This is a genomic window from Streptomyces sp. NEAU-174 (assembly GCF_052665095.1).
In genome coordinates this window covers 346029-402698 of sequence record NZ_JBQTCE010000002.1, presented here as the reverse complement: position 1 = coordinate 402698, position 56670 = coordinate 346029, and the positions used below count along the sequence as shown (strand labels likewise).

The following is a 56670-nucleotide window of genomic DNA, read 5'->3' as shown; positions in this document are numbered from 1 at the left end:
GGAGCCGGGCACCGAGTGGAACTACCACAACCCCAACTACTTCGTCGCCGCACGGCTGGTCGAGGTCGTCAGCGGGCGGCCCTTCGCGGACTTCCTGGCCACCCAGGTGTTCCGGGCCCTGGGTATGACCCGTACCGAGTCGGTCGACACCACCGATGAGATGCCCGATCACGCCCGGGGCTACGTCCGCGCCTACGGCATGCTGTTCCCGCGTTCCCACCCCCGCTGGTTCGCGGCCGGCGGCCACGGCGTCGTGACCACGGCGGACGACCTCTCCCGGTGGCTGATCGCGCAGAACAACCAGGGCGTGTCCGCGGCGGGGCGGCGCGTCGTCTCGGCCCGGAGCATCGAGGTCATGCACACCCCGCCGAAGGGCCGCGAGTACGCGATGGGCTGGTCCCTGAGCCCGTCCGGGGAGAAGCCCCGGCAGATCCGGCACACCGGGGAACTCCTGACCCACAACGCCATCCAGACGCTGCTGCCCGACAGCCGGACCGGCATCGCGATCGTGGCCAACACCGGCATGATCTCCGGGGACGACGCCGCCGTCATGCTCGACGGACTGGTCGACCTGGCCCAGGGCAAGTCTCCGGCGGTGCGCACTCCGTTCACGATGAAGGCCGACTACGTCCTCGCGGCGCTGACCCTGCTGGCGATCGCGCTGGGTGTGCTCGGGGCCGTTCGGGCACGCCGCTGGGCGCGACGCACCGCGGGCCGGCCGCTGTGGCGAGTCGTCCTGCGCATGCTGCCCTGCGCTGTCCCCATCGTCCTCTTCGCCCAACTCACCGATATGGTCGGCCTGTTCATGAACCGCGAGGGCACCCTGGCCCAACTGCTGTACATCTGGCCCGCCCTCGTCATCTGGACGGCCACGGCCGCCCTGGCCTCCACGGTGGTGATCACCGCACGGTCGCTCGCCGTGCTCCGGGCCCGGAGGACCCGGGGTCTACGCTCCGAGGGGCCGATAGGTGGCGATGACGATGCCGCTGTCCGTCGGGGTCGCGTCGGCGAGACCGAACGCCATGGGACCGAAGCCGTCGGCGAACAGGCGGCGCCCGGCGCCCAGGACGAGCGGGTGGACGCAGAGCAGGTATTCGTCGATGAGGCCCAGCGGGGAAAGTGACTGGATCAACGCGCCGCTGCCCATGATGTGCAGGTCGTCGCCCGGGGCCTTCCTGAGCTCGGCGACCGCCGCGGGGACGTCGCCGCTGAGCAGCGTGGAGTTGGGCCACGGCAGGGGCCCGGCCAGGGTGTTGGACGCGACGTACTTGGGGGCGTTGTTGAGGGCGTCGCGGAACGGGCTGTCCTGGGTGTTCCAGTGGCCCAGTACCTCCTGGTAGGTGCGGCGCCCCAGGAGATACCCACTGCTCGCGGCCAGCCGCCGCCCCCACGCCCTCCCGACGGCCTCGTCCCCAGCCCGCTCGGCGGCCCAGCCGCCAAGGGTGAATCCGCCACGAGTGTCCTCATCGGCCCGGCCGGGCCCTTGCATGACACCGTCCAGGGTGACGTGGCTGATAACGACGATCCTCATGGCACTCCCGCCTCGCGGTTCCGCTTCTTCGCCCGGTCCCGGTCTATGACTCCGGGCCACGGCGAAACTCATCGGTTGCGGCCGGCCTGACGGTCCGGGCGCGCACGGAGCGGTTGCCTGAGCGCGTCCGTGGAGCCGCGTTCACCGGTGAGCGGCCAGCACTGCCGCGAGGCCCTCTCGCAGATCTTTGACGAAATACCCGGGAACCTCCAGCGACGGGAAATGTCCCCCGGTTTCGGGCTCGCTCCACCGGACGATCTGCCGGTACCGCTCCTGTGCCCAGGGGCGCGGACACTTCTCGACGTCGCGGGGATACATGGTGAGTGCTGCCGGGACGTCGACCCGGAGGTCGGGGTCGAGGGAGTTGTGGCTCTCGTAGTAGATGCGGGCCGCCGACGCTCCGGTCCGCGTGAGCCAGTACAGGGTGACGTTGTCGAGTACGCGGTCTCTGGACATCGTCTCGAACGGGCTGTCCTCGGTGTCCGACCACTCGGCGAACTTGTCGAGGATCCAGGCGAGCAACCCGACCGGTGAGTCGACGAGCGAGTAGCCGATGGTCTGCGGTCGGGTCGCCTGCTGTTTCGCGTACGCCGCGCGGTGGCGCCAGAAGTCGCGGGTCTCCTCGGCCCACTCGCGCTCGACCGCCGTCAGCCCGTCCGTCGTCAAACCGGGCGGTCCCTCCGCGAACGTCGTGTGGATGCCGAGGACGTGCGCCGGGAACCTGCCGGCGAGCACGGTGGTGATGTTGCCTCCCCAATCGCCGCCGTGGGCCGCAAACTTGGGGTATCCGAGCCTTCCCATGAGTTCCACCCATGCGGCCGCGATCTTCTCGGTTCCCCACCCGGTGGCGGCCGGCTTGTCGCTGTAACCAAAGCCGGGCAGCGACGGGACCACGACGTGGAACGCCGGCGCGTCCGCGTCTTTCGGACCCGCCAGTTCGTCCACCACATCGACGAACCGGGCAATGCTGTCCGGCCAGCCGTGCGTCAGGATCAGCGGAGTGGCATCCGCGCGCGGGGACCGGCGGTGCAGGAAGTGGATTCCCAGCTCGTCAATGGTCGTGCGGTACTGGCCGATCCGGTTGAGGCGCTCTTCGAACGGCCGCCAGTCGTACCCGGTGCGCCAGTAGTCCACGACATCGACGAGGTCGGCGAGCGGAACGCCTTGTTCCCATCGACGAGGGCCGGGCGCGGCGCCATGGACCGTCTCGGCCTCGGGCAGCCGCGCCGCGGCCAGTCGCGTGCGCAGATCGTCGAGGTCGGCGTCAGGTGCGTGGGCTTCACATGCGTGCACATCGCTGGTCGGACGGGGCATGAGACCTCCTGGCCATCGTGGAACCGGCTAAGACGGTTCTAGCAGCTCTCCGAGCCACGCCGCAACCGGCTAAGGTGGTTCCATGCGTGCTGGATTCCCTGACTTCCGCCTCGGCAATGTGCTGGCGACCAGCTTCACGGGGACTCTGTCGGAGCGGCATGGCAACGCCGTGGAGCGGATTCCCGTGCCGCACCGGCTCGTCGACTGGCTGGCGGTGAACGGCCTCGCCGTGGACTCCTGCACCCCTGCCCAGCTCGACCTCGCCCGGGAGCTGAGGGAGGCGATCCACGCAGCCGCGACAGCGGCCGCGATCCAGGAGGCTCTCCCCGCGTCTGCTGTCCAGGTCATCAATGACCGCAGCGCTCAGGGCCGGGCCGCGGCGATCCTGACGCCCGAGGGCGAGCGGCGATGGCGGCTCGGCCCGGCTTCCTGCGTGGAAGATGCCCTCGGCGTGATCGCCGCCGACGCGATCAGCATCATCGCGGGCGAACGAGACGGAAAACTGGCCCTGTGCGCGTCACCGACCTGCCGAGCCGCCTTCTTCGACACCAGCCAAAGCCGCACGCGCAAATGGTGCGACATGAATACGTGCGGCAATCGTCAGAAGAAGGCGCGCTTCAACGCCAACCAGCGCAAAAACCCCGGATCAGTGACCTGATCCGGTTGACCCGGTTCGGCGGTGTTCCGCACCGGCCAGGGTCCGGCGGGCCGTGGCCGCCATCGCCTCGTCCACCATCCGGCCCTCGAAGCGCACCGCCCCCGCCCCCTCCGCCTGCGCCCGCTCCACCGCCGCGATCAGCCGCCGGCAGCGGGCCAGCTCCTCCGCGTCCGGGGAGAACACCTCGTTGACCACCGGCACATGCGAGGGGTGGATCACCGCCATCCCCTCGTACCCCAGGGCACGGTTCTGCTCGGCGAAGCGCCGTAGCCCCACGAGGTCCGCCACGTCGGCCCACAGCCCGGCCACCGGATGGGGGCGGTCCGCGGCGCGGGCGTCGAGCAGGACCCGGGCCCGTAGCTCGCGGGTCTCGTCGCCCCCGGGGCTCCAGCGGTAGCCGACCGCCCGTTCCACATCCCCGCCCGGCGCGGCCACCGCGCCCAGGTGGGCGATCCGGGCTGCGGCCCGGCCGATGGCGTACGCCTCGCGCAGCCCGCGGGCCGTCTCCAGCAGCGGCAGCAGGGCGAAATGGCCCTCGGGCAGGCCGTGTTCGCGCTCGCACCAGGCCAACAGCCGGTCGGCGGTGACCACGTCCTCGGGGCCGCTCACCTTGGGCAGCACGATGCCGTAGAGCCCGGGGCGGGCCACCGCCCGCAGCTCGTCGGCGCCCCGCCAGCCCGCCGCGTGGTCCAGCGCGTTGATCCGTACGAGCAGCCGCATCCGGCCGGGGGGTGTTCCGGCCGCCCGGTCGACGGCCTCGGCCACCGCCTCCCGCGCCACCGCCTTGCCGTCCTCCGGTACGGCGTCCTCCAGGTCGAGGATGGCCGCGTCGGCGCCCGCCGCCTCCGCCTTGGGCAGCCAGCCGGTGCGGCTGCCGGGCACGAAGAGCAGGGAGCGCAGGGGGACGCGGTGCGCGGTCGCGCCCGTCACTCCGCCAGACGGCTCAAATGACTCAGGCGACTCAAATGGCTCAGATGACACCCTCGGCCTCCAGCTTCGCCAGCCGCCCGCCGTCGATGCCCAGCCACTCCCCGTAGACCAGCGCGTTGTCCGCGCCGAGCGCGGGGCCGGTCCGCCACACCGCGCCGGGGGAGCGGTGGAAGCGCGGGATCACCGCCTGCATCCGCACCGGGCCGAGATCGGGGTCGTCCACCGTGATGATGTCCTCGCGTTCGGCGTAAACCGGGTCGGCGACGATATCGGCGGCGGTGAACACCCGCGAGGCCACCACCTCGGCCCGCTCGAACGCCGCCAGGCACTCGGCCGCCGGGCGCGCCGCCACCCACTCCCGCAGCGCCGCGTCGAGCCGCTCGCGCCCCGCGTGCTGCTGCTCCACGGTGGCGAACTCCTCGTCGGGCAGGCCCAGCAGCCGCACCACATTGCGCACCGAGCGGGTGGTGGCGGAGGTGACGGTGAGCCAGTCGCCGTCGGCGCTGCGGTAGGTGTTGATGACGGCGGCCGGGGCGACGGCCAGCTGGTTGCCCGCCCGCTCGGGGGCCGTGCCGAGCTGGTCGTACGCGATGATCTGCCACTCCACCAGCCGGTACAGCGGCTCGAACAGCGCCAGGTCGATCCACTCGCCGTCGAAGGAGTCCGGATCGGTGTCCCGGCGGTGCAGCGCGGCCAGGACCGCGAACGCGCCCATCAGACCGGTGACCGCGTCGCCGTGCGAGAAGCCGGTGTGCACGGGCGGGCCGTCCGGGAAGCCGGTCAAGTGGACCACCCCGCTGCGGGCCTCGCCCATCTTGCCGAAGCCGGGGGCGTCGGCCCGCGAGGAGGTCGCGCCGAACCCGGAGATCTGGAGCAGGATCGCGGTGGGGTTGAGTGCGTGGACGGCCTCCCAGTCCAGGCCCCAGGCGCGCAGCCGGCCCGCCCGGAGCGTCACGATCACCACATCGGCCCAGGCGATCAGCTCCCGGGCGACCTCCCGGCCCTCCTCGTGGTGCAGATCCAGGGTCACCGAGCGCTTGTTGCGGCCCGCCACCTTGAACCACAGCGGTACGCCGTCGCGCCGCGGGCCCATCGCCCGCGCCGCGTCACCGGAGCCCGGCGGCTCCACATGGACGACGTCCGCGCCCTGGTCGGCGAGCATCCCCCCGGCGAGGGGGCCCGCCACCACATGCGCGAACTCCACCACCTTGAGCCCTGTGAGCTGTCCCTGCCCTGTGCTGGTCTGGTCCTCCATGCGGCCAGGCTGCGGGGCGGGGCGTATGCGCGTCCAGCAATGAAAGGGGATCAATTCATGCGGATCTCGCAAGGATCGCCGGACCCCGCATGAGCCGGGGCGGTGCACCTGGGTCTCACCGGTCCTCGCCCGCCTCCTCCCACACCACCCCCGCCGGCAAGGCGTCCGCCGCGGAGCGGAACTCCTCCAGCTGCTCCAGGAAGCGGCGCGCCCCCGGCGGAAGCGTGCGGCGCGTCGGCAGGACGACGTACAGCCGGCGCTCCATCACCGGCCCCACCAGCGGGCGCCGCACCAGCCGGCCCGGCCCCACCAGCGGATGGACCAGGGCGGGCAGCGCGGAGACGCCGAGCCCGGCCGCCACCAGGCCGCCCACCGTGGCCACGTTGGACGCCTCGGCCGCCGGGTTCGCCTCCATGCCCGCCTGGGCGAAGGCCGCGTCGGTCATCCGGCGCACGCTGGAGTCGGTGCCCACCGCGAGGAACGGCTCCCGGCCCAGCTCCTCCCAGGTCACCTCCGCCCGCTCGGCCAGCGGATGGTGCTCCGGGAGCACCGCGTCGAAGCGGTCCCGCACCAGCGGCCGGAGCGTGATGCCCGGGGCGCGCCGGGCCACCGTGCTGACCGCGAAGTCGGCGTCCCCGTCGACCACCCGGTCCAGCACCGAGCGCTCCAGCCCGTCCAGCAGCCGTACGGTCATCTCCGGGCGGCGCGCGCGGAAGGCGGAGATCACCGGTGGCAGCAGCACGGCCGCGACCGAGGGCAGGGTCGCCAGGGCCACCGCACCGCGCTCACCGGCACCGTAACGCCCCAGCTGGGCCAGGCCCGCGCGGTGCGCGGAGAGGATCTGGTCGGCGATCCGCAGCGCCTCGGCGCCCGCCGGGGTGAGCCGCACATTGCGGGTGTCCCGCTCCAGCAGCCGCATCCCCAGCGTCCGTTCCAGATCGGCGACCGCCCGGCTCAGCGACGACTGGGACACATGCAGTTCGGCGGCGGCCGCGGTGAAGCTCACGGCGCGCGCGACCGCCGCGTACGCGGTCAGCTGGCGCAGGGTGACGTCCATGGTCCGTGAGCGTAAGCGCGGCGGCCGGGCAGGGGAACTGTTGCGCGAAACGCATGGATAGATCTGTGTTCGATGCTGGACGCGGATCTTTCCCCGCTCGGAAACTCTTCGGCAGCACCCGACCGGACGAGGAAGCGAGCGGCCATGCTGGCAGCACTGGGGTTCTGCACGATCGGCGGCTTCCTGCTGCTCACCATGACCAAACGGGTCTCGGTGCTGGTGGCGCTGGTCCTCACGCCCGTGGTCACCGCGGTCATCGGCGGTTACGGCGACGACCTGGGCCCGATGGCGCTCGACGGGCTGTCCAAGGTCGCCCCGACCGGCATCATGATCGCCTTCGCGGTGCTCTACTTCAGCCTGATGATCGACGCGGGTCTCTTCGAACCGCTGATCCGCGGCATCCTCCGCGCCTCCAGGAACGACCCGGTACGGATCACGGTCGGCACCGCCGTGCTGACCGTATGCGTCGGCCTCGACGGCGACGGCGCCTCCACCTTCCTCATCACCATCTCCGCGCTGCTCCCCGTCTATCAGCGGCTGGGGATGAGCCGGCTGGTGCTCGCCGGGGTGGTCGGCCTGGGCGCGGGCGTGATGAACATGATCCCGTGGGGCGGGCCGACGGCCCGCGCCGCGGCGGCCCTGAAGATCGACACCTCCGACATCATCACGCCGCTGCTGCCCGCCCTCGCCGCCGGTATCGCCTGGGTGCTGCTCGCCGCGTATCTCATCGGACGCCGTGAGCGGCGGCGGCTCGGCGCGCTCGAGCCCGCGCCACCGGCCGAGGTGGCGGTCGGGGACGGCCCCGGCACACCGCGGGTCGCCGCACCCGCCGGTCTCGCGCTCACCGTCTTCAATCTGCTGCTCACCGTGGCCCTGCTGGTCTGCCTGGTGCTGGAGGCCATGCCGCTGCCCGTGCTCTTCGTCCTCGCCTTCGTCCTCGCGCTGCTGGTCAACCACCCCCGCTGGGAGGACCAGCAGGAGCTGCTGGAGAGGCACGGCAAGAGCGTGGTGCTCGTCATCACCATGATCTTCGCGGCCGGGGTGTTCACCGGCATCCTCGGCGGCACCGGGATGATCGGGGAGATGGCCGAGGCGCTGGTCGACATCATCCCCGACGGGCTCGGCGGCCATCTGCCGGTGCTCGTGGCCGTCACCAGCATGCCGCTGAGCCTCGTCCTCACCCCGGACGCCTACTACTTCGGGGTGCTCCCGGTGCTCGCCGGGACCGCCGACGCCTTCGGCACCGACCACGCCGAGATCGCCCGCGCGGCCGTCCTCGGCCAGATGACCACCGGCTTCCCGCTGAGCCCGCTCACCGCCGCGACCTTCATCCTCCTGAGCATGAGCGGCGTACAGCTCGGGGAGCACCAGCGCTTCCTCTTCCGCTGGGCGTTCGGGACGACGCTCGTGATGACCGCCGCGGCCCTCGCGACGGGTGCCCTGCCGCTCTGACCCGCTCCGATCAGTGAGGACCCGTCCATGCCGTCCGCACCCCGGCTGTCCGCCCTGCCCCTGGTCATCGCCCTCACCACGGCCCTCGCCACCCCGCTCGCACACGCCGCAGGGCCCGCCCCGTCCGCTCTCCCCTCCTTCGTCGGCGAGCTGACGGCGCGGCACTACGACGGGAGGAGCGACGATCTGCTCACCGCCGGACTCGGCTTCACCGGGCTGCGCGGCCCGATACCGCGGGCCGCCGACCCCGACCGGCCCACCGCCGCCGAGCTGCGCCGCCAGGCCATCTGGGGTTCGGCCGGGCTGTCCGCTGGCTCCGGCGGCGGCCTCGGGCGGCTGTACGGCCCCGATGTCGACCGAGGCCGGCCGGTGCCGGGGGACGGCAAGGTCGCGGGCGTCGAGTACCGGGCCGTGGCGGGCACCGACGCCCACAGCGTGAGCTTCGTCGTCCAGGTCCCGGACGACATCGACCGCGACCGGCCGTGTGTCGTCGCCGCGCCCGCGACCGGGCTCGGCGGCGTCTACAGCATGGTCGGCACCGCGGGGGCCTGGGGCCTGCACCACCGCTGCGCGGTCGCCTACACCGACAAGGGGATGGGCCCGGCCTTCGACGACCTTCACTCGGGCACCGTCATGGCCCACGACGGAACCACCGGTCCACGCGCGGAACTCCGCGGCCGTACCGCCTTCGACGCCGGGCTGAGCGACGCCGAGCGCGCCCGCTTCGACGCGGAGCACCCGTACCGCGTCGCCTACAAGATGGCCCACTCGGGGGCGAATCCGCAGGCCACCTGGGGACGCGACGTGCTGCGCTCGATCCGGCTCGCCCTCGCCGTACTGAACCGCGACTGGCGCGACGGAGCGCCCCCGGCGGGCTACACCCCCGCCTCCACCACGGTCCTGGCCACCGGGGTCTCCAACGGCGGCGGCGCGGCCGTCGCCGCGGGCGAGGCCGACCGCACCGGGCTCATCGACGCGGTCGTGGCCTCCGAACCGCAGCTGAACCTCGCCCCCCTGGACGGAATCCGGGTCCGGCAGGGCGGGCGGGCCGTACCCGCCGCCGGACTGCCCCTGATCCGGTACAACGCGCTGGCCTCACTCCTCCAGCCGTGTGCCGCGCTCGCCGAGCCCACCGCGCCCGGCTATCCGGGCCTGGACGTGTCCGCCGCGCGGCGCCGCTGCGCCGCCCTCGTCGGCGACGACCCGCGGCTGATCCCGCGCCGGGACGCCGAGCGGGCGGGTCCGGACGGGCTGCCGCGCCTCGCCCAGGACGCCCTGGTACGCGCCGGATTCCAGCCCCAGTCGGGGTATCTCCAGGTCTCGCACTACGACCCGCAGACCCCCGCCTCCTACGCGATGAGCTTCGCCCGCGCCTCGGTCGACGACGCGCTGTGCGGCTACGGCTGGGCCCGCACCGACTCCTCCGGGACCCCGGTCCCGTATCGCCGGGCGGAGCTGGCCGGCGCCTTCGGCACCAGCTCCGGCCGGGCGCCCGCCCCGGGCGTGCTGATCGACGAGAACTCGCCCGGCGGACCCGTGGCCGACGCCCGCTCCGTCGGACCCGGCGGCGAGCACGACTACAACCTGCGGGGAGAGACCTGCGTCTACCGGCTCGCCTTCCCCCGGGCCGGCGCGCCGCGCGCCGAACGGGACTGGGCGGCACGGCTCGCCGAGGGGCTGGACGAGACCCGGCGCGACGGCGATCTGCACGGCAAGCCCACGCTGATCGTGCAGGGCCGCGACGACACCAGGGTGCCGGTCAACCACAGCTCACGCCCGTACCTCGGGCTCAACTCCCGGGCTCAGGGCGGGCGGGGCACCGTCAGCTATGTCGAGGTCACCCACGCCCACCACAGCGACTCCCAGGCGGCCGGGTTCGACAACCGGTACGTCCCGCTCGGCTACTACTACCAGCAGGCCCTGGATCTGATGGGGGAGCGGCTGCGGGGGCGGGCCGGGCTGCCGCCCAGCCAGGTCGTGCGCACGGTGCCGCGCGGCGGTGAGCCGGGGCACGCCCCCGAGCTGACCCGGGCCAACGTCCCGCCCATCGCCTCCGCTCCGGCGGCGGGGGACCGCATCCGGGTGACCGGCGGGACGGTGTGGGTGCCGTGAGCACCGCGCGGTGACGGTTCGTCAGCTCCCGGGTGGGGGCGTGTCAGTCCTCGCCCAGGGGCGGGCGGTGCGGTTCGATGACCGTGACCCCGCCCCGGCCCCCGGAGGCCATCGTGGACAGCGCCTCCGGGACCGCGTCCAGCCCGATCACATCGGTGACCAGCAGATCCGGCCGCAGCGAACCGGCCTCGACCATCTCCATCATCGGACCGTAGTCGTGGGCGGCCATGCCATGGCTGCCCAGCAGCCGCAGCTCCAGCGCGATCACCCGGTCCATCGGGATCATCGGGGTCCCGGCGGCCGGGGGCAGCAGCCCGACCTGGACATGGCGGCCGTGGCGGCGCAGGCTCTTGATGGACGCCGCGCAGGTCCGCGGGGAGCCCAGCGCGTCGAGCGAGACATGGGCGCCGCCGCCCGTCGCGTCCGCGACCGCCTCCGCCACCGAGCCCAGGGTGGACGCCACGTCCACGCACACCGCCGCGCCGAACCGGGCGGCCAGGGCGAGCGCCTGCGGCGAGATGTCCACCGCCACCACCCGGGCCCCGGCCGCGGCGGCGATCATCACCGCGGAGAGCCCCACCCCACCGCAGCCGTGCACCGCGACCCACTCGCCCGGCGCCACCCGGCCCTGGGCGACGACGGCGCGGAAGGCGGTCGCGAAGCGGCAGCCCAGACCGGCGGCGGTGGTGAACGACAGCTCGTTGCGTATCCCGACCAGGTTCACATCGGCGTTCTCGATCGCCACGTACTCGGCGAACGAGCCCCAGTGGGTGAACCCCGGCTGCGTCTGCCGCTCGCACACCTGCTGGGCGCCCTCCGCACAGGCGGCACAGCGCCCGCAGGCGCACACGAACGGCACGGTGACCCGCTGCCCCGGCCGCCAATTGAGGACGTCGGGGCCGACCTCTTCTATCACCCCCGCCAGCTCATGGCCGGGGACGTGCGGCAGCTGGATGTCCGGGTCGTGCCCCATCCAGCCGTGCCAGTCGCTGCGGCACAGCCCGGTGGCCTCGACGCGGATCACCGCGCCGCGCGGGGAGGGAGCGGGGTCCTCGACGCTCCGGACCTCGGGCCGGCGCCCGAACTCGTCGAACACCACTGCGCGCATGGACACCGCTCCCTCGCTCGACCACATCCCCCATGGCCCGTGTGTCCAGGCGGGCCATAGAACCTACACCACAACCGGCCGGTATCAGCCCTTGCGGGTGGCGCCCACCGACGGCGGTTCGGCGCCCCGGCCGGTGCCCCAGGACGAGGGCTCGGTGGACAGCCGGTGGGCCAGCTTCCCGCCGTGGGCCACCTGGTCCCAGTCCAGCCAAGTACGCACCACGTTCCGGCCGTTCAGCGACACACTCCGGACATACCGCTTGGCGTCGCTCGTGCCCGGCGCGGTGACCGTGAGCGTGCCGCCCTGCCGGGTGCCGTAGTGCCCGATACGGACCACGGCCGAGGAGAACTGCGGGCTGGACAGGGCGAGGAAGTCCCCGCCGCTCATCGTCGGGTACAGACCGAGCGAGGAGAAGACGTACCAGGCCGACATGGTGCCGAGGTCGTCATTGCCGGTCATTCCGTCCGGCCCGGTGGTGAACAGGGTCATCGCGGCCCGCACCACGGTCGCCGCCTTCGCGGGCGCGCCCGCCCACAGATACATGTACGGGGCGTGCAGATCGGGCTCGTTGTTGGGGTTGTAGGTGGGCTTGCCGTAGTAGTCGTACGGGGCGGAGATCCAGTCCTTACGGGCGGTGCCCGCCGGGTCGGTGAGCAGCTTGCCGTAGGCGAAGAAGTCGTCCAGCCGCTTCTCGGCCGCGCTCCTGCCGCCCATCAGCCCCACGAGCCCGGCCGGGTCCTGCGGCACCAGCCACTGGTACTGGTACGCGCCGCCCTCGTGGAACTGCCGGCCCGCCTCCACCGGGTCGTACGGGGTCACCCACGCGCCATCGGCCGTCCGCGGCCGGAACTGCCCGATCGAGGCGTCCCACAGCGTGCGGTAGGTCTGGCCGCGCTCGGCGAACATCCGGGCGTCGGCACGGTGTCCGAGCCCGCGCGCCATCAGGGCGAGCGCGGCGTCCGCGGCCGAGTACTCCAGCGTGGCCGAGGCGGGGTGGACACAGTCGTTGTCGCCGCCCTTGTCGGCGCAGTCGGTGCCGAGCTTCAGCCCCGAGGGGACGTAGCCAAGCTCGCGGTAATAGTCCACTCCGGAGCGGCCGTTGTAGGGCGAATCGGCGGGCGGGGTGCTGGTGGCGTTCTTCTTCAGCAGCGCGTACGCCTCGTCCTCGTGCCCGGCCAGCAGGCCCTTGGACCACGCCTCGACGAGGAAGGGCGTCACCGGGTCACCCGTCATGATGTTGGTCTCGCTGTTGGCCAGCGCCCAGCGCGGCAGCCAGCCGCCGTCCCGGCCGATGGCGACCACCGACAGCGCCACATCGCGGGCCACCCCCGGCTCCACCAGCTCCAGGAACTGGTTCTGCGGCCGGTAGGTGTCCCACAGCGAGAAGTTCTGGTACGGGGTGTAGCCGGAGGCGGTGTGGGTCGCGCCGTCGAAACCGGTGTAGCGGCCGTCCACGTCGCCCGCCACATTGGGGTGCAGCTGGGCGTGGTACAGCGCGGTGTAGAAGGCGCGCTGCCGCTCCTCGGTGCCGCCGCCGACCCGGATCGCGTCGAGCTTCTTCCGCCAGGTGTCGTGCAGCGCGGCGCGGGTGGCGTCGAAGTCGTAGGAGTCCCCGGTCTCGGCGGCGAGGTTCTTCCGGGCGCCCTCGGGGCCGGTGTACGACAGCCCGACCTTGACCACGACATCCCGGTCCTGGGTCGCGTCGAAGGTGGCCCAGGCGCCGTTGCCGCCCTCGCCGGCCGCCTCGCGGGAGCCGGGGGTGGGGGTGGTGCCGCGCCAGGTGCCGTAGGAGGCGAAGGGGCGGTCGAAGGTGGCCGTGAAGTAGACGGTGTGCCGGTCCTTCCCGGCACAGAAGTTCCCGGCCTCCACCCGGCCCTCGACGGTCCGGTCGCCGACCACGCGGATCTCGGAGCCGAAGACCTTCTGATTGGCCTTGCCGGTGTTGAACAGCACGTTGGCCGCGCCGGTGGCCGGAAAGGTGTAACGCTGCCAGCCGGTGCGCCGGGTCGCGGTCAGCTCGGCGTCGATGCCGTAGGACTTCAGGCCCACCCGGTAGTAGCCCGGGGTGGCCTCCTCGTCGTCATGGCTGAAGGTGGAGCGGTAGTGCTCCGGGTCGACGTCGTCCACGTCGCTGACCGCGCCGGTCGTCGGCATGATGGGCAGCTCGCCCGCCACCCCGCAGCCGACCCCGGACAGATGGGTCTGGCTGAAGCCGTGGATGGCGTTCTGGTCGTAGTCGTAGCCGCCCTGGCCGCCGGTGTCCGGGCTGACCTGGACCATGCCGAACGGGGCGCTCGCGCCGGGGAAGGTGTTGCCGAAGTTCTCGGTGCCCACGAACGGATGGACCAGCGAGGTGGGGTCCTCCGGAGGGGAGGCGGCCGAGGGGGCGGCCGCAGCGCCCGGCGGCCCCAGCAGACCGCCGCCCAGCAGCGCCGCCGCCATCACGCCCGCGACCGTGCCCGCAGCGCGCGCACGGATTCCACCGATCAGCGACCGCATGGGACGCACCTCCGTATGACAACGTTGTCCGACCAGGGTCGCGAAACTTTGGCACGGGGGCTGGGCGGTGTCAATGACCCGCGCGCGGGCGGGTCATCGACGGAAGGGCCGACGACACCGCCCGCGCGCGGGGCCGTGGCGTCCGGGCGCGCGCGGGTGGCGCTATCGCTTCTCGCGCTGCCCGTCGGCGAGCTGACGGGACGTAGCACCCGCGCCCGCGCCCCGCTGGGCCCGCTCGGCGATGCTCGGGAACAGCCCGCCGATGGCGCTGCCCAGGCGCAGCTCCAGCGGGGCCACGTTCACCTCGGCCCGGTTCCGCTCGACCGCCCGGATCGTCGCGGCCGCCACCCGCCGGGAGGAGACCGTACGGACCCCGGCGGGCAGGGATGTGCCCGCGTCGGCGAACATCCCGGCGTCGCCCACGAATCCGGGCTGCACCAGCGAGACCCCGACCCCCGTGCCGTGCAGATCCTGCCGCAGCCCGAGGGCGAAGCCGCGCAGCCCGAACTTGGCCGCGTTGTAGAGCGCCGCGCCGGGGGAGGCCGTACGGCCCGACAGCGAGCCGATCATCACCAGGTGGCCGGAGCCCGCCTCCACCATGCGCGGCGCCATCAGCCGGGACAGCAGGATCGGCGCGCGCAGATTGACATCGAGGGCGCGGTCCAGCTCCTCCGTCCGGTAGTCCAGGACCGGGCCGCTGGCGGGCAGCGCGGCGTTGGCGATGACGATTCGGGCGTCCGCCGCCTCCTCGACGAGCCGCTCCACATCGGACCGTTCGGCCAGATCGGCGACGATCGCCTGGCCGCCCAGCCGCTCGGCCAGCGGCCGCAGCACCTCCTCACGGCGCCCGGTGAGCAGCAGCTTGGCGCCCTTGGCCGCGAACGCGCGGGCCAGTGTCTGGCCGATGCCGCCGGTGGCCCCGGTGAGCAGGACGGTCGTGCCGGCGATCCGCATACGATCTCCTCCGGTTACGGTCGAGTACGTTCCGGGCACCGTACTGCGTATGCGCTCCGCGCCGGGCATGGGCCCCGGTCCGCCACGTGTACGCACGCGGCGCTCCGGGGCCGGGCTATGCGGTAGGTGACGGTGTTCACACGTCGCTCGCGTTGGCCGCTGCTCTTTCGGTCGGCCGGCTGCGGCGCCGTCGTGGCTGGTCGCGCCCGCGCGGCGGAGCCGCACATCGACACAGCCCCGCGCCCCTTCGGGGCGCTGCCCGAACCGTAGCGGACTTCCTCCGACCTGCTGAGGAGACCTGTCGGCTGCCGGGCGGAGTGGGCATCTGACCCCGTACCCGCGCGGGGCGGTGGCCCGTTGCTCTCCGGGGCAAGGGCGGGCAGGCCGCTCAGGTGAGCCGCGGGCCTGGGTGGCTACCCCTCGCGGGGAGCAGGGGTGCCCAGACCATAGACGCGGCGGGCGTTGTCCGCGCCCAGCAGCGCGGCCACCCGGCGGGCGTCGCGGCGGGACCAGGCGCCCTCCGCCACCCAGTGGGTCAGCAGCGCGGTCAGCGCCTCCCGGAAGAGCCGCGCCCCCACCACATACAGTTCGGGCAGCCCGTAGGCGTCGGTCGAGAAGAGCACCTTGCCGAACGGGGCGAGCTCCAGCATCTCGGCGAGCACCGCCCCGGCCCGCGCCCCGGTGTGCGACAGGGCCAGCCCCACATCGGCGTACACATGCGGGAAGACGGCGGCCAGATAGGCGGCGCCGCGGTGGTACGGATAGCCGTGCAGCAGGATCAGCGTGCAGCCCGTGGGGCGCACGGCGCGGATGAAGTCGGTGAGGGCGAGCGGATCGCAGCGGTCCAGCCGCAGATCAGGATCGCCGAACCCGGTGTGCAGCTGGAGCGGCAGCCCGGTGTACGCCGCCGACCACAGCAGATGGCGCAGCAGTACGGGGTCGGTGACCCGGGCGGCGGCGGTGCCGCCCTGGGCGCGCCGGGCCAGCCAGTGTTCGGCGGCGGTGTGGACGGCGCCGGGGCCCGGCGGATCGGGCTCGAAGTCCAGGCCGTAGCGGTAGGCGGCCACCGACTTGAAACCGGCCGCCGTACGGGCCGCCTCCCGGATCCCGTCCGCCACTCCGGTCAGGAAGTCGTCGGCGGTCAGCGAGGTGTCGGCGATCCGCTCCGCCAGCTGCTCGAGACGGACGATCTCATGCGCGGTGCCGCCCGCCGCCAGGGCCAGCTCCTGAGGGCTGGTCAGATTGCCCGGCAGCCCGGTGTCCACCAGGAACTCGCTGATCCCGGCGGCGCTCAGCAGCCGCCGGGTCACCTCCCGCGCGCCCAGCTCGCGCCGCCGGGCGAGGTAGGGCGCGGGCGGGCAGTGCGGTTCGAGGTCCAGCAGCGGCGGACACCAGCGGCGCACCGCGAACCCCAGCTGGCTGTCGAAGAAGGTGGTGCCGAGCGCGGCGGGCGCGTCGGATTCGGTCAGGAACGCCTCGAATTCGGCCGAGCCCAGCTCGGAGCGGGCCACCCCATGGCAGTGGTGGTCCACCAGGGGCGGCAGCGGCGGCTCGGTCGGATCCGTCTGCTCGGCGGACTCCATCGGTCAGTACCGCCTCCGGGTCGCGACGGCGATCTCGCGCGGGGACGACTTCTCGAACAGCGCGGCCTCCGCCCGGCGCACCGCGGCGATGGACTCGAAGAGCGGATCGCCCAGCGCCTCGCGCAGCACGGCCGAGTCCTCGAAGTGCTCGAGCGCCGTCAGCAGCGAGGTGGGCAGCCGCCGCTCGCGCCCCTCGACGGCCGGGTCCCCGGAGACGGGCGGGGGCAGCGAGAGCCCGGCGTCCAGCCCGCCGAGGCCCGCGGCGATGACCGCGCCCGTCACCAGGTAGGGGTTGGCCGCCGGGTCGAAGGACTTGATCTCGGCGTTGGAGGCGCCCGGGTCGTCCGGCGCGCCGGTGATGAAGCGCACCGCGGCCTCCCGGTTCTCCAGGCCCCAGCACTGGTACGCCCCGGCCCAGCGGGAGGGTTCGAGCCGGAGGTAGCTCGCGGGGGAGGGGGCGCCGATGGCGAGCAGGGCGGGCAGCTCGCGCAGCACCCCGGCGAGGAACGCCTCGGCCGTCGCGGTCATGCCGCCCGGCCCGTCGCCGTCCCGGCACAGATTGCGGTCCCCCTGCCACAGGCTCAGATGGAGATGGGCGCCGTTGCCGACCCCGCCCGGGTCCACCACCGGGCCGAACGTCGGGTTGAACCCGGCACGCCCGGAGCACGCCCGGATCGTCTCCCGTACCAGCACGGCCAGATCGGCGGCGCCGACCGGATCGGCGGGCGCCAGGGACACCTCGAACTGCCCGGGGGAGTACTCGGGGTGGAGCTGGTGCACCTCGGCCTGCTGCGCCTCCAGCGCACCGAGCAGATCGGCGAGGTAGTCGGCGAGGTCGACCACCCGCGCCATGCCGTAGGCGGGACCCGCGGTGGGGTAGCACGGCGGGTCCTGGTCCGGGTCGCCCGTGGTGACGACCCACTCGGTCTCGAACCCCATGCGCACGGTCAGCCCCCGCTCCCGCGCCCGCTCGGCCATCCGCCGGGCGAACAGCCGCTGGCAGACGGGGTGCGCCCGGCCCTCCTGGTCGTACCGGTCGACCGGGGCCCAGGCCCAGCCGGGCTGCGCGGCCAGCGGGGTGAGCCGGTCCAGGTCGGGGAGGAGCCGCAGATCCCCGTCCGGGCCGCCGACATGGCGGCTGGTGGTCATGGAGTCGTCCACGAGATAGACGTCGAAGACGGGGGACATCCCGACCCCGCGCCGCGCGGCATGGGGCAGCCGCGCGGTGGGCACGGACTTCACCCGGGTCAGACCCGCGTTGTCCACCCAGGTCAGCGCGATGGCCTGGATGCCGTTGGCGGTGAGCCGCTCGGCCTCCTGCCGAGCCCGTGCGTATGCCTGCTCGCGATCCCCGGTCCCCATGGGCGCCTCCTCAGCCACGTCCTGTACGCCGAGACTATTGCCTGTGGACGCTTCTGTGGTGACGCGTTGTCCCGATCGCATACGGGGTGTGACGGTGGCTTATGCCGGTCGGTGGTTGACACGACCGGCCGTGGCGTCGAGGGGATGGGCCCGCCCGCCGAGGCGTCCGGTTTCGGCCAGGTAGCGGAGACCGCCTACGTCACCTGGCCCCCTCCCGGAGGATGTCGGCGAGGGAGGCGAGATACATCTCGATGGCCTGGCCGGGTTCGCGCACCCGGCGGCCCGACAACTTCCCGATCTTCTCCAGCCGGTACAGCAGGGTGTTCCGGTGGATGTGCAGCCGCTCGGCGACCCGGACCAGCGACAGGCCGCCTTCCGCCCAGCCGATCAGCGTCTCCCGCAGCGTCGGCCAGTCCGGCTGCTCGTGCAGCCGCCCCAGCACCGCCTCGGTGAACCGGGCCCGGTCGTGCGGCGGTATCGAGCCCAGCAGATGCGGCACCCGCAGCTCCGAGGCGATGAAGACCCGCTCCCCGGGGAAGACCGCCGGTCCGGTGCGCAGCGCCGTCGCCGCGTCGCGATAGGAGTCGTGCATCCCGGCCGCCCCGGCCCCCGGCTCGCCGACGGCCATCCGGCCGTCCAGGCCATGGCGCTCCGCGAGCAGCGCCAGCAGGTGCTCGCACCGTTCGGGCAGCCTCTCCGGGGCCGCGCGCCCCTCGTGCGCGACGGCCAGCACCGCGTACCGCCCCGCGGTCTGCTCGCCCGCCACGTCCTGGCGGTCGCGGAACACCTCCCGCACCGTGCGCAGCACCGTCAGCCGGGACACCGGTGCGGGGCCCTCGTCCGCCCGGTCCGGGGCGCCCGCCGAGCGCACCTCCAGCAGCACCGCGCTGCGGGCCGCCCCGGGCGAGAGCCCCAGCTCGACCGCGCGGGCGGCCACCGCGTCCGGGCCGACCACCTCGGGGTCGTAGAGCGCGATGTCCCGGACGAAGTCGTCGACCGCCCGCTCATGGAGCATCCGCGAGCGCAGCAGCGCCGCCTCCTCCAGCAGGATCTCGGTCTGCCGCCGCACCACCAGGCCGAAGCGGTGCACCTCCTCGGGCACCCCGGTCAGACAGACGGTGCCGATCACCTCCTCCCCGACGGTGATCGGCAGGCTCATCCCGGGCCGCACCCCCCGCATCCGGCCCGCCTGCTCGGCGCTGTGGGTGGCGGGGCGCCCGGTGCGCACCACCTCCAGGGACGCCTCGTGGACGGTGCCGACGCGCGCGAGGTCGCCACAGCCGATGACGACCGCCCCGGGATCGGTGATCAGTACATTGAAACCGGTGATCCGCCCGATGTCGCGGGCGATCTCCTGTGCCAGCTCCGGCGTCAGTATGGGAGGGCCGCCGAGCGGGCCGCCAAGGTGGTCCATGGGCGGATCGTACAGACGCGCCCGCTCTCAGGGCGATGTCTTCATACGCTTTGAACGATGACCGGGGATCCATCGCTGCCTACCGTCTTCCGTCAACACCACCGGGCGCCCCGCACCGCCCGGCCATCCGTCCCCTCCTCCCCAGGAGCCCTCCTCAGGAGACGGCCATGAGCACAGCATCCCTGGAGAAGTCCCGTCCCACCCGCACTCACTGGTTGATCACGCTGTACGCCGGCGGCGGCGAGTTCTGCGACGGGTACATCCTCAGCATCATCGGCGTCGCGCTTCCGCTCCTCACCGCCGACTACCACCTCAACTCCTTCGACGCCGGAGTGGTCGGCTCGGCCTCCCTGATCGGCATGTTCGCCGGTGGCCTGGTCTTCGGCTATGTCACCGACCGGGTCGGGCGGCAGAAGGTCTATCTCTTCGACATCGCCGCCTTCATCCTGCTCTCCGCGGCCCAGTTCTTCGTCACCGATCCCTGGCAGCTCACCGTGCTGCGCTTCCTCATGGGCATCGCCATCGGTGCCGACTTCGCGATCGCGGGCACCATCGCCTCCGAGTTCGCGCCGCGGAACTCCCGGGGACCGCTGCTGGTCATCATGGTCACCATGTGGTCGGTCGGCGCCGCCGTCGCGTACGTCGTCGGCTGGGCGATGCTGTCCTCCGGCCACGACGACTGGCGCTGGATGCTCGCGAGCAGCGCGATACCCGCCGTCCTCATCCTGCTGCTGCGCTTCGGCACCCCCGAGTCCCCGCGCTGGCTGCTCAGCAAGGGCCGTGGCCAGGAGGCGGAGGCCGTGCTGAAGCAGATGCTCGGCCCCGAAGCGAGCCTGGACGACCTGGAGGCCGACACCGCCTCGCGCACCCGCTACGGCGACATCTTCCGCGGCGCCTATCTGCGGCGGACCGTCTTCGTCAGCGTCTTCTGGGCGTGTCAGCTGCTGCCGATCTACGCCATCACCACCTACGAACCCACCATCCTGGCCTCCTTCGGACTGGCCGACGGCAACGACTCCTACCTGGGCTCGGTCGTGGTGCAGATCTTCTTCGTGCTCGGCTCGCTCTCGGGGATCCTGGTCATCAACAAGGGGCGGCGCACCCTGCTCCTGTGGAGCTTCGGCCTGTCCGCGATCCCCCTGCTCTGCCTCGCGGCCTTCGCCCACCCCTCACCGGCCGTCGTGATCGTCCTCTTCGCGGCCTTCGGAGTGGCCTGCTTCTCCAGCCAGTGCCTCCAAGCCATCTACCCCTCCGAGCTGTTCCCGACCGGGGTCCGGGCCACCGCCAACGGGTTCGCCACCGGCATCAGCCGGGTCGGCGCCGCCATCGGCACCTGGGGAGCGCCCGTCGTCCTCGACCACAGCACCCGGCTGGCCATGCTCCTCGGCGCGGTGATCTGCGCCATCGGCTGGGGAACGTCGTACATCCTCGCCCCGGAGACCAGCGGGCTCACCCTCGCCGACGCCAGTGCGGCGGATACCGACCACAGCCCCCGCGGGCGGCTGCGGGCCCGCCGTGACACCTCCTCGACCACACCGTCCCCCGCGGTGAAGGAGCACTCATGACCTTTCCGGACACCCCGCCCTCCACGGTCACGATCATCGGCGGCGGAGTCGTCGGCCTGGCCTGTGCCCACTACCTCCGTGGTGCCGGGCTGCGGGTCACGGTCCTCGAACGCGACCGGCTGGGCAGCGGCGCGTCCCGTGGCAACGCCGGGGAGGTCTGCCCCGACCTGGTCGAACCGCTGGCCGCGCCCGGTGTCATCGGTACGGCGCTGCGCGGGCTGCGCCGCCGGGACGGCGCGCTGGCGATCCACCCCCCGGCCGGTGCCGAACTGCTGCGGTTCCTGGTCCGGTTCGGGATGCGGGCCACCTCGCGCCACTACGCGCGGGGGGCCGCCGCCCTCGGCGCGCTCGCGAAGGGCACCTTCGGGCTCTTCGAGGAGCTGGAGGCGGCCGGGGTGGACGGGGAGGCGCACAAGGACGGCTTCCTGTTCGCCTTCCCCTCCCGGGAGTACGCCACCGAGGCGCTCGCCGCCTTCCGTCGGCTGGACGCGCCCATCGCGCCCGGCGGTGTGCTGGAGGGGGCCCGCCTCGCGGCGGCGGAGCCCTCGCTCACCGAGGGCGCGCGGGCGGGTTTCGTGGTGGAGCGTCAGTGGTCCCTGGATCCCTCGCTCTTCGTGGACCGGCTCGCCGAGCGGCTGCGGAGCGACGGGGTGGAACTGGTCGAGGGGGCACGTGTCTCATCGATCGTGGACCGCTCCGGCCGGACCGAGGTCCGGACCTCGGCGGGCACCTTCCGCGCCGACACGGTGGTCATCGCGGCGGGCATCGGCTCGCGGGAGCTGGTGCGCGGGCTCGGCAAGGACATCGACCTGGTGGCGGGCAAGGGCTACAGCTTCTCGGTGGCGGCCGAGCCGCCGCCCTCCCGTCTGGTCCACCTCGGCGCGGCCAAGGTGGTGCTCACGCCGATGGGCAAGCGGGTCCGGGTCGCCGGGACGATGGAGTTCGAGCGCGACGCCGACCGGTTCCGGCAGCGGCGCATCGAGGCCATCGTCGCCGCCGCGCGCCCGTATCTGCGCCATGCCGACTGGGACGACCGCCAGGAGGAGTGGGTCGGGCCGCGGCCCATGACCCCCGACGGGCTGCCGCTGATCGGGCCGGTGCCGGGCCACCCCCGGGTACTGCTGGCCACCGGCCACAACATGCTCGGGCTGATGCTGGCGCCCGCCACCGGCCGGCTGGTGGCCGGCCTGCTGACGGGGACGGCGGATCCTGGGCTTTCCTCCACTTTCGCCCCGGTACGGAACATTCGTCGGTACTCTTGGCGTGCGCGCGACACCCGTGGCGAGTGAGCCGAAGGGGCGCGTCGCTGTCGTAAGGGAGAGCGCGCGCAGGGAGCGAGGTACGAGCGACCGAGCACGGTCGACCGTCGACAGCGACTCGAGCGCCCCGGAGGCGAACCGAGCCCTAAAGAAAAGGAGAGCTTGCAGTGGTCAGTCGCAGAACTCTGCTCACGAGCACACTGGGCATCACCGGCGGCCTTCTCCTCCCCACGGCGGGCGCCGGCGCGGCGCCCGCCGACTGGTCCCGGGCGGTGGTGGACTCCACCATCGCCCGCTACCCCGACCCCGCCTCGCTCGGCGGCTGGGGCTACACCCGTGGGCTGTTCCTGCTCGGCGCCTACCGCGTCTACCAGCGGGTCAAGGAGCCCTCGTACCTGGCGTACATCAAGCGCTGGGTGGACGCCTTCGTCGACGCCGACGGCCATATGGACCGGACCTTCGACAACCTCGACGCGATGCAGTCCGGCAATCTGCTGCTGATCCTCCACCAGGAGACCGGCGACGCCCGCTACCGGACCGCCGCCGACCAGATCCGGGCCCGCATCACCAGCTATCCGCGCACCGCGGACGGCGGGATGTGGCACGCCACCGGCAAGACCAACGAGTTGTGGGGCGACGGGGTCTTCATGGCCCAGCCGTTCCTGCTGCGCTACGGCATCGCCTACGGCGACGAGACGTTCGCGTACGAGGAGGTCACCAGGAACCTCTCGGTGTACTTCCGCCACCTCAAGGCGGCCAACGGGCTGATCTACCACGCCTATGACGCCGACGGCGACGCCCCCTGGAAGCCCGACCCCACCACCGGCACCTCCGCCCACTTCTGGGCACGGGCCATCGGCTGGACCGCGATGACCCATGTCGAGGTGCTGGAGCTGCTCCCCGCGAAACACCCGCGCCGCGCCGAACTGATCGGCAACATACGGCACTTGGCGAAGGGCTTCGCGCGCTACCAGGATCCGGCCACCGGGCGCTGGTTCCAGGTCGTCGACAAGGCGGGCGACCCCGGCAACTGGACCGAGACCTCCGCCTCCAGCATGTACACCCTGATGCTGCACGCCGCCCTGGAACACGGCTGGATCAGCGGCGGCGGCTACACCGCGGCGGCCCGCAAGGGCTATCAGGGCGTGCTGAAGAAGGTGTCGGTCGGCTCCGACGGACTGACGAACATCACCGACATCAGCGAGGGCACCAACGTCGGGGACCTGGCCTACTACCTCGGCCGCAAGCGCAATACGAACGACCTCCACGGTCTGGGCGCCTTCCTGCTGATGAACGAGCGGCTCGCGCACTGACGCACGCGTACGGTCGCGCCCCGGGGGAGCGCGACCGTACGCGTGGCGGCCGCTACTTCAGCCCCACCTCGAAGACCTTGTCCGCGCCGTCCGGCTCCCCGCCGTTGTTGTCCGCGTTCGTCGTGGACAGCCACAGCGTGTTCTTGCCCGGCACGGTCTCCACGGTGCGCAGCCGCCCGTAGGAGCTGGTGTAGTACGCCTTCGGGGTGCCCGCGCTGGTCCCGTCCACCGGGATCCGCCACAGCCGCTCACCGCGCAGCGCCGCCATGTACAGCGCGCCGTCGGCGTAGGTGACCCCGCTGGGCGACGCGTCGCCGGTCGGCCACTGGCGCTTGGGGCTGGTCATCCCGGAGGTGGAGCACTCGCCTTCGCAGACCGGCCAGCCGTAGTTCTTGCCGGATTCGATCAGGTTGAGCTCGTCGTACTTGCTGTTGCCGAGCTCGGCCTCCCACAGCCGGCCCTGCGGATCCCAGGTGATGCCCTGCGGATTGCGGTGGCCGTAGGAGTAGACGAGGGTGCCGAACGGGTTCCCCGGGGCCGGTTTGCCGTCCGTGGTCATCCGCAGGATCTTCCCGTTGAGGGAGTTCTTGTCCTGCGCGAGATCGGGTGTCTGCGCCTCCCCGGTGGTGGCGTAGAGATAGCCGTCCGGGCCGAACTTGAGGCGTCCGCCGTTGTGGTACTTGTTCTTCTTGATGCCGGTGACGATCGCCTTGTAGCCGCCGAGCGAGGAGCCGTCGTAGGTCATCCGGGCGATCCGGTTGCCGTCGGACGCGGTGTGCATCAGGTAGATGGCGTGGTCGCTGCTCCAGTTCGGGGAGACCGCGATCCCCATCAGCCCGCCCTCACCGCCGGTGGTCACCACATTGGGCACCGTGCCCACCTGCGTCCTGGTGCCCGACTGGGTGAGCTTGTAGAGCTTGAACGAGTCGCGCTCGGTGATCAGCGCCGAGCCGTCGGGCAGCCAGCTGAGCCCCCAGGGGATGGACCAGCCGGACGAGACGGTCTTGATGTCCGACGGGGCGGAGTCGGCCCGCGCCGGTGCCGCGTTGCCCGCGCCCGTCTGGGTGAGCAGCAGCCCGGCCGCGAGTGCGGTGGTCGCGGCCGCGGCCACGAGGGTGTTCCGGTGACTCTTCATCGCGCGTCCTCCTACTGGAGCTTGTACGCCTTGAGGTTTCGGGTGAGCAGATACGTGGTCTGGAGGCCGCTGCTGTTCAGGCTCCGGTAGATGCCCCACTTGGGCCGCAGATAGTTCTTGCCGCGCCACAGGTCCAGGCCGGTGCGCTTGTACGCGGCGACTTTCCTGCCGCCGGTGGTCACCGACCAGTCGGCGTACGCACCCGAGTCGGCCGCCTTGACCTCGACCGACACATCGCTCCACGTGCCCTGGAGCGGCGCCATGTCCGCGGCGCCGGCCTCGGTGAGGTTGTCGTCGTCGTCCGACGTCCGTATCTCGACCTTCGGGCCGTCGCTGTGCTGGTGCAGCGACATGGTGAACAGCGGGGCGGCCACGTCCCCCACCTTGATCTGCATGATGTGGGTGAAGCCGGTGGTCGCGTCCAGGGTGTCCGGCACATACATCTGGTACTGGATCCGCCAGGTCTCGTTCTTGAGGATCTTGACGGCGGATCCGCCCTGCTTCATGCCCCTGACCTCTTGGCGCTGACGGTCGGTGCTGGTGTCGACGTCCTTGGGGTAGTGGATGTCGGTGCGGAAACCGTCCTGGTAGGGATAGATGTGGGTGACGCCGGGGTGGGAGTCGGCGCGGTCGTCCTCGGCGCCCTCGAACGCGGAGGCGACGCTCGCCCCCGACGCGGGGTTCCACTTGAGGCTCCAGGACGCGGCCGGCGCCTGTGGGGACCGCTCGGCGCCGTAGGCGACCGCGGCCGGGGCGATCAGCGCGGCAGTGGCCGCGAGGGTCAGGGCGGTGCGCGGTAAGAGCGGTGGACGCTCCATCAAGGATTCTCCTGTCTGATCCTTGTTCACATCGAGGGACAGTAAGGAAAGCTTCCTAATGCGTCAACAGGTTCAGCCGCGCGTCACCCGGAAGACGACCGTGCCGTGTGCGGGCACCGAGGCGCTGATCGAGCCGCTCGTGGTGGAGGTGGCCTTCGACCACAGGTCCTTCAGGCGGTACGAGGAGGAGCCGCCGAGACCGATCGCGCTCGCCGTCGTCGAGATCGTCTTGCTGGACGAGTTCTCGTTGAGCAGCGCCACGGCGCGGTCGCCGTTCGCCAGCTGCTTGGTGTACACGGTCTTTCCGCCGCTGGAGGAGACGATGGTGGCCTGTTTGCCCAGGGTGTCCTGGTCGAGCGCGATGATGTCGGTGTTCTTCAGGATCGACTGGGTGGTGGCGGAGGCGTCGCGGATGTCGCTGCCGATCAGCAGCGGCGCCGCCATCATCGCCCACAGGCTGAAGTGGGTGCGGTACTCGGTGGCGGTCATCCCGCCGTTGCCGACCTCCAGCATGTCGGGGTCGTTCCAGTGGCCGGGGCCCGCGTACTGCGCCAGGTCGTCGTTGATGTGCAGCTTGTCGATCATGCTGGACCACTTGTCGCTGATGTCGCCGGTGGTCCGCCAGGAGTTGCCGACCGGCTCACCCCAGGTCCACACCTTGGGGTTGGTCTGGCCCCATTCGCACAGCGAGTAGACGATCGGCCGGCCGGTGGCGGCGAGCGCGTCCCGCATGGCCTTGTAGCGCTGCTGGGCGTCGACGCCCTGGTTATTGCAGTTGTCGTACTTGAGGTAGTCCACACCCCAGGAGGCGAACTGCTTGGCGTCCTGCTTCTCGTGGTTCAGCCCGCCCGGGAAGCCGTTCGCCGCGTTGCAGGTCTTGGTGCCGGCGCTGGTGTAGATCCCGAACTTCAGCCCCTTGGCGTGCACATAGTCCGCCACGGCCTTGATGCCGTTCGGGAAGCGGGTGCGGTTGGGCACCAGGGCGCCGTTCGAGTCCCGGGTGGGCTCGGCCCAGCAGTCGTCGATGTTGACGTAGGTGTAACCGGCGTCCTTGAAGCCCAGCCTGATGAACGCGTCGGCGATGCCCTTGACCATGGACTCGTTGAAGGAGGCGTCGCAGTGCGTGGCGTTCCAGTTGTTGAAGCCCATCGGCGGCGTACGGGCCACGCCGTTGTCGAGCGCCGCGGCCTGTGGCGCGCCCGTGACGAGGCCGGCGGTGAGGGCTCCGGCGGCGACCGTGGTGACCGCGGTGGCGGTTGCGAGACAGGAGCGGAGTCTGCGCAATCGTGCCGATCTCTGCATGATCATCTCCTTTGGGCGTGACAATGCATCGCGGAAGGTAGGAGGTATGGCGTGATGAGTCAAGGATTGGTGTGGACCAAGAGCGGGGTCTGATGGAGGTTCAGCGATGAGAATGCGCCAACTACCTGTGGGTTCCGCTTGGTTGATTCAGTCTGCTTCGATTATGCGTGGCGTGGCCATCGAAAGAGATCGGAGGATTTTTTTGGTGCAGCCTTCTTGACCGCACCCCGGCCGCTGGTGACCCTGCAACAGAACGGAACATCACCACGCTCCACCCCTCCATCGGCATGCACAGCTCGGAGAAGGAGCCCTCATGGGCCGCAGATCGCGCCGCCGCCTCGGCGCCTGGACGGCCGCCATGGTGTCGGCCGTCGTCACCCTCGCCCTCACCGGTCCCACCCCGGCGCGGGCCGAGGTCACCAACCCCCGGCAGCAGTGGCTGCGCCAGTCCCAGGCGGGGCTCTTCCTGCACTGGGGCATGCGCACCTCGCCCGGCTACACCAGCTGCTCCGCCTGGGAGAAGGCGGTCACCGACGGCGGCTGGGACGCGGACTACTGGGTGGCCGAGGCCAAGAAGCTGCACGCCTCCTACCTGGTGCTCGCCTCCTTCCACAGCCGATTGGGCTATGCGCGGGCCTGGCCGTCCGCCATCCCCGGAAGCTGCTCCACCAAGCGGGACTTCCTCGGCGAGCTGATTGACGCGGCGAGCGCCCAGGGGCTGAAGGTCATGCTCTACATGACCGACGATCCGCAGTGGCATGCCGAGGGCGGTCACGAATGGCTGGACTCGGCGGCCTACTCGGCCTACAAGGGCCGTGACACCGACCTGACCACGCGCGACGGCTTCGGCGAGTACTCCTACGACAACTTCGTGGAAGTGATGCGGAAGTACCCCGGGCTGTCCGGGTTCTGGATCGACAACGACAACGACTACTGGATCGACCACGGGCTCTACGAGAAGATCCGCGCCGACCGTCCCGGCTGGCTGCTGAGCAACAACAACGAAGACACGCCGATCATGGACACGGTCAGCAATGAGCAGAAGACCGGGATGACCCCGGCCTATGACTACCCCCAGGCCATCTGGACCCCGCAGCCCCGGCTCACCGAGGCCTGCTTCAAGCTGCCCAGCAGCGGGGCCTGGTGGTACAGCGGCACCGATTCGGCGGTGGACCGGGGACTCACCCTCGGCCGGCTGATCAGCGACTCCGGATCCTCCGTCAAATCCCTCATGGCCGAGACCGCCCAGGTGAACGGGCGCTTCCCCGGCAAACAGGAAGCCTTCAACAACTACGCCAAGACCTACCTCGACAAGATCTGGGGATCGCTGAACGGCACCGAGGGCGGTGGCTACTCCTACGGCGGACTCCAGCCCGGCGCCTGGAACGACGGCGCCCACGGGGTGACCACGGTGAGCACGGCCGACCCCGACCGCCACTTCGTCCACGTCCTCACCCGGCCCTCGGGCTCCACGCTGACGCTGCGGGACAACGGCTACCAGGCGACCGGCGTCACCGACTACCGCACCGGGAAGAAGCTCGACTTCCGCCAGAGCGACGGCCGGATCACCATCTCCGGCATCACCGACTGGGATCCGTACGACACCGTCCTCGCGGTCCGCACCGACGGCCGCCAGGGCATCGTCCCGCCCGGTTCCGTCACCGCGAGCGCCAGTGTCTCCGCGAGCGGCCACCCCGCCTCCGCCGTGCTCGACGGCGATCCGCAGACGTACTGGGACAACAACACCACCCTGCCCGCCTCGGTCACCCTCGATCTGCGGTCCGCCAAGAGCATCCGCTATCTGGCCGTGAACCAGCGGGAGTGGTCGGTCTCCTACGCCCGCTCCGACACCGAGCAGTCCGCCCGCATCCGCGACTACCAGGTGCACGTCTCCGACAACGGCCGCGACTGGGGCAGCCCGGTCGCCTCCGGAACGCTGCCCAGCGCCCGCGGGGTGCGGTTCATCGACATCCCCGCCACCACCAAGCGCTATGTCCGGCTCACGGTGAACAGCACCTGGGCCGCGGCCACCGACACCAAGCACTATCGCAAGCTGCTGCTGGACGAGGTGCGCATCGGATCCGCCTACCCCGGGAGCGGCCGCACCACCACCGACGGCGGGGCACCGCGGATCCGGACCGCCCGCTGACGGCCCGTCCGCCCCGTCCCGTTGATTCATCCCCCACCCAGATGGAAGGCAGGTCGAAGCCATGAACGAGACCACACCGCGCACGGCGCCCGAGACGGCGGACCGCACCCGTACGGAGGCCGGCGAGACCGCCTGGCAGACCCCCGACTACGTGGTCGTGGAGACCGCGCTGGAGGTCACCGCCTACTCGCTGAACGCCCGCTGAGCTCCCCGCCATGCGCGTGCGCGTGCTCGGCACCGCGGCGGGTGGCGGCGTACCCCAGTGGAACTGCGCGTGCCCCGGATGCTCCGGGGCACGCGCCCACCCGGGGTGGCGCCGCCGCCATGCCTCGCTCGCCGTCCAGGCCGACGAAGGCCGCTGGTATCTGGTCAACGCCACCCCCGACCTCGGCGACCAGGTCGAGGACTGCCCCGAACTGCACCCCGGGCCCGAACCGCGCCGTACCCCGCTGGCCGGGGTGATCCTCACCGACGCCGAACTCGACCACACCCTCGGCATCGCCCGGCTGCGCGAGGCGGACGCCATCGAGATCGTGGCCACCGACCCGGTGCGGCACGCCCTGCTGACCGGGCTCCACCTGGGCGAGGTCCTCACCCCCTACGCCCGGCTGGACTGGCGCCCCCTCGGCCCCGGGGACCGGCCGCTCGCCGAGGGCTCGCCCCTCGCCGTCGGCGCCGTGCCCGTCTCCGCCAAACGCCCCCGCTACGCGGCCGGACGGGGCGCCCCGGACGACGACGCCTGGGTGGTCGCCCTGCGGCTGACCGACCGCGCCACCGGCCGCTCCCTGCTCTACGCCCCCGCGCTCGCCGCCTGGCCCGACACCTTCCAGCGCGCCGCCGAAGCGGCCGACTGTGTGATCGTCGACGGCACCTTCTGGTCCGATGACGAGCCCCTCACCAGCGGCTTCGGTTCGCGTACCGCCACCGCCATGGGCCATCTGCCGATCGAAGGACCGGACGGCACGGCGCACCGGCTCGCCGCACTCGAAGCGCGCACCCTGTACACCCACCTCAACAACACCAACCCCCTCAACGACCCGGCCGCCCCCCAGCACTCGGGGTTGCGGAAGCTGGGCGTCGAGGTGGCCGCCGACGGGATGGTGATCGACCTGTGAGCACCCCACGGACCCGGCTCGAGGAGCGGTTGCGCGCGGTCGCGCAGGAGCGCTACCACGACCGCCACCCCTTCAACGTACGGATGCACGCGGGCGAGCTCACCCCCGCCGAACTGCGCCGCTGGATCCTCAACCGCTTCCACTACCAGCGCCACATCCCCGTCAAGGACGCGCTGATCACCGCCAAGCTCGACACCTCACGGCTGCGCCGGATGTGGCTGCGGCGCATCCAGGACCACGACGGCGCCACCGAGGGCGAGGGCGGTATCGAGCGGTGGCTGCGGCTCGGCGAGGCCGCGGGGCTGGACCGGGACCGCCTGCTGTCGGGTGCCGAGGTGGTGCCCGGGGTGCGGCTCGCGGTGGACGGCTATGTCAACTTCTGCCGACTGCGCGGGCCCCTGGAAGCCGTCGCCGCCTCGCTCACCGAGCTGTCCGCGCCCGGCATCATGCTCACCCGGATCGACGCCTTCGAGCGGTACTACCCCTGGATCGAACGCGAGGGCCTGGTCTACTTCCGCAACCGGGTCGGCCAGGGGCGCCGGGACAGCACCGAGGCCCTCGACCTGGTCCTGACCTGGGCGCGGACCCCCGAGGACGAGGACCGAGCGGTGGCGGCGCTCGCCTTCAAATGCGATGTGCTGTGGTCGCTGCTGGACGCGGTCGACCACGCCGACACCAAGGACGGCCCGGGGGCCGACATCAAGGACGGCCCGGGGGAGGGCATATGACCGGCTCCGGTCCCGGCCCCGGCCCCGCCCCGGCCGGATGGCGGCCCGCGCTGGCCCCCGCCGTGAGCCTGCGCCACGACCGGGTGCGGGACGCCGATCTGCTGGTGCTGCCCGAGCGGGTGGTGGTGCTGCGCGGCAGCGCCGCGAAGATCCTGCGGCTGTGCGACGGCGACCGCGACCTCGACGCCATCGTGGCGGAACTCCGGAGCCGCTTCCCCGGCGCGCCCGTCGCCGAGGACGTGCCCGCCTTCCTCGACCGGATGCGCGGGGAGGGCTGGGTCCGATGACCGCCGCGCCCCGCCCCTGGGCCCTGCTCGCCGAGCTCACCCACGGCTGCCCGCTGCACTGCCCCTACTGCTCCAACCCGCTGGAGCTGGTCCGCCGCTCCCGTGAGCTGTCCACCGCCGAGTGGGCGGAGGTGCTGCGCCAGGCCGGGGAGCTGGGCGTGGTGCACACCCATCTCTCCGGCGGCGAACCGCTGTTGCGCGGCGATCTCGCCGAGATCGTCACCGCCGCCGAGTCCGCCGGGATCTACACCCAGCTCGTCACCAGCGGCGTGGGCCTGGACGGTGCCCGGCTGGCCACGCTGACCGCCGCCGGGCTGCGCAGCGTCCAGCTGTCCGTGCAGCACGCCGATCCGGCCGCCTCCGACCGGATCGCCGGGCACCGCGCGTACGCCGCCAAGGAACGGGCCGCCGCCCTGGTGCGCGCGGCCGGACTGCCGCTCGGGATCAATGTCGTCCTGCACCGCGACAACCTCGACGCGCTCGACGCCATCATCCGGCGCGGCCTGGACTGGGGCGCCGACCGGATCGAGCTGGCCAACACCCAGTTCTACGGCTGGGCGCTGCGCAACCGCGACGCCCTGCTGCCCACCCGCGACCAGCTCGCCCGGGCGCGGGAGACCGTCCAGCGGTGGCGGGAGCGGCTGGGCGGCGCCACCGATCTGGTGTGGGTCGTGCCCGACTACTTCGACGGCGTGGCCAAGCCCTGTATGGGCGGCTGGGGCGCGGTCTCGCTGACCGTCGCGCCCGACGGCACCGTGCTGCCCTGCCCCGCCGCCGCGAGCCTGCCGGACCTGGACCCGCCCAGCGTCCGCGACCACCCCCTGGAGTGGATCTGGGACCACTCGGGCGCCTTCAACCGCTACCGGGGCGAGGAGTGGATGCGCGAGCCGTGCCGCACCTGCACCCGCCGCGCGGCGGACTTCGGCGGCTGCCGCTGCCAGGCGTACGCCCTGACCGGCGACGCCGCCCGCACCGACCCCGCCTGTGCGCTCTCCCCGGACCACGGGGTGATCCGCGCGCTGACGACGGGCACCGGGCAGCCGGGCGGAGCGGGCACCCCGGCGCCGACCGGCGGCTATGCGTACCGCAAGCCGGGAGGGTGAGGCGGCACGCGGTTTGGCGCATTCGCCCCCGCTTCCGTAAAGTTTCGCCGTTGTCCAGGGGAACAGGCGAACCAAGAAAGCGGCAGCGGCGATGACGGTGACTGACGAAGGCCGGGCCGAGCGTGCCCCGGCCGAGGGGCCGGGCATCGACCCGGAGCGGCTGGCGACCTGTCTGAGCGTCCTCGCGGAACTCGACCGGCTGCCGGTCGACCACCCCGACGCGATCATGGTCCGCCGGGCCACCTCCGGGATCTACCGCAGCGTCAAGCAGCGCAGGCGCCAGGAGCGGCGGGCCGCGAAGACCGCGAACGACAAGGCCGTGACCGAGGCCACCGCCACCGGCGCCGCCGACCGGATCGACGACGAGACGCTGGGCCGCGCGCTCACCAGCTCCGTCACCACGGAGATCGCGGGCATCCTGGAGCGCCCCCGCTCCTGCTACGTCTGCAAGACCCGGTATGTCGAGGTCGACGCCTTCTACCACCAGCTGTGCCGCGACTGCGCCGCCGAGAACCGGGCCCGCCGCGACGCCCGCACCGATCTCACCGGGCGCCGTGCCCTGCTCACCGGCGGCCGGGCGAAGATCGGCATGTATATCGCGCTGCGGCTGCTGCGCGACGGCGCGCACACCACCATCACCACCCGCTTCCCGGTCGACGCCATCCGCCGCTTCACGGCCATGCCGGACAGCGGGGAGTGGCTGCACCGGCTCAAGGTCGTCGGCACCGATCTGCGCGACCCCGCCCAGGTGATCGCGCTGGCCGACGCGGTGAGCGCCGCGGGCCCGCTGGACATACTGATCAACAACGCCGCCCAGACCGTCCGCCGCACCCCGCAGGCGTACGCGGAGCTGATAGCGGGCGAGTCGGCGCCGCTCCCCGCCGGGGAGCTCCCCGAGTCCCTGGTCCTCGGCGCCTTCGGCAGCGGCGCCCAGGCGGCCCTGCCGGCGCCCCGCGCGTCCCGGGAGGGCGCCCTCACCCCGCAGGACCTCACCGCCCTCGCCCTTGAGCGCGGCTCCGCCTCACCGGCCCGGATCGAGGCCGGGACCGCGATCGACGCGGGCGGCCTGGTGCCGGACCTGGACCCGAGCAACACCTGGGTGCAGCGGGTCGGCGAGGTGGACCCGGTCGAGATGCTCGAGGTCCAGCTGTGCAATGAGACGGCGCCGTTCATCCTGGTGAGCCGGTTGCGCCCGGCGATGGCCGCCTCGCCCGCCCGGCGCAAGTACGTGGTCAACGTCTCCGCGATGGAGGGCAAGTTCGGCCGGGGTTACAAGGGCGCGGGCCATCCGCACACCAATATGGCCAAGGCCGCGCTGAACATGCTGACCCGCACCAGCGCACGCGAGATGTTCGAGTCCGACGCCATCCTGATGACGAGCGTCGACACCGGCTGGATCACCGACGAGCGCCCGCACCCGGACAAGATGCGGCTCGCGGCCGAGGGCTTCCACGCCCCGCTCGACCTGGTGGACGGCGCGGCGCGGGTCTACGACCCGATCGTCCGGGGCGAGGGCGGCGAGGACCTCTTCGGCTGCTTCCTGAAGGACTACGCCCCGACGTCCTGGTGACGACGGGGCACCGCGGTCCGGCGTCGGGTCACGCGCTCGCCTTGCGGCCCGCCGCCGGGGTGCGGCGGCCGGGCGAGAGGCCGAAGCGGCGGGCCAGCCGCCGCAGACGGGCGCGGGCGGCGGTCCGGTAGCGCTCCCAGAGGCGGGCGAACCGGCTCGCGCGCAGCTCCTCGAAGAGCTGGTCATAGCGCCGGGCGATCGGCTCAGGGTCGTAGATCCGGGAGCTCTCCAGGGCGGCCGCGCCCATCGCCCGCCGGGCCGGGGCGTCGCCCATCAGCTCCATCAGGGCGCTCGCCAGCGCGTGCTTGTCCCCGGTGGGGACGAGCCGTCCGGTGACCCCGTCCTTGATGATCTCGGCGGGGCCGAGCGGGCAGTCGGTGCTCACCACCGGCACCCCGCAGCGCATGGCCTCCACGATCGTCATCCCGAACGACTCCGCGTCCGAGGCGACCGCGACCAGCGACGCCTTGGCGAACTCCGCCTCGATGGGGGAGCGGGACCCCATCAGCTCCGCGCTCCCGGACAGGCCCAGCCGCTCGATGCGCTCCGCGAGCCGTTCCTTCTCCGCGCCCCCGCCGTAGATCCGCAGCCGCCAGGCCGGGAACTTCGCCGAGATCTCCGCGAAGGCGTCGATCAGCAGGTCGAAGCGCTTGCCGCGGACCAGCCGCCCGGCCGCCGCGATCACCGGCTCGGTGCCCTCGGAGGGGGCGATACCGGGGTCGGGGACGCTGTTGGGTATCGCCAGGGTCCGCACCCCCGGCATCGGCATCTTCCTGCGGTAGACCGCGGCGTCCGCCTCCGTCGTGGTGACCACGGCGTCCAGCGTGCGGTAGAACGGGGCCAGCTCCGCCCGCAGCTTCTTGCTGTGCGCCTCGTACCGCAGATGCTCCTGGGCGATGCGCAGCGCGCGGCGCGGGGCGAAGCGGGAGATGTAGACGTTCACCCCCGGCCGGGTGCCGACGATCACCTCGGCGTCGCAGCCGCGCAGATATTCCGCGGCCCGCGTGTCCATCAGCCGGTTGTACTGCTTGATCCGCTTCTCGGCGGCCGGAAAGTCCCGGCTGGCCTCGAAGAACAGCGGGTGCTTCGCGTCCGCGCTCTCCGGACGCGTGTCCACCAGGGGGACCAGCCGCACGCGCGGATCCAGGGCGAAACGCGGCGTCTCGCGGTGCCGCATCATCGAGACGATCTCGACCTCGTGGCGGTCGGCGAGCGCCGTCGCGAGGTTCATGGTCGTCCGGATCGTTCCGCCGATCCCGTAGGCGTTGTGCAGCAGGAATGCGATCTTCATGCGGTATTTTCTCCGGCCGGGTGCGTCCCCGGGGCGAGTTTCCCCCGGAAGCTCCTCGACACCTTGTCGAGGCCCGGTAAGCCCACCGCGTGAAGAAGGTGAGAGCGGGGTAAGAAGCCCCGCTCAGGGCCCCGCCCGGCGCGGGCACCGCTGCGGCCTTGGCAGACTCGGGGTGTGACCAACACCGTGCTGCTCGCCGAGGACGACCGTGCCATCCGCCAGGCCCTGGAACGCGCCCTGACCCTGGAGGGGTACCGCGTCACCGCCGTGCCCGACGGGATAGAGGCGCTGGCGGCCATCCACCGTGAGCGCCCGGACGTGATCGTGCTGGACGTGATGATGCCGGGCGTGGACGGGCTCCAGGTGTGCCGGGTGCTGCGCGCCGAGGGGGACCGCACCCCCATCCTGATGCTCACCGCGCGGGTCGAGACCGCCGACCGGATCGAGGGCCTGGACGCCGGGGCCGACGACTATGTGGCCAAGCCCTTCGAGATCGAGGAGGTCTTCGCCCGGCTGCGCGCGCTGCTGCGCCGCGCCGCCCCCGCCGAACCGGCCGCGCCGGAGGACACCGCCATCGACGGGGTGCTGGAGGTCGCCGATCTGCGGCTGGACTCCTCGGCCCGGCGGGTCTGGCGCGGCGGTACGGAGCTGGAGCTGACCCGCACCGAATTCGACCTGCTGGAGCTGCTGGCCCGCAACGCGGGCATCGTCCTGGACCACACCACCATCTACGCCCGCATCTGGGGCTACGACTTCGGCCCCGGCTCGAAGAACCTCGCCGTCTACATCGGCTATCTGCGCCGCAAGGTCGATCCGGAGGGGCGCACCCCGCTGATCCACACGGTGCGCGGGGTCGGCTACTCCCTGCGGGAGGAGTGATGGTGCGGCTCCCCCCGCTCCGCCGTGGCCGGCCCAGCCTGCGGACCACCTTCGCGCTGTCGTTCTCGGCGGCGGCCACCGTGGTCACCCTGCTGGTCGGCGGGCTCAGCTATGACGCGGCGGCCGGGCTGGTGCGGGTGGACCAGCAGTCGGCGTTCGACGACGTCATCCGCGATCTGCGCAGCCAAGTCCGCGGCGAGAAGGTGATCCTGCGGCAGTACCCCACCGAGGCCGTCGTGCCCGTCCCGTACGACCTGCGGGACGATCTGCGCCGGATCAGCCGGATGGACGTCCAGGTGATCAACGGCCGGGGCACGGTCTACGACGCGGGCAAGCCCCCGCTGCCGGTGATCGACGACGACCGGACGACCGCCGCCTCCAGCACCCCGGGCACCGTCCTGCGGCGCGAGATCGGCATCGGCGGGGAGCAGTACCGGATGGCCACGGTCGCGGTGGGCGACGGCACCGGCGCGATCCAGGTGGCCCAGCAGATCAGCGACACCGAGGATCTGCTGCGCGAGCTCCAGAAGCGCACCGCGCTGTTCGTGGTCGCCGTCATCCTGGCCGCCGGACTGGCCGGCTGGTGGCTGGCCGGGCGGATCACCCGGCGGCTGGTGCGGCTGACCCGGGTCGCCGAGAGCGTGGCCGCCACCGGCCGGATGGAGGTGGCGGTGCCGGTCGCCGGGGACGACGAGGTGGGCCGCCTCGGACGGGCCTTCGACGGCATGCTCGGACAGCTCGCGCGCTCCAAGGACGACCAGCGGCGGCTGGTCCAGGACGCCGGGCACGAGCTGCGCACCCCGCTCACCTCGCTGCGTACCAACATCTCCCTGCTGCGCCGCTTCGAGGAGCTGCCGGGGCCCGCGCGCGAGGATCTGCTGGCGGATCTCGCGGGGGAGACCCGGGAGCTGACCGATCTCGTCAACGAGCTGGTGGACCTGGCGGCCGGGCAGAGGGACGACGAACCCCGTACCGAGGTCTCGCTGGAGGAGGTGGCCACCACCGCCGCGACCCTCGCCCGGCGCCGGACCGGCCGGGAGATCACCGTACGGGCCGAGGGCGACACCCGGCTGACGGGCCACCCGGCCACCCTCCAGCGCGCGGTCTCCAATCTGGTGGAGAACGCCGCCAAGTTCGACCAGGGCGGCACCGAGCCGGTCGAGGTGGTGATCAGCGGGCGCCGGGTGGAGGTGCTCGACCGGGGCCCGGGCATCGCCGAGGAGGACCGCGAGCGGGTCTTCGACCGCTTCTACCGCGCGCCCGGAGCCCGCAGTCTGCCCGGTTCCGGGCTGGGCCTGGCCATCGTGCGCGAGGTCGCCCTCGCACACGGCGGCACCGTCTTCGCCCGGCCGCGACCGGGCGGGGGCGCGATACTGGGCTTCACGGTCGCCGACCCCACGGAGGCGCCGTAACACCGCCCCGCGAAGCCCCCGGCCATCCCGCGTACCGCCGCAGGCGTCACGGTTTGCGGGCCACTCCCGCCCACATGTTGATGTCCGCGCTGCGGATGCTCTCCGGCCGGTCCTCGGGGTCCGGATTCCAGTGGTGGGGCTCCGACACACCCGGGTCGATCAGCTCCAGACCGTCGAAGAAGGCCCCGACCTCGCTCTGGGAGCGGGTGGTGAAGGAGATCCCGCTCTCCTTGTAGACCCGGATGACGTTCCGCCAGGTCTCCTCGGAGAAGTCATGCGTGGAGTGGGTCAGCATCAGATAGCTGCCCGGAACCAGCGGCGCCATCAGCTCACGGATGATCTCGTACGGCTTGTCCTCATCCGGAATGAAGTGGAAGAGCGCGTTCACGGAGATCGCCACCGGCTGGTCCAGGTCCAGCGTCTCATGCAGCTCGGGCGCGCTCATGATCCGCTGGGGATCGCGCACATCCGACTGCACATAGGCCGTACGCCCCTCGGGGGTGCCGACGAGCAGCGCCTGGGCGTAGGCCAGCACGATGGGGTCGTAGTCGGTGTAGACCACCCGGGCCTCCGGGGCGACCGACTGGGCCACCTGGTGGAGGTTGGGCTCGGTGGGTATGCCGGTGCCTATGTCCAGGAACTGCCGGACCCCGGCCTCCCGGGCCAGCCAGCGGGTGGCGCGGTGGATGAAGGCCCGGTTGACGGTGGCGTTGAGCCGGACCGTCGGATAGACCTCCAGCACCCGCCCGGCGGCCTCCGCGTCGACCTCGTAGTGGTCCTTGCCGTTGAGGTAGAAGTCGTACATCCGAGCCGGGTGCGGCTTGGTGGTGTCGATCTGGTCAGGGGCGAGTCCGTTGTCGGTCACGCGGCCCTCCGTTCCGATGCGGTACCCGCCGAGGTGGTCAGGTTTTCTGGGCGTGTGAGCAGGAAGTCCGCGGCGCCGGCCTTGGCACCCTGGATGAACTTCTCGATTTCATGGTGGGTGTAGATCAGGGCGGGGCCGTCCGGATCGGTCGACTGACGCAGGGCCACCCGCCCGTCGTTCAGCCTCATGACCTCGACGCAAGCACCGCCGTTGGGGCCGCTCCAGGGCTTGGCCCAGCCTTCGGTTCCCAGATGTTTGGCGGGCATGCCGTTGTACACGTGTACCTGATCCACAGTCAGAGCTCCTTGCGAATCCCACGGAGAAAGTTCTCCGTCCGCCGCGCCGATGTGGCCTGGGTGCCCATGCGGTCCAGGGCCTCCAGATAAGCGACCACATCGGAACGTTGGTCGAGATAGCCGGCGCCGGTCAGGCCCTCGGCATAGACGATGTCCGGCAGTTCCGGGATCTGGAACCGGAAGAGCTGGAAGGGTCCGCCCATGCCCGGGTGGGGGCCGGCGGAGAACGGCACCACCTGAAGGGTGATGTTCGGTCTTTGAACCTCTTCGATCAGGCGATCGATCTGGGCGCGCATCACCGCGGGACCGCCGATGGACAGACGGAGCACCGTCTCGTCCATCACGACCCACAGATGCGGCGCGTCCGGGCGGCTGAGCAGCTCCTGGCGCTCCATCCGCAGCGCCACGCGGCGCTCGAGCTCCTGGGCGGACCCGTGCGGGAAGCCGATGGAGAGCAGCGCACGGGCGTAGTCCTCGGTCTGTAGCAGCCCGGGTATGAAGTGCGGCTCATAGGCGCGGATCCGGCTGGCCGCGCCCTCGAGGCTCACATAGAGGCTGAACCAGTCCGGCAGCACATCGCGGAACCGGTGCCACCAGCCGGGCCGGTTGGCCTCCTCGGCGAGGGCGAGGAAGGCGTCGATCTCCTGCTGCTCGGCGCCGTAGGTCTGGAGCAGCTTCTCGACGTAGGGGAGTTTCAGGCCGACCTCGGCCTTCTCCATCCTGCGCACCGTGGTCTGGTTGACGTGCAGCGCTCTGGCAGCCACGTCGTAACTGACGCCGGCTTTTTCGCGAAGGTCCCTCAGTCGCATGCCGAGGACCATCTGCCCGACGGTCGGGGCAGACCGCGCTTCACCCACGTCGTACCTCCTGGGACGGTCTTGTCAGGATCAGTGTGCCACGTACGAGGTGGGGGCGACAGAGTGCGCTAGCTATTCTGCATTTTGCAGATCGCGCCTTGCCAACTGATGCTCGCAGCAACGATAGTGACGGGTGTGACCAGTCCAACGTGGCTGCTGTGTCGCGCACTTGCGGCATTCACGTACGGCATTCACGCCCCCACAGGTAGGACGGACGGAAGGCACATGGCCGTGGCATTGCGTCAGCGCTCGACGATGGCCCACCACCCGAGCTCCGGGAGCGTTGACTCCGCCCTCCGCCAGGAGAGGTTCCATCTGCCCGCCAGAGGCGCCTCGGTCGCGGTCGCCCGGCACCGGGTGCGGTCCCGGGCGCCGGAGTGGGGCTTTACGGAGGAGGTCTGCGAGGCCGCCGAGCTGGTGATGTCCGAGCTCTTCACCAATGCCCTGGTGCACACCGGGAGCGAGCAGATCCTCTGTGTGCTGCGCGCCCATGAGCGGCGGATGCTCTATGTCGAGGTCGCCGACCAGGGCGGCGGACCGGCCGTCCCCACACCGCGGGAGGCCGGTCTCGAGGACGAGTGCGGGCGCGGACTCGCGCTGGTCCGCGCCCTGGCCGACGCGTGGGGGGACCGGGCGGGCGTGAACGGCGGACGGGTGGTCTGGGCCCAGATGAGCGTGACCGCCGACCGCTGACGCCGGGACCGGCCCCTCGCCCCGTCACACCGCGGTCGTCCGCCGCTTCCCCGGGGCGGCCGGGTCGTCGGCGCGGCCCCGGGAGAGGGCGGCGTCCCGGGTCTCCCGCATGGTGAGGTAGACGACGAGCGAGACCGCGGCGCAGGCCGATACGTACCAGTAGTACCCGGACTCCACACCGCCCTTCTTGAACCACAGCGCCACATACTCGGCGGTGCCGCCGAACAGCGCGTTGGCCAGCGCGTACGGCAGGGCCACCCCGAGCGCGCGGACATGGGTGGGGAAGAGTTCGGCCTTCACCACGGCGTTGATCGAGGTGTAGCCGGTGACGATGACCAGCGCCGCGAGCGAGAGCAGCAGCGCCCCGGCGAAGCTGTCGGCGTGCGAGAGGGCGGTCATGATGGGGACGGTGCAGAGCATCGAGCCGATGCCGAAGGTGATCAGCAGCGGACGGCGCCCGATCCGGTCCGAGAGCGATCCGGCCAGCGGCTGCAACAGCATGAACAGGAACAGGGCACAGAAGCTCACCAGCGAGGCGTCGGACTTGCTCATCCCGGCCGTGTTCGACAGGTACTTGGTGAGATAGGTGGTGTACGTGTAGTACGCGACCGTGCCGCCCATGGTCAGCGCGATGACCAGCGCCGCCTCCTTGCGGTGGCGCAGCAGCTCGGCGATCGTCCCCCGCTCCTGGTCCTGGTGGTCCTCCTCCTCGGTGTAGACCTCGGTCTCCAGCAGATTGCGCCGCAGCCAGAAGACCACGGCCGCGCCCACGGCGCCGACGACGAACGGAATGCGCCAGCCGTAGGAGTGCAGCGCGTCGTCGGACATGGTGTGCTGAAGCAGGATCTGAAGACCGAGGCCGATCAGCTGACCCGCCGTCATCGACACGTACTGGAAGCTGGAGACGAAGCCGCGGCCGCCGGGCCGGGACGCCTCGGTGAGATAGGTGGCGCTGGCCGCGTACTCACCGCCCACCGACAGGCCCTGGAGCAGCCGCGCCACCAGCAGCACGAACGCGCCGAAGTAGCCGACCTGGTCATAGGTCGGGGCGATGGCGATGAGCAGCGCACTGGCCGACATCAGCGTCACCGTCAGGGTGAGCGCCGCCTTGCGGCCGCGCCGGTCGGCGAACCGGCCCAGCAGCCAGCCGCCGACGGGACGCATGAAGAAGCCCACCGCGAAGATCCCGGCGGTGTTGAGGAGCTGCGCCGTGTCGTTGCCCTTGGGGAAGAAGGCTCCGGCGAAGTAGGTGGCGAAGCTGGCGTAGACGAACCAGTCGTACCATTCGACGAGATTTCCGATCGAGCCGCCGAATACGGCTCGCCAGGGGGTGCGTGGTTGGCTCCGGGGAGCGCTGTCGGTCACGGGGCCTCCAAGTGAGCGGGGTGAACTCCACACCCCTACCCCGTGAAGGGCCGGTTGGAAAATAGCTTCCGCAGGGGCCCGCCCAACCGCGGCCCGGAGGTCAGCTCTGCCCCGCCTCCTCCAGCGCCGCCATCCGCCGCCTGCCCCACGCGCCCAGCGGAACCAGCGCCGTCTTCAGCTCGTCGCCCAGCTCGGTGAGCGAATACTCCACCTTCGGCGGCTTTGTGTCGTAGCTCTCCCGGTGGACGATTCCGTCCGCCTCCAACTCCCTGAGCTGCTGCGTCAGCACCTTCTCGGTCACACCCGGGACCAGCCGCCGCAGTTCCCCGAAACGGCACCGCTGGTGATCGAGCGCCCAGATGATCAGGACTTTCCACTTTCCGTCGATCACGTCCACGGCCGCGTCCAGACCGCAGACATAAGGCTGCTTTCCCAAAGCCCCGCCCGTCCCCACTGACCTCAAGGTAAGTACGCACTATTTAGTGCGTACTTGCCCACACTACCGCCGGGGAACGAGCCTGTGATCGGCGCGCCGGACCCCTACGACCAAGCGGTATCGAAACTTCTGGAGCAACCGAGATGAGCGAATCCCCCGTGACGGTGCTGGGCCTCGGCGACATGGGCACCGCCCTGGCCCGCGCCCTGCTGCGGGCCGGGCACCGGACGACGGTGTGGAACCGTACGGCCGCCAAGGCCGAGGCGCTCGCCGCCGAGGGCGCGCTGACCGCCGCCACGGCCGGTGAGGCCGTCGCGGCGAGCCCCCTGGTGGTGGTCTGCCTGCTCGACTACGACTCCGTACGGCAGGTGCTGGCCCCCCTCGGGGACGCCCTGTCCGGCAAGGCCGTCGTCAACCTCACCAACGGCACTCCGCGGCAGGCCCGTGAGCTGGCCGCGTGGGCGGCCGGACACGGTGCCCAGTACCTCGACGGCGGCATCATGGCCGTCCCGCCGATGATCGGGACGCCCGCCGCCTTCCTCCTCTACAGCGGCTCGCCCGCCGTCTTCGCGGAGCACCGGGCCGTGCTGGACCTCTTCGGCGAGAGCCACGATCTCGGCGAGGACCCCGGGCGTGCCCCGCTGTACGACATCGCCCTGCTCAGCGCGATGTACGGGATGTTCTCGGGGGTGCTGCACGCCTACGCCCTCGTACGGTCCGACGGGGTGGCGGCGGCCGATGTCGCCCCGCTGGTGGGGCGCTGGCTGACCGCCATGTCCGGGGCCGTGGACGGCTACGCGCGGCAGATCGACTCCGGCGACCATGCCACCGGGGTGGTCTCCAACCTCGCCATGCAGTCGGCCGCGTTCGTCAACTTCACCGGCTCCGCACGGGACCAGGGCCTCAGCCCCGAACTGATCGCCCCGATCGGCCACCTCATGGCCCGCCGGGTCGCCGCCGGCCATGGCCATGAGGGTCTCTCGGGGCTGGTGGACCTGCTCGGCCAGGGGCGGCCCGGCGCGGCCTAAGCGCTCCGCGGGAAGTGCCGCGATACGTCGTCGGCCAACTGCGGCGCCGAGGCCGGTCCCGCCCGCGTGCCTTGGCTAGGCGTTGGGCTGAAGGACGGCCTCGCCGCGCTCGGGCAGGCGCGGGTCGGACAGGTGGGGGTCGGGCTCCTCGTCGCCGGTGGGCTGGCGGGGGATCGGGCGGGAGAGACGGAGCGAGGGGCCGGGCTCGGCGGGCACGTCGGGGCCGACCGGCACCTCGTGCGGGCCGGGTCCGCCGGGCCCCTCCGGAAGCTCCGGTCCGCCGAACCCACCGACTCCGCCGATTCCACCGGCTCCACCCGCGGCATCGTGCCCGTCGGGTCCGGGGGCGCCCGGCGCCGCGATGACCGCGGCCTCGGCGCCCTTGGCGGCCGCTTCCGCTTCCGCCTCCGCCTCGGCGTTGTGCACCGTCAGCATCACCAGACCGGTGCTCGCGACGAGGGCCGCCGCCAGGGCGAGCAGCGTGCCGGGCGCGCCGTGCCGGAAGTGCTCGCCCAGCGCGGCGAGGCCGACGGCGGTGGCGACCACGGGGTTGACCACGGTCGCCGTCGCCAGCGGCGAGGCCAGCCCGGCGCCCCGGTACGACGCCTGGGACAGCAGCACCCCGCCCGAGGCCAGCAGCCCGATCGCGACCAGACCGGGCAGGTTGTCCTGCCACGCGTCCCAGGTCCACTCCACGGCCACGTTCTTGGTGACCACCGACGAGACACCGAAGGCCGTCCCCGCGGCCGCCGCCAGCAGCACACTGCGGATCCCGGGCGACCGCATCAGACGAGCCGCCGCGATCAGCACGGCGATGGCGGAGACCGTGATCACGATCAGCCAGAAGCCGTCCCGCTCGGCCAGCGACTGGGCCCGCGAGGAGCCGGTCAGCGAGAGCAGCCCGGCGAGCCCCACGGTGGCCAGCAGCGCGCCGCGCCAGCCGGCCGCGCCGACCCGGCGGCGGACGAACACGGCCGCCATCGGCAGGGCGAAGACGATCGTGAGAGCCCCTAGGGGTTGGACCACGCTCAGCGGGCCGTAGGCCAGGGCGGCCACATGGAGGACCGCGCCCGCCCCGTTGAGGGTCACCGCGGTCCACCAACTCCCGCGCCGCAGCGGAGCGGACGCGAGGCGCGGCGTCGTGGCCGCGACATGCTCCTGGAGTATGGCTCCGGCGGCGTAGCAGACCGCCGAGACCAGGGCCAGCAGCACAGACAGCGCGAGGGAGGTCACGTCGCGGCCCCCTGGGCCGATCGGTCTTCGTCCATGCCCTCATCCTTGACGGTGGGGCGTGCCCCCGTCGTCGTCCTTGAGCACAGACTTGCGCGTACTACTTGCGTAGTAGGGCCCTCCACCAATGGGGTGCCTTCGCGGCCGCCGTACGGGCCCTTTGGAGCAGCTCGTTCTGCGGCTCGGCGGGGCGGTAGACGGTGAGCGCCCCCGGCCACTTGTCGATGAGCAGCTCCTCCGCGGGGTCGGCGGCCACCTCCCCATCGTAGGCACGGCTGTCCACGCCGTGTAGGCCCGACAGGCGCAGTTGGCGCATGCGCCGCGTCGTATAGACATGCGACCGCCCGAGCGTGCCCGTGAGCGCCGAGATCAGCAGCCGGGTGCGCGCCAGCCGCTCCTCGCCGTCGATCGCCCGCACATCGAGCAGCCCGTCGTCGAGCTGCTGACGGTAGGCGGGCGCGAAACCCTCGGGGGAGTAGACGCCGTTGCCGGCGAACAGCATCCACAGCCGCCGCGGCCGCCCGTTGACCTCGACCTCCAAGGGGCTCGCGGTGCGCAGCACCCGGGTGAGCGCGACGGCGGCCGCGGGCCACTTGCCGAGCCGGCCCTGGAGGCTCTCCCGGATCCGCACCAGCTCCGGGTAGAAGCCGAGGCTGAAGGTGTTGACGAAGTGGCTGGTCCCGCCGCCTCCGGCGAGGGGCGTGGCGCGGCCGAGGTCCACGGCCACCGCGTCGCCCTCGGTCACGGCGTGCGCGGTGTCCTCGAAGGCCGGTACGCCGAGGTCCAGCGCGAAGTGGTCGAGGGTGCCGCCGGGGAACACGGCGAGCGGCAGCCCGCGTTCGGCCGCGATCGTGGCGGCCGCGTTGACGCTGCCGTCCCCGCCGCAGATGCCCAGCGCCCCGGCCCGCTCGGCGGCGCGCTGGGCGGACTGCCGGAGCAGGTCCATGAAGTCGTCGTCGGGCCCGCACTCCACGATGTCCGCGGCGGGCAGCAGCACCCGCAGCTGCTCGGCGACCGTGAATCCGCCGGTGGGGTATCCCGTACCGGCCCGCTGGTTGACCACGACGACCAGACCGTCGCCCTTGGGCAGCGCGGGCGCCGAGATCCGCGGCCGGGCCTGTGCCGGGACCTCGGGGCGCGGCGGCCAGTAGCGGCAGGTCAGCGCGGCGGCCCCGGCGCCGAGGGCGATACCGGCCAGCACATCGCTGGGGTAGTGGACGCCCACGTACACCCGGGAGGCGGCGACGGCGGCGGCGAGCGGGGCGACCAGCAGGCCGTACCGCGACGACTCCAGCGCCACCCCGGTGGCGAAGGCGGCGGCGGAGGCCGAGTGCCCGGAGGGGAAGGAGCTGGTCCACGGCTGCCGGCGCAGCCGGCGCACCAGGGGCACCGAGTCCAGGACCGGACGCTTGCGTTCCACGGTCCACTTGACCACGACGTTCGACATGAGCGAGGCGGCGGCCAGCGAGCCCACGCCGCGCAGCGCGGCCCGCCGCGCCGTGCGGCCGCCGACCGTGGCGAGCACCCCGGCCGTGCCGAACCACAGCCGGCCGTGGTCGGCGGCCCGGCTGAGCCGGGGCAGCAGCGGATGGGCACCGCGGAGCCGGCTGTCCGCGACCCGCGCGAACAGCCGGCGGTCGAAGTCACTGATGCGTCTCATGCGTGATGGGTAACCCGGAACGGCGGTCGGCACGCGTCATCCACCGGCGACCGGGGCCCGGCCCGGGGGACCGGGCACGCGGTTCGGGAGACCGGAGACGCGGTTCAGGACGCCGGGAGCCCCCAGCGCGGCGCCGGCTCGCCCGCCTCGACCGGGCGGACCGTCAGGTCCGGGCGGTCGCCGCGGGCGGTGATGATGGCCTCCTGGCCCCTGGCGAGCGCGATCCGGATCGTGCCCGCGCCCGCGGTCTCGTACGGCAGCCGCCGCCCCCGCGCGTCCCGCACCTCGATGGGCGCCTCCAGGGAGTGCCGTACGACACACGGCGCGCCCGCCTCGCTGCGCAGCCGCACCCAGCGGGTCCGGCCGCCCTCGCGGGCGGCGCTCAGCAGGAAGGCGCCCTGGGTGCGGAAGTCGTGGACCATCAGCTCGTCCCAGGCGGCGGGCAGCGCGGGAAACACCCGGATCACCCCGCCCCAGCTCTGGCACACCATGTCGTGCAGCGACTGCGCGGCGGACAGCGGCGTCTCGATGACCGGGCCTGACTCCTTGTACATGGTGTTCGGCTGGATGAAGCGGCGCATCAGCTCGCCCAGGTACTTCAGCGCGTCCTCACCACGCCCCATCTGCGCCGACATCGAGGCGGCGCCGGTGAAGGTGTAGCCCTGGAGCGCGCCCTCGAAGCCGACCCAGTGGTTGAGGGAGGTCTCGATCAGCTCGCGCTTGGCCGGGTCCTCCCAGGTGACCTCGTACAGCGGATAGACCGCGAGCATATGGGAGTAGTGGCGGTGGGACTTGGCGAACGGCACCCCCGCGCCGATCATGAAGCCGTTCTCGTCGACGGGGTACGGCGTGAGCTTGGCCAGCACCTCCCGCCAGCGCGGCGCGGAGGGGTCCTTGATGCCGAGGATCCGGGCCGAGTCCAGGAGGGTGGCGCAGCCCCAGCGCAGCAGCATCAGGTCGTAGTTGCAGTCGGGCGCGTTGACGCCGTACTCCGGCGAGAAGGTGGCGGGCAGATGCAGCTTGCCGTCGCTGCCGGGGGTGAGGAAGTGGAGGTAGTAGGCGACGGCCTTGCGCAGCAGCGGATGGACCACCTCGCGCAGCACCGACTCGTCCATGGTGTGCCGGTACGTCAGCCACACGTTGTGCAGCGCCCAGGTGAGGTTGCCGACCTCGGGGGTGGGCGGGTCCTGGCCGGGGATGCCGACCGCGAAGCCGCCATTGGCCACCGCGCCGCCGTTGACCAGATGGATGTCGGTGGTCCGGGGGATGCCCGCCGAGTCCTTGCGGTACGGGGCGTCGAGCTGGTTGGAGAGGTTGTCGCGGAATTCGCCGAGCGCCCGTGTCACCGCGTCGAGTTCGAGGTGGTTGGAGCCGTGGATCAGCCAGTACTCCAGCTGCACATTGAGGTTCCACCAGGTGGCGGGCCACGGGGTGGACTCCAGCCAGGGCCCCGAGGTGGCCATCACGGGGGCGTCGGCGCGCGCGGCCGCCGCCACCTTGTACAGCTGGATCCAGTAGAAGCGCTGGAGCCGGGCGTCGGGGAGGGAGAGGAAGCTCTTCCGGTAGTAGGCGTGCCACCAGGCGCGATGGGTGGGCGCGAGGGCGTCGTAGGGGAGCGCCGAGGCGGACCCGATGTCCTTCAGCGCCCGGTCGAGCGCGGTGCGCCTGGGGTGGGAGTGGGCCACGGTGACGTACAGCGTCCGCCGCCCGGCGCGGGTCCGCTCCCGCCAGGCCGTCACATGCTGTCCGCCGGCCAGCAGCGGCTGCACGGCGGCCTGGACGCCGTGGTGGTCCTCGACGACGGCCGGGGGGTTGCCGGTGTAGCCGTCGGGCACCGGTTTGAAGTCGACCCGCGGGCTGATGGCCTCGGCGGGGTGGAACACCCAGCGGAACGCGGTCTCACCGGCGCTCGGGGTCACCTCGATCGCCATGACGGAGCGTGAGTTGTGCACCAGGGCGCGGAGGGTGAGGGTGCCCTTGTCGGTGGTGATGGTCCCGGTCAGCTCGGCGTCGCGCAGCCGCAGCCGCCAGTCGACGGCGGTGATGGCACCGACCGGCTCCAGGGTGAAGTACCCGATGGGCAGCCGCGCGAGCCCGAAGAGGGAGCCGAACTCCGGCCGGTGGTCCTGGACCTCGCTGTGCTGCACATTGAAGCGCACCGCGTTGGCGCCGCCCGGCTCGGCGTAGATGCCCGAGCCGAGCAGGGCGTTCCCGAGGAAGGGGCCCTCGTACCAGGTCTGCGGCATCTTCTGCCACACCATGTCGGCGTCGGCGAGGACCGTTTCCCAGGGGTCCCCCGCGGGGCGGGCGGCCGCGGCGGGGGCCTGCGGTTCGGCGGCGTACGCGGCGGCCGGACCGGCGAGTCCGGCGGCGGCGCCCGCGGCCATGGCGGTGCCGACGACGGTCCTTCTGGTGGGTGCGGATGACATGACGCTCCAGGGGTGTGAACCGGGTGCGGGTGTTCTTCGGCGGGGGTGGCGGGGCGCGGCGGCGGTCACGTACATGCCTGAGGTTCCTCAATCTGAACCCCTCGGGCATGATGCAGCCCTCATCGCGGAACCGGAACCCCTCGGGCGTCATAAACATCGGATGGACGGCGGGGACGGCAGGCGGAAATGGCCGCCCACGCGGGGATGGGCGTGGCAATACCTCGGATCTTCTGGCCCGGAAGCGGGCGGGTTACGCGCTCGCCTCCCGCCCCCTGACGATCAGCCCGACACCATGCCGGAAGCGGTGTTCGAAGTCGCCGAAGTGTTCGGTGACCGCGGCGAGGGACGGGAATCGCTCGGCGGTGGCCGCCCGCAGCAGCGGCTCCATGCCGCCGATGCCCCGGGCGGCCTGCTCCTCCTGGGTCAGGCCGAGCGTGAAGTACACCAGCGACCAGGTCCGCCAGACCGCTTCGGCGGGGCCGTGGCCGCCGCCGAGGAACGCGCCCGTCATGGCGTCCGCGAAGCGCAGGGTGTGCTCCTCGGCGACATACGTCCCGGCCACGACCCGGGCGCCGTCGCGGCGGGACAGCAGCGCGGCGCGATAGCGGTGGGCGAGCGCCTGCGCCCGTTCGTCCCAGGGCTCCGGGAGCGGCGCGTCGGCGCATCCCTCGAGCATCGCGTCGGCCATCAGCTCCAGCAGCCGGGGCTTGCTGGAGGCGTGCCAGTAGACGGTGTTGAGCTGCACGCCCAGCCGCTCGGCGACCTTGCGCATTGTGAGCTTGTCCAGCCCCGCCTCGTCGAGCAGTTCCAGCGCCGCCGTCACCACGGCCGTGCGGTCCAGGCCCATGCCGTCGCTCTCCCCTCGCCTGCGTCTCGCGCTTGCGTCTTCCGCTTGCGTCTTGATCCGGGATCAAGTCTACTGGGGCCAGATCATTGATCCTGGATCAAGAGGCCGGGATCGAGAACCGAACGAGGGAGATGGTGTGGTGAACGACGTCGTCGTGGTGGGGGCCGGCCCGGTGGGGCTGCTGCTCGCCGCCGAGCTGCGGCTGGCGGGCGTGGACGTCACCGTGATCGAGCGCGAGGCCGCCCGCAGCCCGCACTCCAAGGCGCTGACCCTGCATCCGCGCAGCCTGGAGGTGCTGGCGATGCGCGGTCTCGCCGAGCCGTTCGTCCGCGAGGGTGTGCCCGTGCCCACCGGGCACTACGGCGGGCTGCCGGTCCGGCTGGACTTCTCCGTGCTGGACACCCGGTTCCCGTACACGCTGGTCCTGCCGCAGCTGCGCACCGAGCAGCTGCTGGAGAAGCGGCTGCTGGCACTGGGCGGGGAGATCCACTGGCGCCACCGGGCGCTGGAGGTGCGCCAGGACGCGGACGGCGCCGAGGTGGACGTGGCGGGCCCCGACGGGACGTACACCCTGCGCGCGGCGTGGGTGGTGGGCTGCGACGGGGCCGGGAGCGCCGTACGGACCTCCGCCGGGATCGACTTCCCCGGCACCGGGACCACGGCCACCGGCCTCCTCGGCGATGTGGTGCTCGACGCGCCGCCGTCGGCCCCCTCGGTCGACAACGAGTACGGGGGCTTCCTGATCGTCCCGCTGGCCGACGGGCACCACCGCGTCGCGGGCTCCACCAGGGAGTCCCTCACCATCCCCGCCGACCGGCCGCTCACCTTCGAGGAGCTGCGCGGCCATCTGCGCCAGGTCGCGGGCACGGACTTCGGGATGCGGGCACCCCGCTGGCTGTCCCGGTTCGGCAATGCCGCCCGGCAGGCCGCCCGCTACCGCGACGGCCGCGTCCTGCTCGCCGGGGACGCGGCGCATATGCACATGCCCATGGGCGGCCAGGGCCTGAACGTGGGGCTCCAGGACGCCTTCAACCTCGGGTGGAAGCTGGCCGCGGTGTGCCAGGGCCGCGCGCCGGACGGGCTGCTGGACACCTACCACGCCGAGCGTCACCCCGTGGGGGCCGCGCTGCTGGAGAACACCCAGGCCCAGACCGTGCTCGGCGCCACCCACACGCCCGACGCACATGCCCTGCGCGCGGTGTTCGGCCGGCTCCTGGCCGCCCATCCGGCGGTGAACCGGCAGTTCGCCGGGGAGCTCTCCGCGCTGGACGTGGCCTACCCGGCGGACGGGGCGGCCGGCCGGCTCACCGGCACCCGGGCGCCCGACCTCGGGCTGGACGGCGCGCCCGAGCCCAGCCTGTATCCGCTCCTGGCCGACGGGCGCTTCGTGCTGCTCCACCTCGGTACGGAGGGCGACGCGGGACGCGAACCGGGCGACGCCCTCGCCGCCGCCGGGGCGATCGCCGGGAGCCCGGACCGGATACGGGCCGTGACCGCGCGCCCGACCACCACCCACGACGGCTGGGCGGGGCGGCGTACGGTCCTGGTGCGCCCCGACGGCCATGTCGCCTGGGATACCGCGCTGTCCACCCAGTGAGACGTGTTCGGTGGATCCCGTACGTACCAGCTCACCACGGACGGTCCCGTGCGGCCACCGGGCGCGGAACGCGGTCCCGGCGGCGGCTCTTTGTCCACTCCCTGAGAATCGACGCGCGGAGCGTTCAGGCGCTGGTTAATCTGACGACAGATCCGGTTCAGCCGACACGAGGGAGTGTGCGGTGACCCCCGAACAAACGCAGAGCGACGACGCGCGCGCCGATAACAGCGGGCGGTTCGTGCAGGCCGCCGAGGTGGGCAGTCTGGAGGTATGGGCGCGTTCCGCGCCGATCCGACTCGCCGGCTACGAGGACGACCTCGCCGAGCCGCACATCCTCCAGAGCGTGGACTGATGGCCCGGCGCATGCGCTGAGAACGAGGGAGGAGCCCGGCCGCCCGGCCGCGGCCGCTGGCAGCAAGCGGACATCCCGGCCGTCGACCGGTCGCCTCCCTCGCCCGACGGATCACCCTTCTGGCTCGGCTACCAACTGGTAGTTAAGTCCTCCACCCCCGCGATGCCGGACCGGGCTGGTGCGCCCCGCGCGGCACATGGCAGGATGCGTCGCAGGGCGTCGTCCGCCTTAACCAACCGTGAGGGTGTGCGAGCCCGGGAGCAGCCGTGAGGGGGCGCAGATGGCAGCGGGTGGAGACAGGTCACCGGACACGGCCGGCAGCCCGCTGGCGGACCGGCTCAACTACCTGTTCACCACCATGCACCCGCCGGGCGCGCCGTACACCAACGCGCATGTCGCCGAGGAGATCAGCGGCGGCGGGGAGTACGGCGGGGTGAGCCTGACCGAGCAGTATCTGTCGATGCTGCGCAACGGCAGGCGCACCAACCCCAGTCCGGATGTGCTGCGGGCGCTCGCCAAGTTCTTCGCCGTGCCCGTCGGTTATCTGTTGGGCGATCTGTCGCCTTCGCAGGCGGAGCGGGTCGAGGAGGAGGTACGGTTCCTCGTCGCCATGCGCGACAAGCGGGTCCGCAGCATCGCGCTGCGCTCCGTGGGCCTCCCGCCAGAGGTCCAGGACAGTCTCACCACGATCATCTCCCAGTTCCGGCAGCAGATGAACCTGCCGCCCGAGCCGCCCGGTACGAACGGCGCCGGGGAGGCGGACGGTTCGGGCGGTCCGGACGGCGGAGCGACGAATGGCGGCCGATGACCCGGAACTGTTCTCCTCCTGGCGGCGGACCGGAAACGAGGGTGGTACAGGCATGCGAGTGGGCCGGATACGGCGGCGGTGCAAGCAGCTCATCAAGGAGCTCGGGCTGCCCGCCTCGACCGACCTGCCCGGTCTGTGCGACCTCGTGGCCCGCCGGGTCGGACGCCCCGTCCATCTGGTGCCGATGAGTCTGGGCGGCGTGGTCTCGGGCATGACCGCCTCCACCGACGAGGACTACTGGATCTTCTACGAGCTCAGGACGTCCCCCTGGCACCAGATCCATATCGTGCTGCACGAGATCGGCCATCTGCTGCTCGGGCACGAGCAGGACCCGGCGGTCACCGAGGAAGCGCTGCGGATGTGGACGCCGTCGGTCGATGTGACCACCGCGATGCGCCGGCTGGGAATGACCGCGGACTTCGCCCGCCACCACTGCTACGACAACCTCACCGAGCGCGAGACCGAGGTGCTGGGCACCCTCCTGATGGAGCGTGTGGTGCCGACCTCGCCGGACCACGGGCTGCCGCTCGAGGGCCGGGCGGCCGAACTCGCCGCGGCGCTGGGCCCGGCGCTGCGCCATGTGCGCACCGACGGGGCCGACCGCACCGATGGCGCACGCGGTGAACCGGGCGGTGACGCCGGTGTTTGACCTCGTCTATCTGTGCTTCGGCGCCGCCGCCTGGGCGATGGCCGGTTACAAGGCCCGGGCCTGGTTCCGCGACCGCGCCAACGCCGATCTCGGCCTGGCGTGTGTGATGACCGCGGCCGTGGCGAATGTGTTCCTGCTCTCCGCGCCCAGCGTCTACCGCTGGTTCGACGGGCTGGTGGGCGTCGCCAATCTCGCCATGGTCCTCCTCTACTCCTCCGTCGTGGTGTTCGCCACCGGCGCCCTGGTGCTGCTGCTGCGCTGGACGGGCTCCGCGGTGCCGCCCCGCGCGGTGGTCGCCGCCGTGGCCGTGGTGTGGACCGTGGCCATCGTCGGCTTCGCGGTGGGCCGTCCGGACGCCGTGGAGCACCCCCGCGACTTCAGCACCGCCTACGCCGACGCCCCCGGAGTGGTCCTCTTCCTGGTGCTGTATCTGGCCATTTTCGGAGCCGGTCTGGCGGGGCTCGGCATCCTGTGCCCGCGCTATGCCGCCAGCCTGCGCGGCTCATGGCTGGCCCGGGGGCTGCGGGTGCTGGCCGCCGGATGCTGGCTGGGACTGGCGTACTGCGCCTGCAAGCTGATCGGTTTCGTCTTCTCCTGGGCGGGCCATGAGCTGTACTGGCTCTCCAACGGAGTGGCCCCGCTGACCGCCTCGGTCGCGGCGCTCCTGGTGCTGGCCGGTTTCGCCATCCCCGCCGTGGGCCCGCGGGCCTCCGCGTGGCGCCGCTTCCGGAGGCTGCGGCCGCTGTGGCGGGAGGTCACCGAGCAGGCCCCCGAGGTGTCCATGGGGCAGTCCCGCTGGACCGGCTGGTGGCCGTTCGCGGATCTGGAGTGGCGGGCCAACCGTCAGATGGCGGAGATCCGGGACGTCCAGCGCGGCGTACGGCGTCATGTGGAGGCCCGCGCGCTGGAGATTGCGCATGTCAAGGGCGGCGCGGCGCGACTCGACGATTGGCAACTTGCTGCCGTAGTGGAAGCAGCGGCGCTCAGACGCGGTTTGCTGAACCAAGCAGAAGGACATGTGCCGGAGTCCGCGGCGGACAGCGTGGTGGTGACGACAGGGGCCGAACTGGTGGCGGAGCACGAGCATCTGGCCCGCGTCGCCGACGTCTACCACCTGCCGCTCGTGGACGAGGTGCTCGCGGAACTGAGAGAGGAGACCGCCGCCCAGCGGCGGTGAACGGGGGGATCACAGACGAGGTGGCCCTGGACGGGGGTCGGGGCCGCCCGTGGCACAGGCGGCGCCGGGGGGATTCAGCCCCGGCGCCGCCTCCCGGCCACCACCATTCACCACCGGCGTGCACATCGCCTGGACGGGCTGGAATGGCCCACCCGTCCAGGCGCCGGGGACGCCACGGCCTAGAGTCGGGATCCATGCAGAACACCGCGAACGCCGCCGGAACGGACGGCCCGGAGCTCGTTGACACCGCCCCGCTGGTCGAGGACCTCTACCCGGCCCTGGCCGAGCTGCGCGAGGCCGGCCCGGTCCACCGAATCGCCGGCACCGACGGACGCCCCGCCTGGCTGGTGACCCGTTACGAGGATGTGCGGCGACTGTTCGCCGATCCGCGCCTCGCCCTGGACAAGCGCCACGCCGCGCCGGGCAACTTCAGCGGCTTCTCCCTGCCGCCCGCCCTCGACGCCAATCTGCTCAACATGGACCCGCCGGACCACACCCGGGTGCGCCGGCTGGTGGTCAAGGCGTTCACCCCCGGCCGCGTGGAGAAGCTGCGCGAACCGGTCCGGCGGGTCGCCGAGGAGCTGCTCGACGCCATCGAGCCCGACGGCCGCGCGGATCTCCTGGCCGCCTACGCCGGGCAGTTGCCCATCATCGTCATCTGCGATCTGCTCGGCGTCCCGGAGCGCGACCGGCGCGACTTCCGGGCCTGGAGCGACGCCCTGATCACCCCCGATCCGGCGCGGCCGGGGGCGGCGAAGGAAGCGGTCGGCAGCATGCTGCGCTTCTACACCGAGCTGATCGCCAAGAAGCGCGCCGAGCCCGCGGACGATCTGCTCTCGGATCTGATCCGGGTCCGTGACGACGAGGCCGGGGACGGCGGCGACGGCAGCGGCGGCGACGGCAGTGGCGACGGCAGGCTCAGCGAGGACGAACTGACCTCGCTCGCCTTCCTCATCCTCCTCGCGGGCTACGAGAACACCGTCCACCTCATCGCCAATTCGGTGCTCACCCTGCTCGACCACCCCACGGCCCTCCAGGAGCTGCGCGCGGATCCGAGCGGTCTCGCGGCCGCCTTCGACGAGCTGGCGCGGTACGAGGGCCCGGCGTCGCTGGGGATCCGCCGCTTCCCGCTGGAGGACATCGAGATCGGCGGTGTGACCATCCCCGCCGGGGAGACCGTGCTGCTGTCGGCGGCCTCGGCCCACCGTGACCCGGCCCACTTCAAGGATCCGGACGAGTTCAATCCACATCTTGGCCGGTCCGGTCACCTTGCGCTCGGCCATGGCATCCACTACTGCCTCGGCGCGCCGCTGGCCCGCATGGAGCTGGAAACCGCTCTGGCCGCGCTGCTTCGCCGTTTCCCGGGGCTGCGGCTGGACGTCCCGAGGGAGTGGCTCCGGTGGCGGCCGACGATCCGTGCGCGTGGCCTGATCTCGCTGCCTGTCGCATGGTGAGCGGGGGAAGCGAACAGGTTTTTGATGCATAACCCCCCGCCGATGCGGTAAAAAGGTCTTCGAGCCCGCCCGGTGTGCATCCCCCGTCGCACCGGGCGGGCCTCTGCGTTTCCGGGGCGCCAGGTGGCGCTACCCCTGAAATCCCTAGTGCTCACCCCTGAGATCACTAGAGAGTAAGCTCACAGCCCCAACCACTGCTCCGGCTTTAGCGGACCCCATTAGCCTCCTCCTATGACGGTCCTGCCCGACGGGCTTCCCCTAGCCGACGATTTCCCGGAAGTGACGCGAGACCAATGGCGCCACCTCGTCGAAGGCGTGCTGCGTAAAACCGGCACTTCGGACGCCGTGGGCGCCGAGGCCGAACAGGCCCTCGCGACCGCAGTCGAGGACGGAATCACCGTCCACCCCCTCTACACCGCCGACGACGCCCCCGAGGACGCCGGATTCCCCGGCTTCGCGCCCTTCGTGCGCGGCGGCCGGGCCGAGGGCTCCGCCGTGTCCGGCTGGGACGTACGCCAGCGCCACGCCCACCCCGATCCGGCCCGCACCAACCAGGCGATCCTCGCCGACCTGGAGAACGGCGCCGGTTCGGTCTGGCTCGCGGTCGGCGCGGCCGGGGTGCCCGTGGACGCCCTGCCGGAGGCGCTGAAGGGGGTCTATCTCGACCTCGCCACCGTCGCCCTCGACGCGGGCGCCGACTTCGAGGACGCCGCCCGCGCCCTGCTGCGGCTCTACGCCGTCCGCGAGGTGCCGCCCGGCGCCGCGCTCGGCAACCTCGGCGCGGACCCGCTGGGCCTCGCGGCCCGCACCGGACGCGACGAGGGCCTGGCCGGGCAGCTGGCCGCCGCCGCGGACCTCGCGCTGACCTGCGACCGCGACCACCCGGGGGTGCGGGCCTTCGCGGTGGACGCGCTTCTGTACCACGAGGCGGGCGCCGGGGCCGCCCAGGAGCTCGGCTGCTCCCTCGCCGCCGCCGTGGCGTATCTGCGCACCCTCACCGGGGAGGGGCTGAGCGTCGAAGCCGCCTGTGCGCAGCTGGAGTTCCGCTACGCGGCCACCGCCGACCAGTTCCTCACCATCGCCAAGCTCCGGGCCGCCCGGCGCCTGTGGGCGCGCGTGGCGCAGGCGTGCGGCGCGCCCTCCGAGGCGCGTGCCCAGCGCCAGCACGCGGTGACCTCGCCGGTGATGATGACCCGGCGCGACCCCTGGGTGAACATGCTGCGCACCACCGTGGCCACCCTTGCCGCGGGCGTCGGCGGCGCGGACGCGGTCACCGTGCTGCCCTTCGACAGCGCGATCGGCCTCCCCGACGACTTCGCCCGGCGCATCGCCCGCAACACCTCCACGATCCTGCTGGAGGAGTCGCACCTGGCCCGGGTGATCGACCCGGCCGGCGGCTCCTGGTACGTCGAGAAGCTCACCGACGACGTCGCCCGCGCCGCCTGGGCCTGGTTCCAGGAGATCGAGCGCGCCGGGGGCATGGCCGCAGCCCTCGCCTCCGGGCTGGTCCGCGACCGGCTCGCCGAGACCTGGGCCCGCCGCGGCCGCGCCCTCGCCCGCCGCAAGGAGCCGATCACCGGCGTCAGCGAGTTCCCGAACCTCGCCGAGCGGCCCCTCGAGCGCGAGCCCGCGCCCGAGCAGCCCGGCGGCGGACTGCCGAGGGTGCGCCGCGACGAGGCGTACGAGGCGCTGCGCACCCGCTCCGACGCCCATCTGGCGGCCGAGGGCGGCCGCCCGAGGATCTTCCTGGCCGCGCTGGGCCCCGCCGCCGC

The 56670-nt window shown here is 72.2% G+C and carries 47 protein-coding genes and 2 pseudogenes (2 of these 49 running past the window's edge); 25 read left to right on the top strand and 24 right to left on the bottom strand.

Going from position 1 to position 56670, the window contains the following annotated elements; genetic code table 11:
* Positions 1-1123, top strand: the 3' portion of a protein-coding gene (locus tag ACT2CW_RS06520) for a serine hydrolase domain-containing protein (protein WP_445515869.1). 536 nt of this gene lie to the left of the window's left edge; the window shows 1123 of its 1659 coding nt (coding positions 537-1659); the start codon falls outside the window, past its left edge; its stop codon occupies positions 1121-1123.
* Here the strand turns inward: ACT2CW_RS06520 and ACT2CW_RS06515 are convergent.
* Positions 1040-1489, bottom strand: a pseudogene (locus tag ACT2CW_RS06515) (dihydrofolate reductase family protein); the annotation flags it as partial. The gene ACT2CW_RS06520 and the pseudogene ACT2CW_RS06515 overlap by 84 nt on opposite strands.
* Positions 1490-1672: 183 nt before the next feature.
* Positions 1673-2845, bottom strand: coding sequence for an epoxide hydrolase family protein (locus ACT2CW_RS06510; RefSeq protein WP_445515868.1), 1173 nt, complete (start codon positions 2843-2845; stop codon positions 1673-1675).
* Between the two features lie 82 nt (positions 2846-2927).
* On the opposite strand from ACT2CW_RS06510, the gene ACT2CW_RS06505 reads away from it, so the two are divergent.
* Complete coding sequence (locus ACT2CW_RS06505) at positions 2928-3503, top strand: CGNR zinc finger domain-containing protein (protein ID WP_164427888.1); 576 nt, start codon at positions 2928-2930, stop codon at positions 3501-3503.
* On the opposite strand, the gene ACT2CW_RS06500 is transcribed toward ACT2CW_RS06505, so the two are convergent.
* The 3 genes from ACT2CW_RS06500 to ACT2CW_RS06490 form a co-directional block, all read right to left on the bottom strand.
* Entirely contained in the window at positions 3492-4433 is a 942-nt protein-coding gene (locus tag ACT2CW_RS06500; protein WP_445515867.1) for an HpcH/HpaI aldolase/citrate lyase family protein, read from the bottom strand. The two genes, ACT2CW_RS06505 and ACT2CW_RS06500, sit on opposite strands and share 12 nt — an antisense overlap.
* Positions 4434-4473: 40 nt before the next feature.
* Positions 4474-5688, bottom strand: coding sequence for a CaiB/BaiF CoA transferase family protein (locus tag ACT2CW_RS06495; RefSeq protein WP_182469238.1), 1215 nt, complete (start codon positions 5686-5688; stop codon positions 4474-4476).
* A gap of 115 nt (positions 5689-5803) precedes the next feature.
* A complete protein-coding gene (locus ACT2CW_RS06490) occupies positions 5804-6745 on the bottom strand; it encodes a LysR family transcriptional regulator (protein WP_414080599.1) in 942 nt (313 codons plus the stop codon).
* 144 nt (positions 6746-6889) lie between these two features.
* On the opposite strand from ACT2CW_RS06490, the gene ACT2CW_RS06485 reads away from it, so the two are divergent.
* Both ACT2CW_RS06485 and ACT2CW_RS06480 read left to right on the top strand, forming a co-directional pair.
* Positions 6890-8197, top strand: coding sequence for a CitMHS family transporter (locus ACT2CW_RS06485; RefSeq protein ID WP_445515866.1), 1308 nt, complete (start codon positions 6890-6892; stop codon positions 8195-8197).
* A 27-nt stretch (positions 8198-8224) separates the two neighbouring features.
* Positions 8225-10309: a 3-hydroxybutyrate oligomer hydrolase family protein gene (locus ACT2CW_RS06480; RefSeq protein WP_445515865.1), complete on the top strand. Its 2085-nt coding sequence runs from the start codon at positions 8225-8227 to the stop codon at positions 10307-10309.
* Positions 10310-10352: 43 nt separating this feature from the next.
* Here ACT2CW_RS06480 and ACT2CW_RS06475 read toward each other — a convergent pair whose 3' ends face one another.
* The 6 genes from ACT2CW_RS06475 to ACT2CW_RS06450 form a co-directional block, all read right to left on the bottom strand.
* A complete protein-coding gene (locus ACT2CW_RS06475; protein WP_445515864.1) occupies positions 10353-11417 on the bottom strand; it encodes a zinc-dependent alcohol dehydrogenase family protein in 1065 nt (354 codons plus the stop codon).
* A gap of 84 nt (positions 11418-11501) precedes the next feature.
* Entirely contained in the window at positions 11502-13916 is a 2415-nt protein-coding gene (locus tag ACT2CW_RS06470; protein WP_445515863.1) for a GH92 family glycosyl hydrolase, read from the bottom strand.
* 162 nt (positions 13917-14078) lie between these two features.
* Positions 14079-14870: an SDR family NAD(P)-dependent oxidoreductase gene (locus ACT2CW_RS06465; protein WP_445515862.1), complete on the bottom strand. Its 792-nt coding sequence runs from the start codon at positions 14868-14870 to the stop codon at positions 14079-14081.
* A 413-nt stretch (positions 14871-15283) separates the two neighbouring features.
* Complete coding sequence (locus ACT2CW_RS06460) at positions 15284-16453, bottom strand: amidohydrolase family protein (RefSeq protein ID WP_138910860.1); 1170 nt, start codon at positions 16451-16453, stop codon at positions 15284-15286.
* Between the two features lie 3 nt (positions 16454-16456).
* Entirely contained in the window at positions 16457-17815 is a 1359-nt protein-coding gene (locus tag ACT2CW_RS06455) for a glutamine synthetase (protein ID WP_445515861.1), read from the bottom strand.
* A 199-nt stretch (positions 17816-18014) separates the two neighbouring features.
* Positions 18015-19229 carry a CdaR family transcriptional regulator gene (locus ACT2CW_RS06450; protein WP_445515860.1) on the bottom strand — a complete coding sequence of 405 codons (1215 nt, stop codon included), beginning with the start codon at positions 19227-19229 and terminating at the stop codon, positions 18015-18017.
* A 167-nt stretch (positions 19230-19396) separates the two neighbouring features.
* Between ACT2CW_RS06450 and ACT2CW_RS06445 the strand changes: the two genes are divergently transcribed.
* The 3 genes from ACT2CW_RS06445 (at position 19397) to ACT2CW_RS06435 (ending at position 23366) form a co-directional block, all read left to right on the top strand.
* The gene (locus ACT2CW_RS06445) at positions 19397-20794 is read left to right on the top strand and encodes an MFS transporter (protein WP_445515859.1); all 1398 of its coding nucleotides are present in this window, start codon (positions 19397-19399) and stop codon (positions 20792-20794) included.
* On the top strand, positions 20791-22083 hold the full coding sequence (locus ACT2CW_RS06440; RefSeq protein WP_445515858.1) for an NAD(P)/FAD-dependent oxidoreductase: 1293 nt from the start codon (positions 20791-20793) through the stop codon (positions 22081-22083). Before ACT2CW_RS06445 ends, ACT2CW_RS06440 begins: the two co-directional genes overlap by 4 nt.
* Before the next feature lie 137 nt (positions 22084-22220).
* Complete coding sequence (locus ACT2CW_RS06435; RefSeq protein ID WP_445515857.1) at positions 22221-23366, top strand: glycoside hydrolase family 88/105 protein; 1146 nt, start codon at positions 22221-22223, stop codon at positions 23364-23366.
* 52 nt (positions 23367-23418) lie between these two features.
* Here the strand turns inward: ACT2CW_RS06435 and ACT2CW_RS06430 are convergent, their stop codons facing one another.
* From ACT2CW_RS06430 to ACT2CW_RS06420, 3 genes and pseudogenes are all read right to left on the bottom strand, one after another.
* Positions 23419-24501 carry a PQQ-dependent sugar dehydrogenase gene (locus ACT2CW_RS06430; RefSeq protein WP_445515856.1) on the bottom strand — a complete coding sequence of 361 codons (1083 nt, stop codon included), beginning with the start codon at positions 24499-24501 and terminating at the stop codon, positions 23419-23421.
* Positions 24502-24512: 11 nt separating this feature from the next.
* Entirely contained in the window at positions 24513-25319 is an 807-nt protein-coding gene (locus tag ACT2CW_RS06425; RefSeq protein WP_445515855.1) for a hypothetical protein, read from the bottom strand.
* Between the two features lie 81 nt (positions 25320-25400).
* Positions 25401-26627 (bottom strand): annotated as a pseudogene (locus tag ACT2CW_RS06420) (glycoside hydrolase family 27 protein); the annotation flags it as partial.
* A 307-nt stretch (positions 26628-26934) separates the two neighbouring features.
* On the opposite strand from ACT2CW_RS06420, the gene ACT2CW_RS06415 reads away from it, so the two are divergent.
* The 7 genes from ACT2CW_RS06415 to ACT2CW_RS06385 all read left to right on the top strand — a co-directional run bounded on the left by ACT2CW_RS06415 (position 26935) and on the right by ACT2CW_RS06385 (position 33573).
* On the top strand, positions 26935-28770 hold the full coding sequence (locus ACT2CW_RS06415; RefSeq protein ID WP_445515854.1) for a discoidin domain-containing protein: 1836 nt from the start codon (positions 26935-26937) through the stop codon (positions 28768-28770).
* Positions 28771-28831: 61 nt separating this feature from the next.
* A complete protein-coding gene (gene pqqA, locus ACT2CW_RS06410) occupies positions 28832-28975 on the top strand; it encodes a pyrroloquinoline quinone precursor peptide PqqA (RefSeq protein ID WP_037958064.1) in 144 nt (47 codons plus the stop codon).
* A gap of 10 nt (positions 28976-28985) precedes the next feature.
* On the top strand, positions 28986-29885 hold the full coding sequence (gene pqqB, locus ACT2CW_RS06405; RefSeq protein WP_445515853.1) for a pyrroloquinoline quinone biosynthesis protein PqqB: 900 nt from the start codon (positions 28986-28988) through the stop codon (positions 29883-29885).
* Positions 29882-30613 carry a pyrroloquinoline-quinone synthase PqqC gene (pqqC, locus tag ACT2CW_RS06400; protein ID WP_445515852.1) on the top strand — a complete coding sequence of 244 codons (732 nt, stop codon included), beginning with the start codon at positions 29882-29884 and terminating at the stop codon, positions 30611-30613. The genes pqqB and pqqC overlap by 4 nt, the downstream gene beginning before the upstream one ends.
* On the top strand, positions 30610-30900 hold the full coding sequence (gene pqqD / locus ACT2CW_RS06395; RefSeq protein ID WP_182469220.1) for a pyrroloquinoline quinone biosynthesis peptide chaperone PqqD: 291 nt from the start codon (positions 30610-30612) through the stop codon (positions 30898-30900). Before pqqC ends, pqqD begins: the two co-directional genes overlap by 4 nt.
* Positions 30897-32003 carry a pyrroloquinoline quinone biosynthesis protein PqqE gene (gene pqqE, locus ACT2CW_RS06390; protein ID WP_445515851.1) on the top strand — a complete coding sequence of 369 codons (1107 nt, stop codon included), beginning with the start codon at positions 30897-30899 and terminating at the stop codon, positions 32001-32003. Before pqqD ends, pqqE begins: the two co-directional genes overlap by 4 nt.
* Before the next feature lie 91 nt (positions 32004-32094).
* Positions 32095-33573: an SDR family NAD(P)-dependent oxidoreductase gene (locus ACT2CW_RS06385; protein ID WP_182469218.1), complete on the top strand. Its 1479-nt coding sequence runs from the start codon at positions 32095-32097 to the stop codon at positions 33571-33573.
* Positions 33574-33601: 28 nt separating this feature from the next.
* On the opposite strand, the gene ACT2CW_RS06380 is transcribed toward ACT2CW_RS06385, so the two are convergent.
* The gene (locus ACT2CW_RS06380; RefSeq protein ID WP_445515850.1) at positions 33602-34864 is read right to left on the bottom strand and encodes a glycosyltransferase family 4 protein; all 1263 of its coding nucleotides are present in this window, start codon (positions 34862-34864) and stop codon (positions 33602-33604) included.
* A gap of 174 nt (positions 34865-35038) precedes the next feature.
* On the opposite strand from ACT2CW_RS06380, the gene ACT2CW_RS06375 reads away from it, so the two are divergent.
* Positions 35039-35743, top strand: coding sequence for a response regulator transcription factor (locus tag ACT2CW_RS06375; protein ID WP_037958047.1), 705 nt, complete (start codon positions 35039-35041; stop codon positions 35741-35743).
* The gene (locus tag ACT2CW_RS06370) at positions 35743-37155 is read left to right on the top strand and encodes a HAMP domain-containing sensor histidine kinase (protein ID WP_445515849.1); all 1413 of its coding nucleotides are present in this window, start codon (positions 35743-35745) and stop codon (positions 37153-37155) included. The genes ACT2CW_RS06375 and ACT2CW_RS06370 overlap by 1 nt, the downstream gene beginning before the upstream one ends.
* A gap of 46 nt (positions 37156-37201) precedes the next feature.
* Here the strand turns inward: ACT2CW_RS06370 and ACT2CW_RS06365 are convergent, their stop codons facing one another.
* Genes ACT2CW_RS06365 through ACT2CW_RS06355 form a run of 3 tightly spaced genes read right to left on the bottom strand, consistent with a single transcriptional unit; the run spans position 37202 to position 39173 of the window.
* Positions 37202-38020 carry an SAM-dependent methyltransferase gene (locus tag ACT2CW_RS06365; protein WP_164427940.1) on the bottom strand — a complete coding sequence of 273 codons (819 nt, stop codon included), beginning with the start codon at positions 38018-38020 and terminating at the stop codon, positions 37202-37204.
* Positions 38017-38313 carry a DUF397 domain-containing protein gene (locus ACT2CW_RS06360; protein ID WP_037958038.1) on the bottom strand — a complete coding sequence of 99 codons (297 nt, stop codon included), beginning with the start codon at positions 38311-38313 and terminating at the stop codon, positions 38017-38019. Before ACT2CW_RS06360 ends, ACT2CW_RS06365 begins: the two co-directional genes overlap by 4 nt.
* A 2-nt stretch (positions 38314-38315) precedes the next feature.
* Positions 38316-39173: a helix-turn-helix domain-containing protein gene (locus ACT2CW_RS06355; protein WP_086884396.1), complete on the bottom strand. Its 858-nt coding sequence runs from the start codon at positions 39171-39173 to the stop codon at positions 38316-38318.
* 225 nt (positions 39174-39398) lie between these two features.
* On the opposite strand from ACT2CW_RS06355, the gene ACT2CW_RS06350 reads away from it, so the two are divergent.
* Positions 39399-39866 (top strand): ATP-binding protein, encoded by a 468-nt coding sequence (locus tag ACT2CW_RS06350; protein WP_445515848.1) that lies wholly within the window; start codon positions 39399-39401, stop codon positions 39864-39866.
* 24 nt (positions 39867-39890) lie between these two features.
* Here ACT2CW_RS06350 and ACT2CW_RS06345 read toward each other — a convergent pair whose 3' ends face one another.
* Positions 39891-41231 carry an MFS transporter gene (locus tag ACT2CW_RS06345; protein WP_138910837.1) on the bottom strand — a complete coding sequence of 447 codons (1341 nt, stop codon included), beginning with the start codon at positions 41229-41231 and terminating at the stop codon, positions 39891-39893.
* A 100-nt stretch (positions 41232-41331) separates the two neighbouring features.
* Complete coding sequence (locus ACT2CW_RS06340; protein ID WP_164427945.1) at positions 41332-41667, bottom strand: winged helix-turn-helix transcriptional regulator; 336 nt, start codon at positions 41665-41667, stop codon at positions 41332-41334.
* 143 nt (positions 41668-41810) lie between these two features.
* On the opposite strand from ACT2CW_RS06340, the gene ACT2CW_RS06335 reads away from it, so the two are divergent.
* Positions 41811-42695, top strand: coding sequence for an NAD(P)-dependent oxidoreductase (locus ACT2CW_RS06335; protein WP_445515847.1), 885 nt, complete (start codon positions 41811-41813; stop codon positions 42693-42695).
* A gap of 75 nt (positions 42696-42770) precedes the next feature.
* Here the strand turns inward: ACT2CW_RS06335 and ACT2CW_RS06330 are convergent, their stop codons facing one another.
* The 4 genes from ACT2CW_RS06330 to ACT2CW_RS06315 all read right to left on the bottom strand — a co-directional run bounded on the left by ACT2CW_RS06330 (position 42771) and on the right by ACT2CW_RS06315 (position 48861).
* Positions 42771-43928: a DMT family transporter gene (locus tag ACT2CW_RS06330; protein WP_445515846.1), complete on the bottom strand. Its 1158-nt coding sequence runs from the start codon at positions 43926-43928 to the stop codon at positions 42771-42773.
* Between the two features lie 97 nt (positions 43929-44025).
* Complete coding sequence (locus ACT2CW_RS06325; protein WP_445515845.1) at positions 44026-45585, bottom strand: bifunctional phosphatase PAP2/diacylglycerol kinase family protein; 1560 nt, start codon at positions 45583-45585, stop codon at positions 44026-44028.
* 104 nt (positions 45586-45689) lie between these two features.
* The gene (locus ACT2CW_RS06320; RefSeq protein WP_445515844.1) at positions 45690-48014 is read right to left on the bottom strand and encodes a glycosyl hydrolase family 95 catalytic domain-containing protein; all 2325 of its coding nucleotides are present in this window, start codon (positions 48012-48014) and stop codon (positions 45690-45692) included.
* 250 nt (positions 48015-48264) lie between these two features.
* Positions 48265-48861, bottom strand: coding sequence for a TetR/AcrR family transcriptional regulator C-terminal domain-containing protein (locus ACT2CW_RS06315; RefSeq protein WP_445515843.1), 597 nt, complete (start codon positions 48859-48861; stop codon positions 48265-48267).
* A gap of 136 nt (positions 48862-48997) precedes the next feature.
* On the opposite strand from ACT2CW_RS06315, the gene ACT2CW_RS06310 reads away from it, so the two are divergent.
* The 7 genes from ACT2CW_RS06310 to mutA all read left to right on the top strand — a co-directional run.
* Positions 48998-50458: an FAD-dependent monooxygenase gene (locus ACT2CW_RS06310; protein WP_445515842.1), complete on the top strand. Its 1461-nt coding sequence runs from the start codon at positions 48998-49000 to the stop codon at positions 50456-50458.
* Positions 50459-50639: 181 nt separating this feature from the next.
* Entirely contained in the window at positions 50640-50810 is a 171-nt protein-coding gene (locus ACT2CW_RS06305) for a hypothetical protein (RefSeq protein ID WP_020866352.1), read from the top strand.
* 280 nt (positions 50811-51090) lie between these two features.
* Positions 51091-51618 (top strand): helix-turn-helix domain-containing protein, encoded by a 528-nt coding sequence (locus ACT2CW_RS06300; protein WP_445515841.1) that lies wholly within the window; start codon positions 51091-51093, stop codon positions 51616-51618.
* On the top strand, positions 51605-52267 hold the full coding sequence (locus tag ACT2CW_RS06295) for an ImmA/IrrE family metallo-endopeptidase (RefSeq protein WP_182469206.1): 663 nt from the start codon (positions 51605-51607) through the stop codon (positions 52265-52267). The genes ACT2CW_RS06300 and ACT2CW_RS06295 overlap by 14 nt, the downstream gene beginning before the upstream one ends.
* On the top strand, positions 52227-53444 hold the full coding sequence (locus tag ACT2CW_RS06290) for an MAB_1171c family putative transporter (RefSeq protein ID WP_445515840.1): 1218 nt from the start codon (positions 52227-52229) through the stop codon (positions 53442-53444). Before ACT2CW_RS06295 ends, ACT2CW_RS06290 begins: the two co-directional genes overlap by 41 nt.
* Before the next feature lie 194 nt (positions 53445-53638).
* Positions 53639-54898: a cytochrome P450 family protein gene (locus ACT2CW_RS06285; RefSeq protein ID WP_445515839.1), complete on the top strand. Its 1260-nt coding sequence runs from the start codon at positions 53639-53641 to the stop codon at positions 54896-54898.
* Between the two features lie 231 nt (positions 54899-55129).
* Positions 55130-56670, top strand: the 5' portion of a protein-coding gene (gene mutA / locus ACT2CW_RS06280) for a methylmalonyl-CoA mutase small subunit (protein ID WP_445515838.1). Its footprint extends 343 nt past the window's final position; only the first 1541 of its 1884 coding nucleotides appear in the window; the start codon lies at positions 55130-55132; its stop codon lies off the right edge, out of view.

What these genes read in the sequence shown, in the direction of transcription:
- ACT2CW_RS06510 (WP_445515868.1), bottom strand. Translation starts at nt 2,845, where the DNA reads ATGCCCCGTCCGACCAGCGATGTGCACGCATGTGAAGCCCACGCACCT.
- ACT2CW_RS06505 (WP_164427888.1), top strand. Translation starts at nt 2,928, where the DNA reads ATGCGTGCTGGATTCCCTGACTTCCGCCTCGGCAATGTGCTGGCGACC.
- ACT2CW_RS06495 (WP_182469238.1), bottom strand. Translation starts at nt 5,688, where the DNA reads ATGGAGGACCAGACCAGCACAGGGCAGGGACAGCTCACAGGGCTCAAG.
- ACT2CW_RS06490 (WP_414080599.1), bottom strand. Translation starts at nt 6,745, where the DNA reads ATGGACGTCACCCTGCGCCAGCTGACCGCGTACGCGGCGGTCGCGCGC.
- ACT2CW_RS06485 (WP_445515866.1), top strand. Translation starts at nt 6,890, where the DNA reads ATGCTGGCAGCACTGGGGTTCTGCACGATCGGCGGCTTCCTGCTGCTC.
- ACT2CW_RS06480 (WP_445515865.1), top strand. Translation starts at nt 8,225, where the DNA reads ATGCCGTCCGCACCCCGGCTGTCCGCCCTGCCCCTGGTCATCGCCCTC.
- ACT2CW_RS06475 (WP_445515864.1), bottom strand. Translation starts at nt 11,417, where the DNA reads ATGCGCGCAGTGGTGTTCGACGAGTTCGGGCGCCGGCCCGAGGTCCGG.
- ACT2CW_RS06470 (WP_445515863.1), bottom strand. Translation starts at nt 13,916, where the DNA reads ATGCGGTCGCTGATCGGTGGAATCCGTGCGCGCGCTGCGGGCACGGTC.
- ACT2CW_RS06465 (WP_445515862.1), bottom strand. Translation starts at nt 14,870, where the DNA reads ATGCGGATCGCCGGCACGACCGTCCTGCTCACCGGGGCCACCGGCGGC.
- ACT2CW_RS06460 (WP_138910860.1), bottom strand. Translation starts at nt 16,453, where the DNA reads ATGGAGTCCGCCGAGCAGACGGATCCGACCGAGCCGCCGCTGCCGCCC.
- ACT2CW_RS06455 (WP_445515861.1), bottom strand. Translation starts at nt 17,815, where the DNA reads ATGGGGACCGGGGATCGCGAGCAGGCATACGCACGGGCTCGGCAGGAG.
- ACT2CW_RS06450 (WP_445515860.1), bottom strand. Translation starts at nt 19,229, where the DNA reads ATGGACCACCTTGGCGGCCCGCTCGGCGGCCCTCCCATACTGACGCCG.
- ACT2CW_RS06445 (WP_445515859.1), top strand. Translation starts at nt 19,397, where the DNA reads ATGAGCACAGCATCCCTGGAGAAGTCCCGTCCCACCCGCACTCACTGG.
- ACT2CW_RS06440 (WP_445515858.1), top strand. Translation starts at nt 20,791, where the DNA reads ATGACCTTTCCGGACACCCCGCCCTCCACGGTCACGATCATCGGCGGC.
- ACT2CW_RS06430 (WP_445515856.1), bottom strand. Translation starts at nt 24,501, where the DNA reads ATGAAGAGTCACCGGAACACCCTCGTGGCCGCGGCCGCGACCACCGCA.
- ACT2CW_RS06425 (WP_445515855.1), bottom strand. Translation starts at nt 25,319, where the DNA reads ATGGAGCGTCCACCGCTCTTACCGCGCACCGCCCTGACCCTCGCGGCC.
- ACT2CW_RS06415 (WP_445515854.1), top strand. Translation starts at nt 26,935, where the DNA reads ATGGGCCGCAGATCGCGCCGCCGCCTCGGCGCCTGGACGGCCGCCATG.
- pqqA (WP_037958064.1), top strand. Translation starts at nt 28,832, where the DNA reads ATGAACGAGACCACACCGCGCACGGCGCCCGAGACGGCGGACCGCACC.
- pqqB (WP_445515853.1), top strand. Translation starts at nt 28,986, where the DNA reads ATGCGCGTGCGCGTGCTCGGCACCGCGGCGGGTGGCGGCGTACCCCAG.
- pqqD (WP_182469220.1), top strand. Translation starts at nt 30,610, where the DNA reads ATGACCGGCTCCGGTCCCGGCCCCGGCCCCGCCCCGGCCGGATGGCGG.
- pqqE (WP_445515851.1), top strand. Translation starts at nt 30,897, where the DNA reads ATGACCGCCGCGCCCCGCCCCTGGGCCCTGCTCGCCGAGCTCACCCAC.
- ACT2CW_RS06385 (WP_182469218.1), top strand. Translation starts at nt 32,095, where the DNA reads ATGACGGTGACTGACGAAGGCCGGGCCGAGCGTGCCCCGGCCGAGGGG.
- ACT2CW_RS06380 (WP_445515850.1), bottom strand. Translation starts at nt 34,864, where the DNA reads ATGAAGATCGCATTCCTGCTGCACAACGCCTACGGGATCGGCGGAACG.
- ACT2CW_RS06370 (WP_445515849.1), top strand. Translation starts at nt 35,743, where the DNA reads ATGGTGCGGCTCCCCCCGCTCCGCCGTGGCCGGCCCAGCCTGCGGACC.
- ACT2CW_RS06350 (WP_445515848.1), top strand. Translation starts at nt 39,399, where the DNA reads ATGGCCGTGGCATTGCGTCAGCGCTCGACGATGGCCCACCACCCGAGC.
- ACT2CW_RS06335 (WP_445515847.1), top strand. Translation starts at nt 41,811, where the DNA reads ATGAGCGAATCCCCCGTGACGGTGCTGGGCCTCGGCGACATGGGCACC.
- ACT2CW_RS06325 (WP_445515845.1), bottom strand. Translation starts at nt 45,585, where the DNA reads ATGAGACGCATCAGTGACTTCGACCGCCGGCTGTTCGCGCGGGTCGCG.
- ACT2CW_RS06320 (WP_445515844.1), bottom strand. Translation starts at nt 48,014, where the DNA reads ATGTCATCCGCACCCACCAGAAGGACCGTCGTCGGCACCGCCATGGCC.
- ACT2CW_RS06315 (WP_445515843.1), bottom strand. Translation starts at nt 48,861, where the DNA reads ATGGGCCTGGACCGCACGGCCGTGGTGACGGCGGCGCTGGAACTGCTC.
- ACT2CW_RS06300 (WP_445515841.1), top strand. Translation starts at nt 51,091, where the DNA reads ATGGCAGCGGGTGGAGACAGGTCACCGGACACGGCCGGCAGCCCGCTG.
- ACT2CW_RS06295 (WP_182469206.1), top strand. Translation starts at nt 51,605, where the DNA reads ATGGCGGCCGATGACCCGGAACTGTTCTCCTCCTGGCGGCGGACCGGA.
- ACT2CW_RS06290 (WP_445515840.1), top strand. Translation starts at nt 52,227, where the DNA reads ATGGCGCACGCGGTGAACCGGGCGGTGACGCCGGTGTTTGACCTCGTC.
- ACT2CW_RS06285 (WP_445515839.1), top strand. Translation starts at nt 53,639, where the DNA reads ATGCAGAACACCGCGAACGCCGCCGGAACGGACGGCCCGGAGCTCGTT.